Consider the following 56,999-nt stretch of genomic DNA (forward strand, 5'->3'; position numbering starts at 1 on the left):
TGGGTGGGGGGGCCGGTGGGCGGGCCCCGGGAGCGGACGGGACGGGGGGGGGTGCGGGACGCGGTGGGGGGCGGGCGGGGTGCGGGGGGGGCGGGCGAGTACCGCCCGCATGTCGCGCGCCGCGTGCCAGGTGCCGCGCCTGGTGCCGGTGACGTTGGACTTCCCGGTCCGCGGCGCGTAGGGGACGTCGTCCTCCTCGATCCGCCAGCCGGCGTCGGCGGCCGCGACCAGCATCTCCAGGGGGTAGCCGGAGCGGCGGTCGGCCAGGCCGAGGCCGAGCAGCGCCTCGCGGCGGGCGGCCCGCATCGGGCCGAGGTCGTGCAGGCGCACGCCGGTGCGGCGGCGGACCAGGCGGGCCAGTTCGAGGTTGGCCAGCCGGGCGTGCGCCGGCCAGGCGCCGCGCGAGACCGGCCGGCGGCGGCCCAGCACCAGGTCGGCCCGGCCGTCGAGCACCGGCGCGGCGATCCGCGTCAGCAGGGCCGGGTCGAGCGAGGCGTCGCAGTCGCAGAAGGCCACCACGGGCGCGGTCGCCGCGGTCAGCCCGGCGTGGCAGGCGGAGCCGAAGCCGCGCCGGGGCTCGCGGACGACCAACGCGCCCAGGGACGCGGCGAGTTCGGCCGAACCGTCGGTCGAGCCGTTGTCCACGACGATGGCCCGCCAGCCGGGAGGGACGCGTTCCAGCACCCACGGCAGGGCACCGGCCTCGTCGAGACAGGGCAACACGACGTCGCCCACGGGGAGTTGGGGGTTCTTGATCACGCGATTCACCTTACGGGGACATTTTTCGCATTACGGATGCTCGTTCCTTACGAAACGCGGACGCCCGGCCGCGGTCCGGGCCGGGCGGCGGACGCCGCGCGCAGCGGGGCCGTGGCGAACTCGGCCATCCCGTCGGCGAACCCGATGCGGGAGGTCCAGCCGAGTTCGGCGCGGATCGCGGCGGAGGAGGCGGTGATGTGCCGGACGTCGCCGAGGCGGAAGCCGCCGGTGACGACGGGTGCGAGGCCGCCGTGCCGGGCGGCGAGGGCGGCGGCCATCTCCCCGATGGTGTGCGGGGTGCCGCTGCCCACGTTGTAGGCGCGCAGTTCGCCGCCGGGCGCGGGCGCGGCGAGCGCGACGGCGTTCGCGGCGGCCACGTCGGCGACGTGCACGAAGTCCCGGCGCTGGCCGCCGTCCTCGAAGACCTTCGGCGCCTCACCGCGTTCCAGCGCCGACCGGAACAGCGAGGCGACCCCCGCGTACGGCGTGTCCCGCGGCATGCCGGGGCCGTAGACGTTGTGGTAGCGCAACGAGACCGCGCTGCCGCCGGTGTCGCGGGCCCAGGCTGCGGCCAGGTGCTCCTGGGTGAGTTTGGTGGCCGCGTAGACGCTGCGCGGGTCGACCGGCGCGTCCTCGGTGACCAGCCCGGGGCTGAGGGCGGCGCCGCAGTGCGGGCACGGCGGTTCGAACCGTCCCGCCGTCAGCGCCTCCACCGACCGGGGCCCGGGACGCACGACGCCGTGTTCGGCGCACGCGTACCGCCCCTCGCCGTAGACCACCATGGACCCGGCGAGCGCCAGGCGCCGCACGCCGCGGCCGGCCATGGCCGCCAGCAGCACGGCCGTGCCGAGGTCGTTGCAGCCCACGTAGTCGGGCGCGTCGGAGAAGTCCTTGCCCAGTCCGACCATGGCCGCCTGGTGGCAGACCGCGTCGATCCCGCGCAGCGCGCCGTCGACCGCGTCGCGGTCGCGCACGTCGGCGGTGACCATCTCGACGCCGGGCGGCGGCCCGGCCGGGGGGACGCGGTGCGCCGCGGGCAGCAGCGCGTCGAGGACGCGGACGTCGTGTCCGGCGGTGAGCAGTTCGTCGACGATCCGTGAACCGATGAATCCGGCGCCGCCGGTGACCAGTACATGCATGCCCCGGACGCTACGGTTCCTGACGCGATACGGAGAGTGACACGGCCGCCTCGTCAGCCTTCTGTAAGGATCTCGGCCGACGGATGGTCCGGCGTCCGGGGGGCCGGCGGGCCGGAAACGCGCCACGAGGCGTTCGTATGATCGGATGACCAACGGAGTGCCTGAGGGCCCCGGTGGACGATCCTCCGGGACCGTCGCACGCCGGGCGGCCCCCGGTCGCCGGGATCGCGGCCGGGCGGTCGGCCGGGGACACCGCCGGCCGGCAAGGAGACGGGACGCCGACGGAAACGCCGACCGAAACGCCGCCGGGAACGCCGACGGAACGAGGAGGGGCCGTGCTGGAGGGGCTGGAGGCGTTCTGCGGGCGGGCGCTGGCGCGGTACGGGTGCCCGTCGGTGTCAGTGGGCGTGGCGGAGCGCGGGGAGGTCGCGCTGGCCGCGGCCTTCGGGGTGGCGGACCGCGCGACCGGCCGGCCCGCGACGCCGGGGACGGTGTACGGGCTCGGGTCGGTCACCAAGCCGGTCGTCGCCATCGCGGTCTGCGTCGCGGCCGATGCCGGGTTGCTGGACCTGGACGCGCCGGTGCCGTTCGACTTCGGCCTGAGCGCGCCGACCGTACGCCAACTGCTGGGCCACCGGGCCGGTTTCGCGCCGTACTACGACTTCGGCTACGCGGACGAGGCAGCACGGGTCGACGCGGCGCGGCACACCGTGCAGTTCGAGGAAGCGGGATCGGGCTTCACGTACGCCAACCTGGGATACCGGGTACTGGGACACCTGCTGGAGGCGGCCGGCGGACAGGAGGCGGGCGCGTTCGTGCGCGAGCGGGTCTTCGAGCCGCTGGGGCTGACCTCCTGGCACCTCGGCCCGGCGCACCCGGGCCCGGCGCCGGCCGCGGTCCGGTACACGCCCGACGGCCGGGCGTACCCGCCGTACACCTGCGGCCACCCCGCGGCGACGCTCGGCTGGGCGACGGCCGGCGAGCTCGCGCTGTTCACCGCCGCCTACGAGCGGCTGCTGCGGCCGGCGACGGCGGCGGCCGTGCTGACGGCCGAGCCGATCACCGCGCACACCGGCTACGGGCTCGGCTGGACGGTGTCGTCCGGCGACGGGCCGCTGGTGATCAGCCACAGCGGCGGCGGCCCCGGCGTCGCCGCGATGACGGTCGGCGTGCCCGAACGCGAGCTGGCCGTCTCGGTGTTGTGCGACTGCACCGACAAGTCGGCCCGTGACGCGGTCGTGCGGTACGTGCTGGACGAGCTGCTGGACGGCTTCGACCCCGCCGCGCTCGCCTCCCCGGTCCTCGATCCCGCCCGCCCCCTGGACCTGCCCGAGGGTCGCTGGTCCGGCTCGATCAGCACACCGGAGGGCGAGCTGCCGGTCACCCTGGAGGTACTGCCCGGCCGCCGCGTCACGGTGACGTTGCCCGGCGCCGGCACCGGGACGGTCCCCGCCACCGCCTCCGCCACCCGCGACCTGCGCGCCGACACCGCCCTCCAGCTGCCCACCGCCGACGCCCGCATCAACAGCCCCTCCCTCGCCTTCGCCCTCACCCTGCGCGACGGCGCTCTGACCGGACTCGCCCACGCGTACAAGGACGGCGACCACGAGGGCCGCCTCGGCAACTTCCTCAGCCACCGGTGCGTGCTGCGGACCGACTGAACGCGGGGGGCTGCGCCAGGTGCGGGGGCGGCGCCGGTGCGGGGCCTTCGCCGGTGCGGGAGTGCGGCGGTGCGGGAGTGCGGCGGTGCGGCGCGGGCGTGGGCTTCGCTCCGGTGCCGACGTCACCGCCGGTCAGAGCCGTGGCGGAGTACCGTGGAAGATACCGAGGGCAGTTCGTACGCAGGCATTCGCGTCGGCGTCGTCGTCGGTATGTGACCGCCGGGCCGCGGGTCCGGCTGGAAGGTCGCGTGATGACCGCGACGATGCGCACCCCCACACCGCTCACCCCTCCGGTACCCAGGCTCCTGCCGATGGCGCGGGCCCGGCTGTGTCTGCTGTCGGAGGGCGCCGGGACCGAACGGCTCGACGGGGTGTGGTGGCCGCGGTCACGGAGTCTGGCGCGGGAGGTGCCGGCGTTGATCGCCGCCGCCGACCTGCGGTTCGGCTGGATCGACCGGGTCACCGTGCACACCGGGCGGTGGCCCGGGTCGCCGCGGCGGATCGCGGTGGCCGGGCGCACCATCGACGTGGGCCGCTTCCCCGCCGGGGGGCACGACGTCGAGGTGTGCGTGCTGTCCAACGACGCCGGCCGCTGGGACCTGCTCGTGGTGCCGCCGGAGAGCGAGTTCGCCGACGCCGAGATGTCGATGGCCACCGCCACGGGCCTGCTGGACCGGCCCGCCGCGCAGCTGTGGCTGGCCCGGGCCGTCGCCGACCGGACCACCGCCGAGGACGACGCGGCGCGGGAGACCGCCTGGGAGTCCGAGGGCGGACCGGGAACGGCGACCGCGTCGGCCGTGCGCCGCACGGCCCGGTTCCCGCGCCGCCCGGTCGGCCGGGGCCGCTGGGAGCTGTGACCCCGGGCCGCGATCCGGCGGCCGGCAGCGGCCGGCCGGGACCACAAGGTGGGCGGGCGGGAACGAGAGCCGGGCGGCAGAGCTGAGTCGGCCGGCCGAACGTGCCGGGCAGCGACGTGCCTGTCCCGGAAGGTGATCAGGACAGGTCGGGCAGGTCCGTGATGGCCGGCAGCACATCGGGGGTGTCCCCCCGCCACTCGATCATGAACATGGTCGCGTCGTCGCTCGTGACGCCGCCGCGCCGCTCCTTGAGGACGTGGGACAGGCCGCGCACCACCGCGCGCACCTCGGTACGACGGCTCAGTACGCGGTTGGTCCACTCGATGAGCTGTTCCTCGCCGAACGTCTCACCGCCCGCCCGGTGTTCCTCGAACAGGCCGTCGGTGAAGCACAGCACCCGGTCCCCCCGGCGCAGCGCGCGTTCGGTGATCTCGGGGCGCCGGCCGCCGAAGCCCACCGGCAGCGTGGTGGGGCTGTCGAGCCGGCCCGCCACCACGCGGTTGCGGATCAGCAGCGGCGCGGGGTGACCGGCGTTGACCCACCGCAGGCGGCCGGTCACGACGTCCAGGGTCATCATCTGCGCCGTGACGAAGTGGTCGAGCCCGAACTGCTCGGCGATGGCCCGGTCCATGAACGCGTACACCTCCGACAGCTCGGTGTCGGCCCGCCGGGTGTGGCGGTAGGCGCCGATGGCCACCGTCGCCATCGTCGCGGCGTCCAGACCGTGGCCCATCGCGTCGATCATGGCGACGTGCAGCGTGGTGTCGTTGAGGGCGTAGTCGAAGCTGTCGCCGGCCACCGCGTAGGCCGGTTCGAGGATGCCGGCCACCTCGACCATGGGGGTGGTCATCGACAGCGGCGGCAGCAGCGACCACTGGATCTCGGCGGCCACGCTCATCGGGGCCCGGCGGCGGGCCTGGAAGAACAGGTCGGTGTAGGCGTCCTTGGTGACGATCATGTCGGCCACCAGGGCGGAGAGCCTGCGCAGCAGCCGCCGGTCGTCGTCGTCGACCACGTCCAGGGTGACGACCATGACCCCGATCTGATCACTGCCGTCGAGCAGCGGCAGGTACATCCGCACGCTGTCGCCCTCCGCCACCTCCACCAGCGCCCGCCGCAGGAACGCCTCGCCGGCCGGGGAGTCCTCGACCGGTTCGGGGGCACCGACCACCAGACCGGGGCCGGGCAGCGGCACCAGGAACATCTGCTCGTAGTCCTGGAGCAGGATGGTGACGTCGCGGCCGCCCATCCGGGCCACCTCCTCGGCGACCAGCGGGGCGATCAGCTGCGGCGGCATCTCGTGCGCCCGGTCCAGCAGCAGCCCCAGCAGCCGTTCTCCGTACCCCTCCGACCGGTCGACCCGGACCCGTTCACCGCCCGGTCCGCTCCCGCCTTCCGTCATCGGTGCACTGTCCCTTCGGGCGTCGCTGAAGGAGGTGTCCGTCGGCGAGCCGGCGGGCCCCGGACACCACGGCCGCCTCCACAGCCTGCTGGCGTACCCCGGGCCGCCGGGCTCATTACGCCAAAGACGGCATGTCGCGGCGACGGCGGTGCCGGCGCGGCCGGTGGCGGATCACGGTGCCGGGTGGTCCGCGATGGCGGTGGCGGATCGTTCGGGGGTACGGGACGTCGTCAGCGCTGACGGCGGTTCACCGGGGGGACCCGCAGACCCCGTTCTCCCAGGCCCACGCGGCGATCTGGACCCGGTTGCGGAGTCCCAGCCGGCGCTGGACGCTGCCCAGGTGGGTCTTGACGGTGGACAGCGTGACGTAGAGCGCGGCGGCGACCTCGTCGTTGGTGAGGCCGCGCGCGACGAGCCGGACAACGTCGAGTTCGCGCCGCGTCAGCGGTTCGGCGGCCGGAGCGGAACGGTCCCGCGGCGCGGCGGGGCCGGGGCGGCCGGGGGCCAGGTGGGCGAGCAGCCGGACGGTGACGGACGGGGAGATGAGGGAGTTGCCGGCGGCGGCGGCCCGGACCGCCTCGGTGAGCAGGCCGGGGGCGCCGTCCTTCAGCAGGAAGCCGCACGCGCCGTTGCGCAGGGCCCGGTAGACGTACTCGTCGAGGTCGAAGGTGGTGGCGATGACCACGTTCAACGGGTCCTGGACGCCGGGGCCGGCCAGCAGCCGGGTGGCCTCCAGGCCGTCGAGCCGGGGCATCCGGATGTCCAGCAGGCAGACGTCGGGCCGCAGGCTCCGGGCCTGGCCGACCGCCGACGCGCCGTCCGCGGCCTCGGCGACGACCGACAGGTCCGGCTGGGAGTCGAGGATCATGCGGAACGCCGCGCGGACCATCTCCTGGTCGTCGGCGATGAGCACCCGGATCGTCATGTGCCGATGATCGCAGGAGGTGTTCGGGTCACCGGACGCCACCGGGCCCCTCGGCCAGCGGGAGGACGGCCCGGACCCGCCAGCCCCCGTCCTCGGCGGCGCCGGCGGTGACGTGGCCGCCGGCCCGCTCGACGCGTTCGGTCAGGCCGACGAGCCCGAAGGTCCCCCCAACCGGCAGCTGCCGGGCGGCGGGGGCGGCACGGCCGTCGTCGGTCACCGACACCTCCAGGGTCTCGGACGCGCCGGTGAGCAGGTGGACCCGCACCTCGACCCGGGTGGCCCCCGCGGCGTGCCGGTGGACGTTGGTCAGGGACTCGCGGACCACGTCACGGGCGGTGGCGGCGGTCTCCGGCGGCAGGCGGCGGTCGGCCAGACGCGGGTCGAGGACGAGGGCGGCGGGCGGTCCGGCGGCCGTGAACCGGTCGGTGAGGTCGCGCAGCGCGTCGATGGTGCCGAGGGGCCGGGTGGCGGCGGGGGCGGCGGTGTCGCGCAGGACGGTCACCATCGCGCGCATCGACGTCATCGCCTCCGAGCCGGCCCGCTCGATCGCGTCCAGCATGTCGTCGAGCTGGGCGGGCGACTGCGCGTGGCCGCCGGCGGCGGCGAACCGGGCGGCCTTGGTCCGCACCACGACCGCGGTGATGTGGTGGGCGACGAAGTCGTGCAACTGCCTTGCGTGCTCCAGTCGTTGGTCCTGCCGGATGGCCTCGGCCCGGCGTTCGCGCACGGTGTCGTACAACCGCAGGCACAATCCGAGCACCACCGCGAACGGCACCGCGAAGACGACGACCAGGCCGACCATCGGGCCCAGGTCCTCGGCCCGGTCCTGGATGCGCAACGGGATCAGCACGGCGGCCAGCGCCGGGGCCGCCGCCGTCAGGACCGCGGCCGGCGGCGGCAGCCGGCGCACCGACCGGGCGACCGCCAGCAGCAGCGCGCACAACTCCACCATGCCCGGGGTGTTCTGCGGGCGCAGCGGCAGCCGGGCCTCCACGACGCTCAGCACCGCCGACGCCGAGGCGGCGGCCACCGCGAGCCGGACGAGGTGGTGGCGCGGGACGACGAGCGCCGCGACGCACAGCCCACCGGTGAGCACCGCCGCCACCACCACCGGCGGGTAGGGCGCGTTGAGCGCTTCGAGGACGACCAGGGCACCGGCCAGCACGCAGGCCAGCGCCACCAGCACCTTCCGGGGCCGGGCCAGGGCCGTCAACGACCGGCCCAGGGCCGTGAACGGGGAGGTCGGGGCGGTGAACGGGGAGGTCATGGCAGGTGACGCTACGCCCGCCCCGCAGCCGCCCGCCTCGGCCGTTCGGCCGATGGCCGGGCAGGCGGCGGACGACCCGGACCCGGACGGCGTGTCGGCCGACGGCGGAAGTGCTGTCCCGGCCGGGGTCAGAAGACCCGGATCGGCGTCTCGGCGGGGTCGGTGAGCAGGCTCTCGATCTCGTCGTCCAGCCGTACCAGGGTGATGGACGCGCCGGCCATGTCGAGCGAGGTGCAGTACTCGCCGACGTAGGAGCGGTGGATGTCGATGCCGCGTTCGGTGAGCTGCTGGTGGGCGAGTCCGTGGACGAGGTACAGCTCGCTGATCGGTGTGCCGCCGAGGCCGTTGACCATCAGGGCGACGCCGTCACCGGAGGCGTAGGGCAGGTCGTCGACGACGGCGGTGACCAGTTCGGCGACCATCTCGTCGGCCGACTGGAGCTTCTCGCGCTTGCGGCCGGGTTCGCCGTGGATGCCGACGCCCATCTCGATCTCGTCGTCGGGCAGTTCGAACAGCGGGGAGCCCTTGGCCGGCGGTGTGCAGGCGGTGAGGGCCATGCCCATGGTGCGGGTGACCGAGTTGACCTTCTCGCCGATCCGGTGCACCTCGTCGAGGCCGGCACCGCGTTCGGCCGCCGCGCCGACCGCCTTCATGACGAAGAAGTTGCCGGCCACCCCGCGGCGCCCGACGGTGTACGTCGAGTCCTGCACGGAGACGTCGTCGTCGACGTACAGCGTGCGCACCTCGACGTCGTCGGCCTGCGCGAGCTCCTCGGCCATCTCGAACGCCATCCGGTCGCCGGTGTAGTTGTTGACCAGCAGCAGGACGCCCCGGGGGGAGGCGACCAGCTTGACCGTCTCGTAGACGTAGTCGGCGGGCGGCGCGGAGAAGACGTCGCCGGGGCAGGCGGCGTCCAGCATGCCCTTGCCGACGCACATCACGTGGGCCGGTTCGTGACCGGAGCCGGACCCCTGGACGACGGAGACCTTGTCCGGCCGCGGGGCGCCGGCCCGCATGATCAGGTTGTGGCGCGGCTCGTACGTGAGGGTGTCGGGGTTGGCCAGCGCCAGCCCCCGCAGCATCTCGGGGACGAAGTTCTTCGGATCGTTGACGAACTTCTTCATGCGATCGCTCCTTGTCTCACCGGTGGGCCACGGGGACGGACCGGGTGGTGGGGTTCGCGGTGGTCACGGGCGCGCCGGCCAGGTGTCGGCGACGCGTTCCGCCATGACGGCGACCGCCACCGCGCCGGCGTCCGGCGAGCCGATGCTGCGCTCGCCGGTGTAGCTGGGCCGGCCGCGCAGCGCCTGCATCGAGGTGGTGGCGTCGGCGGCGGTGCGGGCGGCGGACGCGGCGGTCCTGGCCAGGGCGGCCGGGTCGGCGGACCGCGGCCCGCCGGCGTCGACCGCCTGCTCCAGCGCGTCGGTCATCGGGATCAGCGCGTCCAGCAGGGTCTTGTCGCCCAGGTCGGAGCGGCCGCGGGTCTTGATGCCCTCGGCGGCGGCGCGCAGCATGGCCACGGCGTCCCGGCCGGTCAGGTCGGTCCGCCCGCCCAGCGCCGCGGCCGCCCGCAGGAACGCGGTGCCCCACAGCGGTCCCGAGGTGCCGCCGACGCGCAGGGAGATCACCAGGGCCACCTTCTTCAGGAACGCCGCCGGGGTCGCGCGGTCGAAGGTCTCCCAGTCGGCGAGCACGATCTCGAAGCCGCGGGCGAGCGAGTAGCCGAAGTCCCCGTCGCCGACGACGGCGTCGAGGTCGCAGAACTCGCGTTCGTTGGCGACGGCGGTGCCGGCGATGGTGTGGACGACGAACTCCAGGTCCTGGTCGGTTGTCTTCTGCATGACTCTCCCGGGGTGTGGCGTCAGTCCGGTCCCGCGGTGGGGGCCGTGAGCAGGAAGGCGAGGTCGGCGAGCGTCACGTAGGAGCCGGGGCGGATCCGCGACGGGTCGCTGAGTACCTCGGCCGCGCTCCCGTCGGGGCCGGGGTCGCCGAGGGTGGAGACGACCAGCGCCGCGCCGGTGAAGTCCTCGTCGGCGGTGTAGGCGCTGGTGGTGACGACGCAGCCGAGTCCGGCGTCGAGCGCGGCCCGCATCCCGTTGTGGCTGTCCTCGATCACCACGGCGTGCGAACGGTCCACGTCGAGGTGGTCCACGGCGTACTCGTAGATGTCGGGAGCCGGCTTCTTGCGCGGCACCACGTCACCGGCGAACACGCTGAAGCGGGCGGCGAGTTCGGCTCCCATGGCCAGGTCGAGCACGCTGTGCACGGCGGCCTGCGCCGAGGTGGAGGCGACGGCCAGCGTCCAGCCCTCGGCGGCGGCCTGCGCGGCGATCCGCCGCACGCCGGGGCGCGGCGGGACGGCGCCGCTCGCGATGATCCCGGTGTAGATCTCGGTCTTGCGCCGGTGCCAGCGGGCGACCTCGGCGTCCAGCGCCGCGGGGTCCTCGGGCAGTCCGGCCCCGGCGACGAACTGCGGGGTCAGCAGGGCCCGCATGCGCTCCTTGCCGCCGCCGACCTTGACCAGCCGCGCGTAGTCGCGGTCGCTCCAGCGCACCGGCAGGCCGAACTCCTCGAAGGTCCGGTTGAACGCGGGCAGGTGTCCGTCGCGCTCGGTGTCGGCCAGCACGCCGTCGCAGTCGAAGACCAGGGCGGGCACCGCCGTCACCGGCCCCGGCCCGCGCTGCCGAACAACGTCATCAAGGAGCCGCTCAGGCCCATGACGTCGTCGCGCACCGCCCGGAACAGCGACGGCGGATCCCACTTCTGCTCGCGGGCGGCGGTTTCCAGGAAGACCAGGTTCGCCTTCATGAACGTCTCCTTCAGGGCGGTGGAGATGTTGACCTTGGCGCAGCCGCGGGCGATGAGGTCGCGGAACTGCTCGTCGGACAGGCCGCTGCCGCCGTGCAGCGCGATGGGCAGCGGGTGGGCCGCCACCAGGTCCGAGACACGGTCGGCGTCGAGCACGGGTGCCCGTTTGTAGCTGCCGTGCGCGTTGCCGATGGCGGGGGCGAAGACGTCGACCCCGGTGGTCTCCAGGAACTCCAGCGCCACGTCCAGGTCCTGCTGGGCGGCGGCGCGGTCGCTGCCGACGCCGTCCTCGACGCCGGTGATGGACTCGATCTCCCCCTCGACGTGGGCGCCGTGCGCGCGCGCCTCGGCGACGACCTCGACGGTCTGCCGCATGTTCTCCTCCACCGGCAGCCGCGAGGCGTCGAACAGCACCGAGTTCCAGCCGAGGCCCAGGCACTCGGTGATGACCTCGCGGTCCGGGCAGTGGTCCAGGTGCAGGGCGACGGGCACCTCGATCCCGGCGGTCATCGCCTTCCACAGCGCGTAGAACGTCGCACCGCCGACCGACCTGACCGTCTTGACGGACGTCTGCACGATCAGCGGTGAGGAGCGGTCGACGGCGGCGGCCAGGACGCCTTCCAGCGTGAGGTCGTTGAACACGTTGATGGCCGGCACGCCGTACCGTTCCTTGAACGCGCCGGACAGGATGTCGGTCAGCGGTACGACAGGCACGTGGACTCCCGGGATCGATGGCGTCGTGCGGGGCCGGTTACGCCTTGCCCCATCGACGCTAACGGGCGCCGGCGCGCGCGTCGGGCGGGATCGTCCCCATCTCGCGGTAGGGAATCCCCCTACGGTTGCGGGGGGCGGGTTGCGGTTGCGGGTTGCCGGCGGGTTGCGGTTGCGGGTTCGGCGGCCTGCTGCGACGGGTTGCGGACGCCGGACCACGGGTTACGGGCCGTGGGCGCCGAGCCACCGGCCGTGGGCGCCGTCGGACCCCGCGCGACGAGCCGTGGACACCGGCCCCGGGCCTCGCCGCTGCCCCGCCGGGTCAGTGGCCCTGGCGGGCCGCGCGGTGGGCCACGGCGGTGCGGTTGGGGGCGCCGGTCTTGCGCAGGACCGCGCCAACGTGTTTCTCCACGGTCTTGACGGAGATCCCCAGCGCGGTGGCGATCCGCTTGTCCGGCAGGCCGCGTTCCACCAGCGCGCTCACCTCCCGCTCCCGGCAGGTGAGCGGGTCGGGGCCCGGGTGGTCCCGGTCGGCGAAGCCTCGCAGCACGCGTTCGGTCAGCAGGACGTCGCCACGGGTGGCGGCGAGCACCGAGCGGACCAGTCCGGGGCCGTCGAGGTCGGAGCCGACGCAGCCGCGCGCGCCGGCGTGCACGGCTTCCTTCAGCAGTTCGTCGCCGAGGTCGTCGGTCATCACCAGCACCGCGGTCTCCGGGCTGGCGGAGCGGATGTAGGACGTCAGCCGGGCGCCGTCCAGCCCCGGCATCCGCAGGTCCAGCAGGACGACGTCGGGGCCCAACTCGCGTACCGCCGGCACGACCTGCCGGGCGTCGTCGATCTCACCCACCACGTGGATCTCCGGTTCGGCCCCCGCCAGCAGCCGCGCCAGCCCGGCCCGCACCACCGGCCGCCGGTCGACGACCAGCACCCGCCAGGGCGTGGCCGGACCGGCCGGGCCCCGCGGTCCCGCCGCGTACGGGATGCGGGCCCGTATCCGGGTGCCCCAGCCCGGGGTGGACTCGATCCGCAGGTCGGCGCCGAACTGCCCGGCCCGCGCGACCAGGCCGGTCAGGCCCGTTCCGCCGCGCCGCACGCCCGCGTCGGCCGGGTCGAAGCCGCGCCCGTCGTCCTCGACGACGACGGCCAGCTCGTCCGCGTCGTACATCACGCCCACCCGCACGAGCCGGGCGCGGGCGTGGGCGACGACGTTGGTCAGCGCCTCCTGGACCAGCCGCAGCGCGTGGGCCGCGGCGCCGGGCGCCGTCGGGCGGCGGTCGCCGGTGACCACCAGGTCCGTCCGGACGCCGGCCGTGGAACGCACCCAGGCCAGTTCGGCGCCGATGGCCTCGTCGAGCGAACCCAGTTCCAGCAGCGCGGGGTCCAGGCCCAGCACGGTCCGGCGGGTCTCGGTCAGCGCGGCGCGGGCCGCCGCGCGGGCGGCTTCGAGCCGGGGTGCCCGGCCGGGGACCTCCAGCGCGTCGATGTGCGCCAGGATCGAGCCGAGCGCGCGGGCCACGGTGTCGTGGACGTCGCGCGCCACGCGTTCGCGCTCGGCGCCGACGGCGAGGCGGCGGGCCCGGTCCTCGGCCTCCTGGTGCAGTCGCGCGTTGGTGATGGCGATGGCGGCGTGCTTGGCGAACACGTCCAGCAGCTCGACGTCCTGCGTGCCGAACCGGGTCAGCGGGTCGGTGCTGAAGACGACGCACACGCCGATGATCTCCTCGCGCCATTCGATCGGCACCGCGACGGTGGCGTGCAGCCGCTCGCGGTCGGCGGTGCCGACGTGGCCGCCGGGCACCTCGGCGTAACTGTCGAAGACCCGCGGCCCGCGCCGCGCCACCACGGCCCCCGTCGCCCCCTCGGCCAGCGGGAAGACGGTGCCCTCCTGGCATCCGACGCCGAGGTCGGCCTCCTTGCGGTACGTGCCGGCCTTCTCGTCGACGGTGCTGATCGAACCGGCGCCGGCGCCCAGCAGGCTCACCGCCCGCCGCAGGATCCGGTGCAGCAGCGGCTGGAGCGCGAACTGCCCCGCCAGGTCCTCCACGGCACCGGTCAACGCGTCGACCTGCGCGTTCGGACTCGTCCGGGGGGCCGCCGCGCGCGGGGCGCTGTCGCGGGATGCCGGGGCCACGGTGCCCGGGGCGCTGTCGCGGGCCGCCGGGGCCACGATCCGTTCGCGGTCCGCCGGGCCCTCTGCGTCCGTGACGTTGTCGCGGGCCGCCGGGGCCACTGCTCCGCCCGCGATCCGGCCGCGGTCCGCAGCCTCCGCGTTCGCACGGCGGCCCGCGTTCGCGGCACGATCCGGGTTCGCACGGCGGCCCGCGTTCGCGGCACGGCCCGCGACGGCGCTCACCGCGCGGCCGGCGTCACGCATGAGCCCGGCAGCAGGTAGTCATACGTCCAGATTATCCCGGTTCGACATGGCCCACCGGGCAGCCACCGCCGGGCGGCGACCCGGCGGTGGACCCGCCTTGACGCCGCTCAACCAAGCTATCTAACGTAACTATCTTACATAGCTTTCATCGGAAAGAGTCAGCCCCTGATGGCAGTGACCACGATCGACCCCACGACCGCGCTCGTGCTGATCGATCTTCAGAACGGCGTCATGGCGGCCCCCGCCGTCCCGCACACCCCCGCGCAGGTCGTGGAACGCGCGGTCGCGCTGGCCGGCGCCTTCCGCGAGCGGGACCTCCCGGTCGTCCTGGTGCGGGTCACCTCCTCGCCCGGCTCCGGCACCCGCGGACGCACCGACCGCTCCGGCCGCCGTTCCGGTCCCCGCGAGCGCCCCGAGGGCTGGGACGTCATCGTCGACGACCTCGCCGGGCACCCCGGGGACATCACCGTCACCAAGCGCAACTGGGGCGCCTTCCACGGCACCGACCTCGACCTGCGACTGCGGCGCCGCGGCATCACGCAGATCGTGCTCGGCGGGATCGCCACCAGCATCGGCGTGGAGTCCACCGCCCGCGCCGCGCACGAACACGGCTACCACGTCACCCTGGCCACCGACGTCATGGCCGACATCGACGAGGCGGCCCACCGCCGCAGCGTCGAGCAGATCTTCCCCCGCCTCGGGGAGACCGGCACCGCCGCGCAGATCCTGGACCTGCTGCGCCGCGACCACTCCTGAGCCGATCCCCGGTCCCCTGGGCCGTTCGGGCCCCCTGCTGGCATTTCGGCGCGGCGACCGCGCCGTCACGCGGTTTGCTGTCGTGGTGCGGGCGAGCCCGGCGCCGACGGTCCCGGACACGCCACCGGCCGCGCCGCTGGCCAGGAGATCGCCCCGGACGCCGAGGAAGGGCACCAGGATGCGTCGCGACAAGCTCGGGATCTACCTCAACGACCACCTGGCCGGCGCCACCGCGGGCGGCGGGCTCGCGCGGCGCGTCGCCGACCAGCACCGCCGCTCGGCACGCCACGGCGACCTGGAGCGGGTCGCCGAGCAGATCGAGCAGGACCGGCGGGCCCTGCTCGACATCATGGACGCGCTCGGCGTGCCGGTCCGCCGGTACAAGGTCTGCGCCGGCTGGGCGGCCGAGCGGCTGGGGCGGTTCAAGCCGAACGGCCAGGTCCGCCGGCGGTCCGGTCTGAGTTCGGTCGTCGAACTGGAGGGCCTGCGGCTCGGCGTCGAGGGCAAGGTCCTGCTCTGGCGCGCGCTGCTCGCCGTGGCCGAGCACGAGGAACGGCTGTCCGCCGCCGGGCTCACCGATCTGCTGGCCCGCGCCCGGGACCAGGCCGACCTCCTGGAGACCCTGCGCGTCAACGCGGCGAAGGCGGTCTTCTCCTGACGTACGCGTGACATGCCGAACGCGGTCTTCCGCCGACGTACGCGTGACATGCCGAAGGCGGTCTTCCGTCGACGTACGCATGACGTGCCGAAGGCGGTCTTCCTCCGACGTACGCGTGACATGCCCGGGGAGGGGTGGGGCGGACGGGGGCGGGGTGCCCCGGGAGGGGTGGAACGGGGTGACGGGGGCGGGGCGCCCGGGGTCAGGCGCCGCCGCACCGACCGCCTCCGGATTACGGGAGGTTGCGTGCCATGACGATGCGCTGGACCTGGTTGGTGCCCTCGTAGATCTGGGTGATCTTCGCGTCGCGCATCATCCGCTCCAGCGGATAGTCGCGCGTGTACCCGTAACCGCCCAGCAACTGCACCGCGTCCGTGGTGATCTCCATCGCCGCGTCCGAGGCGAAGCACTTCGCCGCCGCACCGAAGAACGTCAGATCCTCCTTGCCCGACCCCCGCGAGACCCGCTCCGAACGCGCCGCCGCCGCATACGTCAACTGCCGCGCCGCCTCCAGCTTCATCCCCATGTCCGCCAGCATGAACTGCACACCCTGGAAATCACCCACCGGCTTGCCGAACTGCTTGCGCTCACGCACATACCCCTTCGCGTAGTCCAACGCCCCCTGCGCGATCCCCAACGCCTGCGCCGCGATCGTGATCCGCGTGTGATCCAGCGTCCTCATCGCCGTCGCGAACCCCGTCCCCTCCGCACCGATCATCCGATCCGCCGGAATCCGCACCCCGTCCAGATACACCTCACGCGTCGGCGACCCCTTGATCCCCAACTTCCGCTCCGGCGCACCGAACGACACCCCCTCGTCCGACTTCTCCACCACGAACGCGCTTATCCCCTTCGACCGCTTGTCCGGATCGGTCACCGCCATCACCGTGTAGTACTCACTCACCCCCGCATTCGTGATCCACCGCTTCACCCCGTCCAGCACCCAGAAATCCCCGTCCCGCACCGCACGCGTCCGCATCCCCGCCGCATCCGAACCCGCCTCCGGCTCCGACAGGCAGTACGAGAACAACCCCTCACCCCGCGCCAACGGCCCCAGATACCGCCGCTTCAACTCCTCCGAACCCGACAACATCACCGGCAACGACCCCAACTTGTTCACCGCCGGAATCAACGACGAAGAGGCACACACCCGCGCCACCTCCTCGATCACCACCACCGTCGCCAGCGCATCCGCCCCCGCACCCCCGTACACCTCCGGCACATGCACCGCGTGCAGATCGTTCGCCACCAGCGCATCCAGCGCCTCCTGCGGAAAACGAGCCTGCTCATCCACCTCCGCGGCGAACGGCGCGATCTTCGCCTCCGCCAGCGCACGCACCGCCTCCCGGAGCATCTCGTGCTCCTCGGACGGCCGGTAGAGGTCGAAGGCGTCGCTCATGTCGTCTGGTCTCCCTCTCGAAGGAAATGCGGCACTCAGTTCCCCACCATAAGGGAACTGAGTGCCGCATGGAAGCCTTGAGCCACCGGCCCGGGTGCTATGTTCCCCGCATGAGCGCCTCACAAGGTCCCAGGTCAGGAGCCGGCGGCACCGCGGACAAGCCCGCGATGCGCGACGCCCTCGTCGAAGCCGCCTTCCAGCTCTTCGCGGAGCGGGGCTTCGACGGGACCACCGTGGACGACATCGTGGGGCTCGCCGGGGTCGGCCGGCGCTCCTTCTTCCGCTACTTCCCCGCCAAGGAGGACGTGGTCTTCCCCGACCACGAGCGGTGCGTGGCCGACATGACCGCGTTCCTCCGGGCCAGCGGCGACGCCGACGACCCGGTGGAGCGGGTGTGCGACGCGGCCCGGCTGGTCCTGCGGATGTACGCGGACAACCCGGGCTTCTCCGTGCGGCGCTACCGCCTGACCAAGCAGGTGCCCGGGCTGCGCGCCCACGAGCTGTCGGTGGTGTGGCGCTACGAACGGGCACTGGCGGACCACCTGCGCCAGCGGTACGCCGCCCGGCCCGACGGCAGGCTGCGCGCCGACGTGGTCGCCGCCGCGGTGGTCGCCGCCCACAACCACGCGCTGCGGTCCTGGCTCCGCTCGGGCGGCCGCGACGACGTGACCGCCGACGTCGACGCCGCCCTGGAATACGTGCGCGCCGCGTGGAGCGACACCCCCGGCGGCGAGCGCCCCGACACCGAGCCGGAGGACGTCGTCGTCATCGTCTCGCGCCGCTCCGCCCCTCTGTGGAAGGTGGTACGGAGCGTCGAGACCGCCCTGGACGGCACCGGCCCCGGGGCTTCGACCGACTAGCGCACTCAGTACCCCTTTGATGGGTACTCAGTACCCTGTCGCGTCGGGGTCGTTCCGCGCCGAACCGGTCCGGGGGCCCGGGCGTGCCCGGTGACCGGTGGGGCTTGGTGACCGATGGGGCTTGGAAACCGGCGGGACACGGTGACCGGCGAAGCTTGGGGACCGGCGAGACGCGGTGAGCGGCCGGACCCAATGGCCGGCCGGAGCAGTCCACCGTGGCCGACCGGAGCGGGACGCATCGTGCCGGCGCGATCGGCGCGCGCGTTCCGCTCCCCCGCTCCCCCGTTCCCCCGCTGCCCCCGTTTCCACCGCGCCCGGGCGATCCGCCGCGTCAGCCCAGGCGGCGCAGGGCGTCCCGCAGGCGGCGGGCGTCGCGCAGGCGTTTGTCGTACGTGGTCCCCACCGCCAGCAGCAAAGCACCGGCCAGGGCGAGCGGCAGCCAGCGCGGCAGGGCACCGACCACCTGCACGACGTAGGGCGCCAGTTCGTGCAGGGCGTCGAGCGCCAGCACCGCTCCGCCGAGCAGCAGCGGGGCCTGGAGGCGGCGCCGGGCGCCCAGCAGGGTGACGGCCAGCGCGGCGGCGCCCAGCAGCAGGGGACGGACGCCGTGCGCGTCGCCCCAGGCGGCGGCCAGGCTCGGCAGCAGCGTCACCGCGAGCCCCGGCCCGTACACCTCCCAGGACGAAACGGCCGCGTCACGCCTGCGGCGCAGCCCGCCCACGGTGAGCGCGGCCAGCGTCACCGGCAGGGTGTACGCCTCCGGGGCGGTCACGTTCCAGGCGCCCAGCCGCACCCAGCAGGCCAGTGTCAGCAGGGCGACAGCCAGATACCCGGCGGCGGGGCGGCGGTCGGCGCGCAGGGCGACGGCCGCGGCCAGCACCCCGGCGAGCGCCAGCACCGCGGCCAGGACACCGGTGTCACCGAACGCCAGGGCGACCGCCAGCAGCGCGGTGCCGCCCCCGGCGTATTCCACGGGCGGCGCCGGGAGCAGGTAGGCGGCGCCCTGGGCGAGCGCGGCGACGGCCAGCACGCCGAAGGCGGCGTCGTGGGCGGGCCATCCGGCAGCCGCCGCGGCCGCCCAGGCCAGTCCGGCCGCGGCGGCGACCGCGACGCTCCCGGCGACCGCGGAGCTTTCCGCGACCGCCCGCCGCCAGGCGTCGCCGCCCGGGACGGCCGCGCCGGCGAGCTTCACCGCAGCGACGGCGAAAGCGAGCGTCAGCAGAGCGAGGACGGCCACGGTGGCGGCCGGTTCGGCCAGTGCCCAGCCGACCGCCGTCACCGCGACGCCGATCGCGCCCACCAGCGCGGCACGCGCCACCTCGGCGCGGCGCGGCCTCAGCACCGCCCCGGCCAGGAGCAGCACGGCCAACGCGGTCCGCGTCCACACCGCCACCGGGTACGGCAGGTCGAACGCGGCCGGCAGCCCGGCGACCACGAGGACGCCCAGTCCCACCGCACCGCCGAACGCCCTTGCCGCCCAGGCCCGTTGCCACCACCCCGCCGCCGCGAGCGTCACGGCCACCACCGCGGCGGTCAGCACGGCCGCCGCCGGTCCGGACCACGTGACGCCCGGCACGGTCGCCGCCCGCGCACCGGCCGGCACGCCCGTCCAGACCGATCCGGCCCAGCCGAGCGGCCCGAGCAGGGCGACCGTCAGCGGAACCAGGGCCCACAGCGTGGCGAGCGCCGAGGCTGCCGCCAGCCCGGCCGCCGTACCGGCGACCACCCGGTGCCGCGCCCCGGCCCGCCGGAGCGCGGCGGTCGCGGCCAGCAGCAGCGCCGCGCAGGCCGCGTACCCCGGCACCGCCCACTCCCCCACGGTGAACACCCGCACCACGCCGCCCGTTCCGACGACCGCGGCGACCCCGGCCGCCACCCCCAGCACGAACGCCCACGACACCGCCGGGCCGGCGCCCCGACCGCCCGTGCTCCCCGGTACCGCGTCCTCGGCGGACCCGGACGACCGCGCGTCCCCCTCGATTCCGGACGACTTCGGCACGGTGGCGTTGGCGGTCCCGGCGGTCTTCGGCGCCGTGGTCCCGGTGGTCTTCGGCAGCGCGTCCTCGGAGGACTTCGACGCCGCCTCCCCGGCCGGCTCGGGCGGCGCCGGCAACCGGTACGCCACTGCCAGCGCGCAGGCCGCGGCGCCCAGCAGCAGTGCGGCGGCACGCAGCGCGGCGCCGGGGCCGACGGCACGCAGCGACAGTTCGGCGGCGACCAGCAGGCCCAGCAGCCCGGTCACCGCGCCGGCGACGACCGCCGTGGGCAGCAGACGGCTCATCGCCGCCCGGTCGCCGGCCAGCAGCACGAGCGCGTCGAGGAGCGCCGTCGCCAGCAGTGCGGCGGCGGTGGCGTCACCCGAGTGAGCGGTGAACGACCAGAGCGGAAGCGGCAGTTGGGCCAGAACGAGCGCCAGGTGGGGCGGCAGGCGCAGCCCGCGGCGTTCGGCGCGCGGGCGCAGCGCGACGGCGTAGGCCGCCCACACGACGGCGGTCACCGCGGCGGTCCCGGCCTCGTAGACCGTGGTGCCGGGTCCGGGCAGCAGCGTGCGGCGTACCGCGTAGGAGTCGAGGAGGAGCAGTACCAGGCCGAGGCAGGCGACGACTTCGGCGGTCGCGCCGAGCGCCCGGCGCAGCAGGAGGGCGGGCACGCCCGTCGCGGTCAGGGTGAGGACGGCGAGGACAGCGGAACGGCCGGCGATGCCGAGGTGACCCCAGCTGATCACGGTGAACGCCACCGCCGCGACGGCCAGCAGCGTCCCGCCGAGCCAGAGCAGCACGTCACGCGCCTCGACGGTGCCGGTCTCCCGCGTACCGCCCGGGCCGGGCACCGCAGTTGGCCGGGCGGGCGTCGGCGGGATGGGCACCGGCCGGACGGGCAGCGCGTGGGCCAGCAGGTGGGCGCGGCGGCTCAGCAGGCGGTGGCGTTCGGCGTCGACGGCTGCCAACGCCGCCCCGATGTGCCGCAGTTCGGCCGTGATCGGCCCGTCCACCGGAAGGCCGCACCGCACGCAGGCGGTGCCGCGCGCCGGCACGGACCAACCGCAGGCGGGACAACTGTCGGACGGTGTGGTGTGCATGGTCGGGAGTATGCGCAGCGGGGTGCGGTACGGACATGAGTGCGGGTACTCAGTTCCGCGGATGGTGCGGGCTCAGGGGGACGGGGAGGTACGCACGTCGGTGGGCGGGCGGCAGGGGCCGGGTCACGCGTGGTGTTGTCGCGGGTCGCGAACGGCGTTGCTCTCTGCGGGGGTTGACCGCGTGCGTGGAGTGCGTGACCGGCGTCTCGCTGTGACCGCGTGCGGGATGAGCCCGACGGAGTGGGGGTCCGCGTCAAGGGACGGACCAACGCTGGCCACGGCGGCGGTCCCGGGTACGCTTCGCCGCGCCACGGTAGGCACCGCTCAAGGTCGGCGTCCGGTCGGGGCGCCACGTCCCCGACGTACCCCTCGGGCGTCACCGCTCCGGTGTCACCGTTCAGACGTTGTTCCTCCGACGTCACCGCTCCGGCCGCGGGTCGCCGCTGTGAACGGCGGCCCGCGGCGCGGTCGTTGGCCCGCGTACGTCGGCCGGCCCGACGTCGACGGGCCGGCGACGAGGTGCCGCCCTCGGGACAGCGGGCCGGAGCAGCGGCCTCGCCACAGCACGTCAGCAGGTCAGGGCGTCGGCCTCAAGACACCGCGGACCGGAGCGGGGGCAGCGTCAGCAGGCCGGGGCGAGGGCGTCGGGCGTGCCGAGGGCGGCGGCGAACTGGTCGAGCACCTGGTCGAGTCCCTTGGCCGCCACCGGGGCGATCTCCAGGGAGCCGTCCGGCGCCGCGGTGATCTCGCGGTCCAGGACGAACCAGCCCTGGACGATGTGCGAGGCGCCCATCGACGACAGCACCGGCCGCAGGGCGTAGTCGATGGCCAGCACGTGCGCGGTGCTGCCGCCGGTGGCCAGCGGCAGCACCGTCTTGCCGGCCAGCGCGTACTGCGGGAGCAGGTCGAGCAACGACTTCAGCAGCCCGGAGTACGCCGCCTTGTAGACCGGCGTGCCCACCACGACCGCGTCGGCCCGTTCGAACAGCGCCGTGGCCCGCACGATCTCCGGGTGGCCGAAGTCGGCGCCCAGCAGCGCGTCGGCGGGCAGGTCGCGGACGTCCAGCGGGACGACCTCGTGCCCGCGGCTGGCGAGGCGGGCGTCGAGATGCCGCAACAGGCGTGCGGTACGGGAGGTGGGGGACGGACTTCCGGACACGGAAAGGACAATGGCCATGAATCCTCGATTCGGGGCAGGGCGGATCAGCGGTGGCGAACGATGGCGCGCGACGTCGGCGTGCCGGGCGCGGGGCGCGCGGGACACGTCGGGTACGCGAGGCACGTCGGACTTGCGAGCACGTCGGACTTGCGGGGCACGCGGGGCACGTCGGGGCACGTCGGGGCACGCGAAAGGAGGCGTCGCGTGGAGGGCGGCGAATTCCCGCCGTGGAAAAGGGATCAGTGCGCCGAGGAAAAGGGCGGAACCGGGTCCGCGGGCGGGATCAAACCGCCCGCAACCGGCGCGGCGCACCGGAGATCGACGAAGGTCAGCGACAACAGAACGTGCTGGAGACGCGAGCCAGATCTATGTGGCGTCGTCGTGTCAGGCCCAGTCGCGGGTTCATAGCGTCACAGTCCAACAGACGTCCGCCGCCCGGTCAAGGAGCCGACCGGCCGGGCGCTCCTCCCCGCAGTGAAGCGCCCGGCCCGCCGTGCGCGACCGGCGCCTCCCTCGGGCGGCCCCGGCGCCGACTGCCGGAACGTCCCGCTCGGCGCGGGGCGGCCCGGCGTCCGGTCAGTGGTTTTCGTCCGACGCGGGGGCGGTCGATGCGGGGGCGGGTGCCTCGGGGGCGGCCGCCTCGGGAGTAGCTGCCTCGGGGGCGGCTGAGGCAGCGGTGGCTGAGACGGGGGCGGCTGAGGCAGCGGTGGCTGAGACGGCGAAGGCCGGGCCGGGCGAGGTGGCGACGACAGTTCCGGAGGCGATCGACTTCTTCAGCAGGCTCATTGCGTGCTCTTCTCCGTCCGCGAGTCCGTCTGCTCGATCTGCGTTTGGTGCGCTCCGTGCGATCCGTGCGATCCGTGGATTCCGTGCGTTCCGCGTTTTCCGTGCTCAATCGGAGGTTCGCCGGATGAATGAAGGCTCATTAGATAGCCAGCTACTAACCAACCGTGATGATACGTACGGGAGTTGGGTCAGGCAATGGCGTCTCCTGGGGCGTCGTGCCGGACCTCTGGGGCGTCGCGCCGGTTTTCGCGAACCCTCCGGAGCGCGACGCGGGACGTATCACGGCCGCGGTCCCGGACCCACGGTGCCCAGGCTCGCGGACGGGCGGCGGAATGTCCGCGAGCCGTTCACCGTTGCACCGGAGGACGACATCTTCTCGAGTGAGGCAGGCCATGGACATCCCTCCGCCCGCAGCGGCCACCGAGCCGCACGGCGACGTGACGGCACCGGACGCCGACGGCGACCGCCCGCCGGACATGCGCCTCATCCCGCTCGGTGACACGGGCGGCCCCGGCTGCGAGGACGGGGTGTGCCGGTGGTGAACGCGACGGACAAGGCGGTGCGCGTCGAGATCTGGTCCGACGTGGTCTGCCCCTGGTGCTACATCGGCAAGCGGCGTCTGGAGCAGGCGCTCGCGTCGTTCGAGCACGCCGAGGACGTGGAGATCGTCTGGCGCAGCTTCCAGCTCGACCCGTCCTTCCCGAGCGGCGTCCGGCGGCCGGCGCTCGACGTGCTGATGGAGAAGACCGGCGGCAGCCGGGAGCAGGCGCGCGAGATGACCGCCCACGTCAGCAAACTGGCCGCCGACGTGGGCCTGGAATACCGGCTCGACGAGTCCGTCATGGTCAACACCCTTGACGCGCACCGGCTGACACGCCTGGCCACGGCGCACGGACTCGGCAGCCAGGCCCACGAACGGCTGCTGCGCGCCCAACTGGTGGAGAGCCAGGTACTCGACGACACCGAGACCCTGGTCCGGCTCGGCGTCGAGATCGGCCTGCCGGAGGGCGAGACACGCACGGTCCTCAGCGGCGACGGATACCGCGACGAGGTCGAGGACGACATCCGCGAGGGGCAGCGCATCGGCGTCAGCGGCGTGCCGTTCTTCGTACTCAACCGCGCCTACGGCCTGTCCGGTGCGCAGCCGGCGGAGACCTTCCTCCAGGCCCTGCGAACCGTTCACGACGAACAACCGGCCGCCCGGGCGTGACGCCGATCGTCGGCGGGGGGACGGGCGCCGAGCGCCACCGGGCCGCCGTTCGCGTCGCCGGCACCGTTCGCGTCGCCGGCACTGTTTGCCTCGCCGGCACCGTTCGCATCGCCGGCACCGTTTGCCCCGCTGGCGCCGTCGGCGCCCTTCGCGTCGGACACTCGGCACCGGCGGCCGGGCGGTCTCGCCAGGGCCCCCGGGGCGTCGCGGTGTGACCGCCGCACGGTCGGGCGGTGGGCCGACCGTGCGGCGATCACGGGTGGCCGCCAACTCCCTTTGCCATGAGTCGGGTTGAGCGTTGGGCAAGGCTTGCGACCCGTGTGGTGCGCGCGGCGGCTCTCTGAAATCTCCACGCCGTGGATGCCGCACGGCGCTGCAACCCGGTCCGCTCCCCACCCGTTCCACTCGGCCCGGTCTGCCCGGCGACCGGGCCAAACAATTGTTGAGTAAATTATTAGCCAATAGTGTCCATGAGTATGCTGGGCCCGCGCTGCCGGACAGGCGCTGCGACGAGAAGGGGTGGGCGCCCATGGCGGATTCGGCGAGTTCGGCTCTGCCGGACGACGGCTCACGGTGCCCGAGCCCGGAGGACGTCATCCTGCTGCGTCGCTGGTCCAGCATGCAGGCCGCGTTGCGTCGGCTGACCCAGCAGACCCTGGACGACATCGAGGAGAAGACCGGCCAGGCCGGGTCCTCGTTCCAGGTGCTGTGGTACCTGCTGTCGGCTCCCGGGCAGGTGGCGCCGATGAAGCAGCTGGCCGCCACCCTCGGGTTCACCACCGCCGGAACCACCAAGGTCGCCGACCGCCTCTGCGACGCCGGTCTGATCGAACGCCGCCCCCAGCCGGGCGACCGCCGGGTCACGCTGGCCGCGTTGACCCCGCAGGGCAGGGAGACGGCCATCGCTGCCTCCCTCGTGCTGGCCGGCGCCCTGCGCGAACGCGTCGTCGGCCCGCTGGGCCCGGACCGCTTCTCCGCGATCGTGGACGCGTTCGGCGCCATCGACCCACTGGCCCGCGCGACCTGACGCCGCACGGCGTGGACGTTGACGGGTCCGCGGGGGCGCGGCGCACGATCGCGGTGCGCACGGCTCGGCTCTTCCGTACCGACCCGGTCAGGTCCCAGAGGTACGGCGCCCGATCGCGGTGTGTCCAGTCCGGGGCCGTGCGGTCCGGTCCACGCCGATCCGGTGCGTGCGGCCGGCCCGCCCCGATCCGGTTGGTCGCGGGCGCCGGGCACGACTCCCGCCGTCCGAGTTCCCCCGAGTCCGACCCCGTAGGCACCGCTGATCACGACCCGAGGGGCCTCGGCATCCGTCAATGGCGTGGGGAGTTGATTGACGGATCGATTGCCGGGCAAGGTTTCGCTCAGGGTTGCCCTGGAGCGCCGCAGTCCATAATGGCGTCCACAGTGGACATCGCGGGCGAACGTTACGCAGACGAATCGAGGAGTGTGCGATGACAGCTCGGCGCATGCCGTGGGACGAACTCGTCCAGTGGTCCAGGGATCGCAATCTGCTGGCCAAGCGGCTCTACCTGGTGATCTCCGAACCCACCGACGGCATCGGCCCGGTCCTGGACAACCTCGAACCGCACGTCGCCTACCAGACGCAGCTGGAGAACCAGGGTGTGATGTTCGGCGCCGGACCGATGGCCGACGACGCCGAGGAGGAGTGGCCGGGCGACGGCCTCTTCATCTACCGGGCCGGCTCCCGCGACGAGGCGCTCAAACTCGCCGAGGCCGACCCCATGCACATCGCCGGCGCCCGCCGCTTCGTGGTGCGGCCGTGGCTGATGAACGAGGGCACCGTCAGCGTCCGCCTCTTCTACTCCGGCGGCCGCCCCGAGATCGACTGACGCCACGGCGAGGTCACCGGCAGCGGTTCCTGACAAAACTCCGCAGGCCAACGGGTTCGCGGGCACCGTCACCGGTGGCCCGAGGTGGGACGGGACCGCGGGACTGGAGAGGCCTGCCCCGGCACGGACTCCGGCGGGCGGTCACTGGGAGATCGCCATCCGACGTTCGACGGCGTTCGTCGGCGCGCACGTCGAGTCGTCGAGGGCGTAGGGCCGCCGGGCCACGGAGAAGACCCGGCAGGTGCCGTGCCGATGGAACGAACAGGAGAGCAGGTCCCCGCCGCCCGGCCCTTCGACGTATGCCCCGCACCGCCGAACGCCCGGCGTGGTACGCCGCGGGAGGCTGTCACCTGGCTTGTTCTACATCTGCCAGGATCTTCCGGGCTTGCCGATGGCCTTGAGGGTCTCAAAGACCAAAGGGCCGAGTCGGCGCCGGGTAGGCGGCCCGCACGGTTCCGCCGACGTGGTGGACAGCTGCGGCCCGCTGCTGATGCTGGAACCGCTTGGACTGTCCCCTTGACGGCTACGGGCGCCATTCCTGCTGGTAGGCGGGGTGTTCGGCGTATGACTGGCCAAGGACTCGCAGCGCGTGTGCCAGGCCGGCCGAGCGGGAGTCCGAGGGGTCCATGGCTTTGTAGCTGTTCGCCAGTTGCTCGATCAGGTCGAGCATGGGGAGATGGCGGTCGAGAAGGGCCTCGCCGCTCAGGGTGCCGGCCGCGTAGGCGTAGGCGTGGTTGTCGTCCATGATGCGCGCGACGAGGAACTCCAAAAGATCGTCCATGTGGCCATCTCGCGGGCAAGGCGCTTCGGTGGTCGAGCGGCTGTCCGGATGAGGATGGCGGCGAGGTGGAGTCCGGCCCGGTGGACGATGGCGAGCTCGTCCGTTCGCATGGCCGGGCCGCGCCATTGCTTGAGGCGGTTGATGTGGGCTGCTTGTACGCCTCGGCGTCGAAGGGCGGTGGGCGGCCTCCGTCGCGGCCTCGCCGCAGCCGGTGGCCGCCCGGGCACCGCTGTCGCCGGCGAGGTGAACTTTCGTACTCCGGCCGCCGCGGGAGCGTCCGAGGCCGTGATCGTCAGGTTCGGCCCGGCCCGGCGCCCCTTTGTCCTGGCACCGGCAGACGGTGGAGTCCACCGAGAAGGTCCAGTCGATGTCGGCACCAACGTCGGCCGCTGCCAGAACTGCGGCGAGGACGCGCTCCCAGGTGCCGCCATGGCCCACCCGATCAGGCGTTCATGAGCGGTCTGGAACGAGCCGAACTCGCCCGGCAGATCCCGCCGGGGAGAGCAGGTGCGGTACTTCTACGCGACGGCTTCCAGGGACCGGCGGTGGTCGGCCCATCGCCGAGCGCGGACCGCACGTTCTTCCGGTTCGGCCGGATGGAGCGTTGGGTCGCTGTGGGCGAATGGCGATTGCCCCGGCGTGTCGGACGACAACGACCGTGCCCCTTCGCGAATTCGTTGACTGGTCATTGCCGATGTCAACGGTTTGATGGCACATAGCCGTTGTCGAAGTCAACGACCAGTCAACGGTTTCAGTAAGTGGCGATGCTCCTCCGGGCCGACACGCCGTTCCGTAATGCAGGGTCATGTCCTGAGTGGGCTCGATCCGCTTTGACGGACATCCGAGATCAGGGGTTCGTCCCCGGGACGATGCCCATCATGGAGAGCATGGGGAAGAAGCAGCCTCGCCGTCGCCGCTTGTTCACGATGGAGTTCCAGGCCGAGAGCGTGGAGCTGTGCCGGCGTGGTGACCACTCGGTCGGTCAGGGCGCCAAGGACCTTCGATCCGACCGGTCCCGCGGAACCTACGGCGTTCCCCTCGTCCATGCCGCTCTCCGGCGCGAGGGCGCCGCATGCGGGCGCCGCCGTGTCGCACGGCTGACACGTTCGGCCGGCCCGACCGGCCGGCACCGCGGATGGCGGCACCTGACCACAGTCCCTGATCCGCGCGCTTCCACCCGTCCCGATCGCACCGTCCGCAACATCCAGCCCGATCCCGACGGGCTGGATGCCCGCCGGTGCGGCGACATCACCTACGTCCCGACCGACGAGGGCCAGCTCTACCTGACCACCGTTGTCGACATCGCCCCCGTCCGGTGATCTTTCCCTCGGACCGCGGAAGCCAGTACACCAGCCGGCAATTCGCCACCCTGGCGCAGCAGTTCGGGATGCGCCTCTCAGTCGGCCGCACCGGCCAATGCTGGGACTGTCAGGCTTTTCGCACCGGATCCCGCAAGGATCGGGTAGCCCCGGCCGAGGTGGTCTGACTCTTGCTTATGACTGACCCCACGGGTGTCCTGGCGTTGATCTGTCGACCGCCCGGCCGGGCACGCAGCAAGCGCTGCCGCCGGACGGACGTGACCTGATGGGAGCCTGGAGCCGACTCGCCAAAGCGTCCCCGTGACAGTCCTGTCCGTTCGGTCGGCGACAGCGTGAACTCCACGCTACCGACCGGAAGGAACCCCGTGCAGACCGGCGAGCAGCCCAGGTCCGGGCATGTCGTGATCGGCGTCGACACGCACTTGCACGTGCACGTCGCAGCGGTGATGGACACGATCGGCGGGATCCTGGCCCCCCTGACGATAGCCACCGACGCCGACGGCTTCCAGCAACTGGCGGACTGGGCAGCCTCGTTCGGCACGGTGCTGGCGTTCGGGACAGAAGGCTCCGGCTCCTACGGCGCCACGATGACCTCATTCCTGCGCAGGACCGGCCACAAGGTCGTCGAGGCCGGACGCCCGGACCGGCGACTGCGGCGCACGAATGGCAAGTCCGACACCTTGGACACCGAGAACGCCGCCCGCGCGGTGCTGGCCGGGTTCGCGACCGCCACACCGAAGACCGCCGACGGCGAGGCGGAGGAGATCCGCCAGCTCAAGGTCGCCCATGACCAGGCCGTTGAACAGCGTGCCTCGGCGATGGTCACGATGAAGGCGATGCTGGTCCACGCCCCGGACGCCCTGCGCCGGGAGACTGCCCGCAAGACACAGATCACTCTGGCACGGCAGCTGGCAGCTCTGCGTCCTCGCCGTCCGGAAGGACCCGAGGACGCGCTTCGTCACACCCTGCGGACGCTCGCCAGGCGGTGGCAGTACCTGGATGCCGAGGCCAGAGAACTCACGAAGATGATCGGCAACCTGGTCCAACGGGCTGCCCCGCAGCTGCTCGATCCCTTCGGCATCGGCGTGGACACCGCCGCGGAAATCCTCATCGTTGCCGGTGACAACCCCGAACGGATCAAGTCCGAGGCCGCTCTCGCCAAGCTCGCGGGCATCGCTCCGGTGCCCACCGGCTCCGGCATGACCAGCGGCAGGCACCGCATCAACCACGGCGGCCACCGCCAGCTCAACGCCGCCATCTACCGAACCGTCATCGTCCGGATGCGGTTCCACCAGCCCACGATCGACTACATTGCCCGCCGGACCACCGAGGGCAAGACCAAACGAGAGATCATTCGCTGCCTCAGGCGCTACGTCATCCGCGAGGTCTACCACCTGCTCCGACCCACCCCACAAACGGCCTCCGCGGCGAGTTGACAACTATAGGAGCGTCAACGCACTCGCCGAATCGTTCTTCGCCACCATCACACGTGAACTGCTCCACACCACCGCCTGGCCCAGCCGGACCGCACCGCCGCCACGTGAACGTGCACGTCACGATGGGTCCGATCGCCCACATCCTGCGGATCTCGCCGACCATGCCGGGCCGTTGTCACGACCTGACCGCGGCACGCACTCACCGGATCATCCGCATCGGTGAACACCAAGGCGTCCCCGTACCGGCCGACCGCGCCTACCGGAAGGCGGGCCCGTGGGTGGCCACCGGCCGCAGACGCCTTCCCGGCAGGGAACCCACTCCCACCCAGCGCACGGTCAACCGAGCACTGACCCGGGCCAGGGCGCCCGTCGAGCGCGGGATGGCACGCCTGAACTCCTGGCAGACCTTCCGCAGATCCCGCAGCAACCCCCGTCGGATGACGCCAGTCACCGCAGCGATCCTCACCCCGAAGGCAACGCTGAAAACGCTCGCCGGTCCAATGAGTGCGTAGCCCGCCGCCAAGCGTTCAAGAACAACATCAACTACGCTCACACCGGCCGATCACCCGTGTCCACAATCCGGGCTCAAGGCCCAACACCACCTGGCACCTACAGCATCCAGCCTGGGATTCGGCTCCAGTCAGACCTGCTGGCGACGTCTGGAGCCGTGGCAGAGCGACCGCACCGCAACCTGCTCGCCGAACCGATCGCCGTTGGCGCGCTCGACTGGTCCCGCGCGGGCGGGGACGACTCCCACATCCGCGCGGAGAAAGGGGGCGCCGACACGGGCCCAGTGCCGGTCGACCGTAAGGCGGCGGCCAGCAAGCATCACCTGGTCTGCACCGCACGCGGCACGCCACTCAAGGTCATCCCCACCACGGCCAACGTCAACGACATCACCCGGACTCTCGCCTTGGTCGATGGCATCCCGCCCGGAGCCGGCCGCCGTGGCCACCCCCGCAGACAGCCCGACGCCCTGCTCGTCGGCGACAAGGGCTGCGTCTCCCCCGCCGACCAGTGTGATCTGCGAAGACGCGGGCCCCTGCCCGCCACTCCCCCGCGGCCGGGCCGATCGGGCCGTGAGCGGATCGGCGGGGGCCCGGTTCCCGACCCGGCGGTGCCGGTGGTGACGGCCGTAACCGTGGCGGAGGGCCAAGGTCAAGAGGCCAGGGTCGGGGCGCCCATGCGGTCGGGGGCAGGACGCACCAGACGCACCAGACGCACAGGACGCACAGGACGCACAGGACAGCGTGGCCACGCTCCGGTAGGAGTCCGCGAGTCCGCTCGGCGGCGGAGTGATCCTGGTGGCCTTCAACCCGCCGTGGGCCCAGCGGTGCGGACCGACAGCGTCACGGCGTGGGTCGCCCACCGTCCTCACCCGCTACGTACCGAGCAGCCGGCCCCGGGGCGGGGACCTGGTGGGGGCGGGCTGCCAGTAGGCCGACGACCAGTTCGGCCGCGGTTGCGAGGAGCAGGACGAGGACGGGGGCCCGCCAGCCGCCGGTGAGGGCGTGCAGGGAGCCGACGGCCAGTGGTCCGAGGGCCGCGACGACGTACCCGACGCCCTGGGCGAGGGCGGAGAGCGACGCGGCGACGGCCGGGGTGGCGGCGCGGGCCATCACGAAGTAGAGGGCGAGCGCGAGCCCGGCGCCCTGGCCGAGGCCGAGCAGTGGCATGAGGGCGAGGCCCGCGTTCACCGGTGCCAGGAGGGCCGCGCTGATGCCCGCCGCGCAGAGGACGACGGTGGCGATCATGAGGAGCCGGGCGGCGCGGGCCGAGCGGTGGGCGATCATCGGGGTGCCGAACGCCGACACCAGGCCGCCGACGCTGAGCAGCGATCCGACCAGGCCGCTCTGCGACGGTGCCAGGCCGCGGGAGAGGAAGAGGTCGGGAAGGAAGGACAGCGTGGCGTAGTACGTCATGCTCTGCAGGCCCATGAACGCGGTGACCTGCCAGGCCAGCCGGTGTCGCCGCACGTGGCCGCGGGGCAGCCGCTGCGAGGCGCCGGGCGGCAGGGACGCGGCGCGCCGGGCGGTGCCGTACCGCAGTTGGGGCAGCCACGCCAGGAGTGCGACGACCATGGGGACCGCGGACATCCCGAGGGTGACGGCCAGTGAGCCGTGGGTGGAACGGTAGACGGGGACCACGATCGCGGAACTGGTGATGGCCCCGGTGTACAGCATCACCATGTACAGGCTCAGCAGCCGGCCGGCGCGGCGGGGTTCGCGGCGCTTGATCAGGCTCGGCAGCAACACGTTCATGAACGCGATGGCGCCGCTGACGACGACCGTGCCGGCCAGCAGGAGTGCGCCCGGCAGCAGGGCGCGCATCAGCAGTCCGGCGGCGCCGGCGGCCAGGGCGCCGCCGAGGGCGCGTTCCTCGCCGAAACGGCGGGCCGTCAGGGCGGCGACCGGTGAGAACAGGCCGAAGCACAGCACCGGGATCGTCGCCAGCAGCGTGACGTCGACCGACGACAGCGCCAGCCGGTCCTGGAGCTGGGTGAAGATCGGCGGCAGACCGGCCACGGCGGGACGCAGGTTGACGCACAGGACCATGACGCCGAAGACCAGCGCGGCACGTTCGGCCCGGCCGGAGCGAACAGGGTGCCCCGGGGCGGGGGATGGTTCCGGGCCGGGGCAGACGTCCGGGGCGGTGGAAGGTTCCGGCGGGATCGGCGGCGGCGTCGGGGTGGCCGGCACCAACGGGTCGGCGGCGGCGCGAGGTTCACGGGTGGGTTCAGGGCGCGGGTCGCCGCCGGTCACAGGGTGCGGTCGGCCGGCCGGTTCATCGCCGGTCATCGGTCATCGTCCTCCCCCAGGACGCGCAGGTTGTCGCTGAGGTTGTCGAACGCGGCTGCCGCGGCGGCGTCCGGGTCGCCGTCCTCGACGGCTCGCAGGAGCGCCGCGTGCCAGACGTCGCTGCGTTCCACCGACGCCGGATCGTGCAGGGTCGCCCTGACGCTGCACGCGACCTGTCCGGTGAGGCTGGCGTAGATCTCGGCCAGGACCGGGTTGTGCGCGGCGTCGGCGACCGCCTGGTGGAAGCGCAGGTCGGCGTCGACGAAGGCGGTGGGGTCGTGCCGGCCGGCGGTGGCCCGCGCCGCGAAGGTCTCCCGCAGCCGGTCGAGGTCGGCGGGCGTGCGGCGGCTCGCGGCGAGCCGGGCGGCCTCGGCCTCCAGCCCGCGGCGTACCTCGTGGACGTGCCGGGCCGCGGCCCAGCCGGCCCGGCGGCGCAGCGTCGCCTCCACCTCGTTGGCGCTGTGCACGAAGGTGCCCTCGCCGTGCCGGGTCTCCAGCAGCCCCGCGTAGGTCAGTGCCTTGACGGCCTCGCGGACGGTGTTGCGCCCGAGCCCGGTCAGCACGACGAGTTCGGCCTCGGCCGGGATGCGTTCCCCGACCTGCCACTCCCCGCCGGTGATCTTCTCCCGCAGCCAGGCCGTCGCCTGCTCGGCGAGCGAAGTTCTGACGATCACCATGCCGTTCACCCCTCTCATCGGCTCATAGGATATCCGGTCATGGGATGTCCTATGACGAAGGGGAGGCGGCGGCCGCCGGAACGGGGCGGGGCCGGACGCCCGGTCCACCGGTACGCGTCCAGCCCCCGCAGCGAGCGGATCTGCGGTTACCAGCAGCTCGCCGCCCGCCCGCGACCCGCACGGCACCGTGATCCACACGGCACGGTGCCCCCGCTGGCACCGTGCCCCGGCCGACACCGCCACGCGCACGGCACCGTCACCCGTCCGGCACTGTCACCCACAAAGCACCGCCGCCCACACAGCACCGTCCACCCGCACAACATCATCACCCGCAAAGCACCGTCACCCACACAGCACCGCCACCCACACAGCACCGTCACCCACACAGCACCGCGCCCCCTCCAACCGAGGGGACGGCCTGCGGGACAAGGCAGAACCGCCCGCCCACCAGCCACCCCCTCGGCCCCGCGGCCACGTCCCCTACCCCACCTCCGCGTCCTGCGGAGCCGCGGCCAAGTGGCGGGCGCCGGACATGACCGCCCACCAGAAGACCGCCAGGGCGAACACCGCGACCGTCAGCGAGTCCCAGGGGGCGGAGAGGTGGCCGGCGCCGCCGAAGCTGCCCAGCCAGGACAGCACGGTGATGACGGCGAGGTAGACCACCAGCCAGGCGCCGTCGCGCAGTTCGGCGGCCAGCGGGGTGCTGGAGGCGTCCCGGCGCAGGAAGAGGAAGAGCGGCAGCCCGACCAGGACCAGTGGAAGCACCAGGCGCAGGTCGTGCCAGCCGGACCAGTAGACGAACTCGGAGGCGACCACGAAGGCCACCGGGGAGATCCAGCGCAGACCGGGCACCCAGCCGGAGAGCCGGTCGCGGGCGGCGACCCGGAAGACCGAGGCGGCGACCGCGGAGGAGGCGTAGATGAGCAGGTACATGTCGCCCATCACGCTGACGATGTTCTGCCAGCCGCCGAACGGCAGCAGGAAGACCACGATCACCGCGAGGTTCAGCGCCAGCGCCCGGTTGGGGATGCCGAACCGCTCGTTGACCCGCATGAAGAAGCGCGGCAGCAGTCCGTTCTTGGCCAGCGCGTAGGTGTGCCGGGCGTCGATCGCCACCCCGACGTAGGCCGAGCCGCCGGGCGAGACCACCGCGTCGGCGTAGAGCAGGCTGGAGAGCCACTGGAGGTTGAGCAGCAGAGCCAGCTGGCCGAACGGGGAGTCGAAGTTGACGCCGTGCCAGCCGTGGCCCAGCAGCCCGTCCGGGACCGCGTAGAGGAAGGCCAGTTGCAGGCCGAGGTACATCAGTACCGACAGGCCGATGCCGCTCAGGACCGAGGCCGGGATGCTGCGCCGCGGGTTGCGGGCCTCACCGGAGAAGTCCAGCGGGGCCTGGAAGCCGTTGACCGAGTAGACGATGCCGCCGGCGGACAGCGCGCTCAGGCAGGCCGCGTAGCCGTAGGGGGCGAAGCCGCCGTGCGCGGTCAGCCGGTCCGGGGAGTGCAGTCCGGAGGCGAACAGCGCGATCACCGTGATGACCGGGACCACGACCTTGAAGACCGAGACCGCGTTGTTGACCCGGGAGAACAACCGCACGCCGAACCAGTTGAGCCCGGTCAGCAGCACGCTCAGCCCGAGGGCCAGCCCCAGGCCGGTGAAGGTCAGGGTGTGGCCGTTGTACAGGCCCGGCAGGTAGTGCGCGGCGTACTGCATGATGGCGGTGATCTCGGCCGCGGTGCCGCCGACCGACAGCAGCACCGACCAGCCGACCATGGTGCCGACCAGCCGGCCGCTGGCGTACAGCGGCCAGCGCACGGTGCCGCCGCCCTCCGGCCGGGAGGCGCCCAGCTCCACCATGACCAGGGCCACCAGCGCGCACAGCAGACCGGCGGCCACCCAGGACAGCAGGGCGGCCGGCCCGGCGGTCTGCGCCGCGTACATCGCGGCGAACAGCCAGCCGGAGCCGAGGATGTTGGAGAAACCGATCGCGGTCAGGCCCCAATACCCCAGGTGGCGTTGGAGCCGGCCCTCCTCGGCGGCGACCGATTGCTCCCGGACCGCGGTCCCCGCCGGCCCGCCCGGCGACTGCTCTTGCGACACCACACACTCCTCGACTGACGGCATCTTGATCTTGCGCCGCCCCACCCTGCCACGCGCGGGCCCGGCAGAAATGAACGGAAGAATAATTGCGCGGCCCCGCACGGTCGTTGACGGGGGAACGTGGTGCTTGCTGGTTGATTTTGTCAAAATTTCGTGGGCAACATTGATCGCTATTGTCGTTTTACGTGGAGTGACGTTCACTCTCCTTTCACGGGAGCGGGTCTTGGACTGGACCACGGCCGTTCGCCATGCCGCGCGGTTCCGCCCCGCTCAGGTGTTCTTCGATGGAGAAGAGGTCGGCCATGTCCGCTCCGCCGTGGTTGAGGTATCTCAGAAAGTGGCTGCTGTCCGTAGGGGTGGTCGGTCTGCTGGCCGCCGGTCTGCTGGGCGGTACGGCGGGCACGTCCGCGGCCGCCGGTTCGCTGCCGTGTGACATCTACGCGGCGGCCGGTACCCCGTGTGTCGCCGCGCACAGCACGACCCGGGCGTTGTTCTCCGCCTACGACGGCCCGCTCTACCAAGTCACCCGGGCCTCCGACAACACCACCACCGACATCGGCCTGCTGGCCACCGGCGGCTACGCCAACGCCGCAGCCCAGGACACCTTCTGCGCCAACACCACCTGCCGCATCACCAAGATCTACGACCAGACCTCCCGCCACAACGACCTCAACCCCGGCCCCGCCGGCACCTCCGGCATGGGCGCCGACCGCGGCGCCGACGCCGCCGAACTGTCGGTCACCGCCGGCGGCCACAAGGTCTACGGCATCTGGATCTCCCCCGGCGTCGGCTACCGCTCCAACGGCGCAGCCTCCGGCACCGCCACCAACGGCCAGGCCGAAGGCGCCTACATGGTCGCCAGCGGCACCCACGTCGGCTCCGCCTGCTGCTTCGACTACGGCAACGCCGAAAGCACCCCCGCCGACACCGGCAACGGCCACATGGACGCCGTCAGCATCGCCACCACCTGCTACTTCTCCCCCTGCACCGGCAACGGCCCCTGGGTCGAGGCCGACATGGAAAACGGCATGTTCCAAGGCGACAACGGCTCCAACACCGCCAACGCCGGCAACAACACCCCCTTCGTCACCGCCGTACTGAAGAACAACGGACAGACCACCTACGCCATCAAGGGCGGCAACTCCCAAAGCGGCAACCTGTCCACCTGGTGGAACGGCGCCCTGCCCACCCGCGGCGGCTACACCCCCATGCACCAGGAAGGCGGCATCATCCTGGGCACCGGCGGCGACAACAGCAACTGGAACATGGGCACCTTCTTCGAAGGCGTCATGGTCGCCGGCTACCCCACCGACGCAGCCGAGAACGCCGTCCAGGCCAACATCGTCTCCGTCGGCTACACCGGCGAGACCAACATCCCCAACGGCCCCCAGGGCACCATCACCGGCCCCGGCGGACAATGCGTCGACGTCGCCGCCGACGACACCGGCGTCGACGGCGCAGCCGTCCAACTGTGGAACTGCCAGACCTACGCCGAAGACCAGCACTGGACCCACAACTCCGACAACTCCCTGTCCACCATCGGCCGCTGCCTCGACATCGACGGCAACGGCACCGCCAACGGCACCAAAGTCGAACTGTGGGACTGCAACGGCGTCGGCGGACAGAAATGGGTCCAGCAGTCCGACGGCTCACTCCTCAACCCCCAGTCGGGACGCTGCCTGGACTCCCCCAGCGGCGCCACCGCCAACGGCACCCTGCTGCAGATCTACGACTGCAACGGCTCCGCCGCGCAGAAGTTCACCCTCAACCCCCCGGTTTCCTGAGGGCGTTGACCCCGGGCGGATGAACACCCGCCCCGCTCGCGCATGACGAGGACCTCCGTGTGGTGCGGCCGTTCACGACGGCACCACACGGAGGTCCTCTGCCGTTACGAGGAAACGGCGCCGAACGCGCCCGCGACCGGGGGCCGGAAGCCGTGATGAACACGCCTGCGATCGGGCCGGACGTCGCGGTGAACACACCTGCGATCCGGCCGGAGGCCGAAGGCTTCACGCGGGCGCCTCCGGCGTGCGGGGGCGCGTCGCCCGGCGCGTTGTCGGGCGCCGTTTCCCCAGGTCACCCCGGCCCCAACTGGCTTGCCACGCACGGCTGTTCACTCTTTCCGGTGAACCGTGCACCGGGGCGGGGGCGGTACCGCCGTCGGCTGTGACAGTGGGAATCCGACGTCTCCCGGATTCCGGAGGAAGCCGGGAGACGGCCCGCCCTCCACAACAGCCCGACGAAAGGTGAGACCCCGATGCGGACCGAGGCAGTCAACCGGATCAAGCTGATCTTCGCCCTGCTGGACGCCGACGGCAACGGATACCTCGAACCGGACGACTTCGAACTCATGGCGAGCCGGGTCAACGAGGCCGCCCCCGGCACCGGCACCGCTTCGCAACGGGCGATGCTGGCCGCGTTCCGGCGGTACTGGTCGACGCTGGCCGGTGAACTGGACGCCGACCACGACGGCCGGATCAGCTTCGACGAGTACGCGGCCTGCGTCCTGGCACCGGAGCGTTTCAACGGGGCGATCGGCGACTTCGCCGACGCGCTGGCGTCCCTGGGCGACCCGGACGGCGACGGACTCATCGAACGGCCGCTCTTCGTCGCCCTGATGACGGCCATCGGCTTCCAACTCGCCAACATCCACACGTTGTTCGACGCCTTCGAGCCCGACGCGTCGGACCGGATCACGGTGGCCGTGTGGGCGCACGGCATCAAGGAGTACTACTCCCCCGACAAGGCGGGCATCCCCGGCGACCACCTGGTCGACGGCCTGACCGCCTGACCGCGCCCCGGCCGCGCCGACCTGTCGACCGCACCGCTGCGTCGACCGCGTCGCCCCGGCCGGGGCGACGCCGCGCCCCGGCCCGCGGGGCACCCTTCCACCCGTTCACACGGGCCGTTCCACCCGGGCCTCCGCCTGGACCCTGCTACGCGGGCCGGCGACCACTCGCCGTGCACAGCACCAGCGACAGCTCGTGGGTGCCGGGATCGCGCAGATAACGCAACGCCTCGTCCACGGCGCCGGGTTCGACGAGGCCGAGTTCGATCAGGCGCGGAGCGGTCTGCCGGATCGTGAGTTCCCAGAAGCGGGCCATCGGGCTGTCGGCGGTGACGACGGGCAGGTCGACGGCGAGCGTCACGCCGGTCAGTCCGCACTCGGCCAGCAGCCCCGGGTAGCGGCGGCCGTGGTTGGTGTCGGTGCCGATGGTCACGTCCAGCAGCCGCGACAGCCCGGTGAGCGTGGCGCGGTAGGCCGGGTGGGTGGAGGAGGCCCCGCCCAGTTCGGCCGAGTCGCTCATCACCATCAGCCCGCCCGGCTTGAGCCAGCCGACCATGCGCCGCAGCATCGCCTCGTGCTCGCGTACGTGCATCAGCACCATGCGCGAGTGCACCAGGTCGAACCGCCCGGCACCGGCGTCGAACGCGGTCAGGTCCGTCTCGTGGACGGTCAGCCGGGGGTCGTGATGTGCCCGCAGGTGCCGGGCGTCCCGGTCGACCGCGGTGACCGAACCCGTGGGCCCGACGCGGTCGGCCAGCCACCGCGCCATCGTCCCGGCCCCGGAGCCGACGTCCAGGCAGTGCCAGCCGGGCCCGGCGCCGAACGCGGTGAGGTGACCGCGGCTCGCCGGATCGAACGTCGCCGCGAGTGCCGCGAGCCGCTCCCCCTCGGTGTCGTCCTCGGGACTGAAGACCCGCTGCCCGTAGCGTTCCGACTGGTCGACGGAAGGGATCACGACGCACCGCCCGGTGGGGAGGAACGGACTCCGGCACGCGGGAACTCCGTTGGGAATCCGGTCAGTTGGACCCCGGAACAGCGACTGCGGAACGGGGACTGAGCGGAGCATCGCAACACGCCAGGGCGTTGCCAAGTTCTCCGGTGGGGATTCCACCGGCTTCCGGCCAGTCGCCGCCAGCTCGTCGCGAGGTGCCCGGCACGCGGTCCCCGTCACACGGCCCCGGCACGACGCCCCCGTCACGACGCCGGCGACATGGCCCCGCCGTTCGTCCGCCCGCACGCGTCACGCCTCGGCGCCGTGCGCGCCCACCCGCACCCCTGCACCCCCGCACCCCCGCCGTAAGCCCACCCGCGCCCCCGCGCCGTTCGTCCGCCCCCGCATCGTGAGTCCCCTACGCCCCACCGGCACGACGTCACACCGTCAGGGACTCCCCCGCCGCGAGCAGGGTGACCGGCGTGCCGGTGAGGCCGTCCTCGCCGAGGAGGGTGGCGGTGGAGCGCTGTCCCAGTTCGCTGAGCATGAGTTCGTGGATCTGGATCAGGCGGCTCGGACGAACCGCGCGCACGTAGTCCGCGGCCTCCCCCAGCTTCGTCCACGGGCCGCTGGTCGGCAGCAGCAGCGTCTCGACCGGTTCGCGGGGCACGAAGTAGGCGTCGCCGGGGTGGAAGACCGCGTCGTCGACGAGGTAGCCGACGTTGTCGACGCAGGGGATGTCCGGGTGGATGAGCGCGTGCCGTTCGCCGCGGACCGCGACGCGGAGGCCGCCGACGGTGAAGGTGTCACCGGCCGCCACCGCCGTGACCCGGCCGCCGTGCCTCCCGAGCCGGTCGGCCACCGCGGCGGGGCCGAACACCAGCAGGTCGGGCCGGTCCGCCAGCGCCGCGGTGAGCAGGTCGGCGTCGAAGTGGTCGAAGTGCTCGTGCGTGACGAGCACCGCGGCCGCCGCGCCCACCGCCTCACCGGCCCCGGGGGTGAGGGTGCCCGGATCGAGCACCACCGTGACGCCGTCCTTCTCCAGGGCGACGCAGGCGTGGGCGTACTTGGTGAGCTTCATCGTGGAGCCTCTCCGGCCGGCGATTGCTTGGTACAGCAAAACTGTACACCTTCGCTGCACATCGATCGCGGTATCACTCCCCCGTGTACGTCAGCCCGTGTACGTGAGCCTCGCGTACGTCTGCCTCTGGCCGGCCGGCCCGTGTACGTCAGCCCCTTGTCCGCCAGCCCGTGTACGTCTGCCTGCGAACGTCACCCCGTATACGTCAGCCTCGCGTACGTCAGCCCCCCGCCGGCCGGCCCGCGTACGTCAGCCCCTCGCCGGCCGGCCCGCGTACGTCAGCCCCTCGCCGGCCGGCCCCTACTCCTGCTCGTCGGCGGTGTGGGACGCCAGCTTGTTCAGCAGGTCCGGCACGGTCGCGAGCCGGGCGCGCTCGTCCGGGGTGAGGGCCCGCGCGATCGCCCGCGCCATCCCGTCCCGGCGGGCGCGGCGGTCGCGGTCCAGGGCCTCGCGTCCGGCGTCGGTCAGCGCGACCAGCAGGGCCCGGCGGTCCCCGGGGTCCGGGTGGCGGCCCACGTGGCCGGCGGCCAGCAGCTCCATCACCGTGCGGCTGGCGCTCTGGTGGCGTACGCCGCGGCGTTGCGCGAGCGCGGCGATCGTCATGTCCCCCTCACGCCCGAGCAGTCCGAGCAACGCGGAGTGCGGCGGCGGGAGCGAGTCGGCGTGCGCACGCGTGACGCGCACCAAGCGGCCGATGGACTCCCGCAGGCGCTCGGCCAGGGCATCGTCGTTTCCCATCCGCCGACAATACAGCGCCGCTGTACAGCCGCCACCGGACGCGATCCGGTCCCCGGACGGCGGGCGGGCGTTCGGGGGGCGGCCTTCCGGGGCGAGGCGGGGCGGGGCGGCGAGCGGGACGCCGTCCGCTCCCGTCCTGCCGCGCCGGCGGCAGCCCCCGCGCGCAGAACCTCAGCGGGCGCCCGAGCGGGTCCGGTCGGCCAGGACCTGGCGGGCGGCGCGGGCGCCGGAGGCCAGTGCGCCCTGCACGGAGCCGGTGGCCCGGTGGTCGCCGCAGACGTAACGGCCGGGCGCGGTACGGCAGTCGCGGGTCAGCGGGTGCGGCGGCGGCATGGCGGACAGCGCGCCGCGGACGGTGTAGCGCGCGACCAACTCCCAGCCGTCGGTCGGCGCGTCGTAGAGGCGGGCCAACTCCCGCCGCACGACTGCCTCGTGGGCGTCGTCGTGGGCGCCGAGGAGGGAAGTGGACACCAGGGAGCGGGAGTCGGCGGCGTAGCCGGGCACCACCTGGGTCAGCACGCAGGTGTTGAGCAGGCGGTGTTCGCCGTCCAGCAGCAACGTCGGTTCGCGCAGGGGTGGTTGGGACGCGGCGTGGTAGTAGGTCGTCACGGTGCGGCTGCCGGGTACGTCGAGACCGGGGATCAGGCGGCCGGCGGCGGCCGCGTCGGTGGCGACGACGACGGTGGGCGCGGTGCGTTCGGCGCCGTCGGCCAGCAGCACGCCGTCGTCGGTCAGCGCGGCGACCGGGGACTCCAACATGACGCAGCCGTCCGGGAGTTGAGCGGCCAGCGCCTGGGGAACGGCACCGATGCCCCGGCCGGGCAGGCACAGGGTGCCGCGCAGCATGCTGCGCCACACGAGGTGGAAGACCCGGCTGGAGGTCTCCAGGTCGTCCTCCAGGAACACGCCGGACAGGAACGGGCGCAGCACCGCGTCGACGATGTCCTGCGACAGTCCGGCGGCGGCCAGTTCGGTGGCGGTGGTGCGGTCGGGGCCGCGTTTGATCAGCCGGGCCGGCAGGAACATGTCGCGGGCGCTGAGCACGCCGAGGGCGGCGAGGTCGCGGGCGGAGGCGGCGCGGCCGGGCAGCAGGGCGCCGGCGTCGCGCGGGTGCCGGGTGGGGTCGGCGAACCGGCGCAGGCCGTCCGGGCCGCGTACCAGCAGGCCGGCGGTGAACGGGCGCAGCCGCAGCGCCCGCAGGTCCAGCCGCGACTTCACCTGCGGGTAGGAGGTGTTGAAGACCTGGAAGCCGCGGTCCAGGGTGAAGCCGTCGCGGTGGTCGGTGCGCATCCGGCCGCCGACGCCGTCGGATGCCTCCAGCACCCGGACGGTCAGCCCGCGGGCGGTGAGGTCGTGCGCACAGGCCAGTCCGGCCAGTCCGGCGCCGACCACGAGCACGTCGGTCCGGCTGTCGGTGTCAGCGCTCACGGGGTCGCCGCCTCTCGTTCGCCGCGGTGGGCCGGCGGTGCCGCCGGCACGGGACGGGTCACCCGCCGCCGGGGTGACCCGCGGGGCTCACCCACCGCAGGGTCACCCGCCGGGCAGCCTACGACGCCTCCGCCCCGCGGCCGGGGCGGCGCGCGGGGCGGGCGGCGCGGCCGTATCCGCTGCGCAGGGGTCAGCCGGTCAGCTGGCGTTCTCCCAGGTGACGCCGAAGTCGCCACCGGACAGGGTGCCCGGCGAGGCCATGACGTCACCGCTGTCGCTGTTCTGCATGGTGATCTTCTCGGGCGAGGCGCCGCTGAGGCTGGAGCCGTTGGCGGTCGAGCCGGTGAAGTTGACCGAACCGAAGTTCGACAGGTTGGCGATCGAGCCGCCGACCGAGGTGGCTTCGGCGATGACCTCGGCGGAGCTGTCCTGGTAGCCGGAGGAGCCCGCGTGGGTGGTGGTCTTCGTCCAGCCCTGGGTGCTGTCGGCCAGGGTCATGGTGAAGGTGCCGTCACCGTTGTCGGTCACCGTGGCGGTCAGCTGGTCGCCGGGGGCCACCGTCACCGAGTAGGGGGACTCGGCGGCGGGCAGGACCTCCCACCAGGCGCCGTACTGGGCCTGGCCGCCGATGCAGTCGGCCTCGGTGCCGGTCTGCTCCAGCGCGGAGTTGTTCAGGCCGTCCAGGCCCACCCAGAACGACGAGTAGGTGTCGGACGAGCCGCAGGTGATCGACGGCTGGGTCCACGAGGAGGACACCGAGGTATCGCTGCCCTGGGAACCGCTCGCCGCGTAGCCCGACCAGTTGCCCGAGCTCATGTCGTTCTTCTTGACGTCCGCGCTGTGGCGCAGGTCGTGGCTCTCGGTCCGGGCCACGGAAGCGCTCACCTGGGCGGGGTGAGCGGAGTGCGGGGTGGCGGCGTGGGCCGCCGGCGCCACGAACGCCATCGCGGCCGCACCGGCGACGACGGCGACAATACGAGCAGAACCCTTCTGGGGCATGGGGTGACTCCATACGGTTCGTGGGGGGTGCTGTGGGGGGGTACCGGGCGGCTGCGCGCCGATCCGCCCGGGTCGTACGGGTGGTGCGGTCCAGCTGTGGGGGTGTCCTCCGGAGTGGGCCCGACACCGGGTGACGGACGAAAGCTTGCGCGACAGAACATGAACATGGCAAGGACTTTCCGAACATTCAGGATTGAGCGAATTGGCGTCCAGAGAATGCGCCGACGGTGAGATCGGGACGTTTCGCCGCGAATCACGACCACCAGGGTCGTTGTTCTCATCACCCGCTCTGACCTGCGACAACGCGGGAACGTAATAGCGCTGGGACCGATATGAAACGCGAGGTTCGCCAATTCTCCACAGTTGTGCAGGTGTTGCAACCGAGTGTAGACCCCGGGAAACCGGGTAAGGCAAGGGGTGTGACGTGAACTCGCGGGAAACTGTCGGCGCGTCAATTCCCGAAGTCATTTCCCAAGAGCCGCTGGTTATTGCCGTATTCAGGTCCGCGAAGTGCGGTCGACGGCCGCGCGAACCGCTGTCGCGGCCGGGTCGGCGGGCGTGCGGAAAGCGTTCCGCGTGGCGGAGTTGACCTGGAGCGCGCTCCAATCCGTAGCCTCGCCGCATGACCACGACTCAGCACAGGATTGGCTCCGGCTTCGGCCCCCGCAGCACCGCCGCCGAGGTTCTCGACGGCATCGACCTGACCGGGCGGCTCGCCGTCGTCACCGGCGGATATTCCGGCCTCGGCCTGGAGACCACCCGGGCGCTCGCCGCGGCCGGCGCCCGGGTGGTCGTGCCGGCCCGGCGGCCGGACGTGGCCCGCGCGGCGCTGGCCGGCGTGGACGGCCACGGACGTGTGGAGATCGACGCGCTCGACCTGGGCGACCTCGGCAGCGTCGAGGCGTTCGCCGACCGGTTCCTGGCCTCGGGCCGCGACATCCACCTGATGATCGACAACGCGGCCGTCATGGCCTGCCCGGAGACCCGGCTCGGCCCGGGCTGGGAGGCGCAGTTCGCCACCAACCACCTCGGGCACTTCGCGCTCGTCAACCGGTTGTGGCCGGCCGTCGAGCGCGGCGCGGGCCGCGTGGTGGCGGTCTCCTCCTCCGGCCATCGCATCAGCGCGATCCGCTGGGAGGACCCGCACTTCGAGCACGGCTACGACAAGTGGCAGGCGTACGGCCAGGCCAAGACCGCCAACGCGCTGTTCGCCCTGCACCTGGACTCGCTGGCCGCCGACCGCGGCGTGCGGGCCTTCTCGGTCCACCCCGGCGGCATCCTCACACCGCTCCAGCGGCACCTGTCCCGCCAGGAGCAGGTGGACCGCGGCTGGATCGACGAGGACGGCAAGCAGATCAACGACGCCTTCAAGTCCCCCGAGCAGGGCGCCGCCACCCAGCTGTGGGCGGCGACCTCACCCCGGCTGGACGGTCTGGGCGGCGTCTACTGCGAGGACTGCGACATCGCGGAACCGGTGGTGGAGGAGGGGGCCACGAGCGGCGTCGCGTCCTGGGCCACCGACCCGGCCGAGGCCGCCCGGCTGTGGACGCTGTCGGCGCAGCTGACCGGCGTCAACGCGTTCGCCTGACCGGCACCGCACGGCCGGCCCGCGCACACCGCGCAGCCGACGCACCCCGCACACCGCACCGCCGGCCGACGCACCGCACCGCCGACCCGCGCGCACCGCACCGCCGGCCAGCGCACCACCGCGCCAACCCGCGCACCGCCGCGCCGGCCCACGCACCGCACCGCCGACCCGCGCACACCGCCGCGCCCGGCCCGGGACCACTCCCCCGGCGCCGGGCGCGGCGCGCTTCCGGCGACGCGGCGCCGCTCAAGCGGCAGCCGGCGCGGCTCAAGCGCTCCGGCGCGGCACGGCACCGGCGTGGCTCAAGCGCTCCGGCGCGGCACCGGCACGGCATCGGCACGGCTCAAGCGGCCCGGCGCATACGGTCCGGCGCGGCTCAAGCCGCCACCCGGTCGGCCAGCGCCAGCACCCGGCGGGCGCCCTCGACGACGGCCGCGTCGACGAAACGGCCGTCGGGCAGCGCGAGGGCGCCCTCCACCTCGCGGGCGGCGGCGACCACCTCGGCGGCCCGTTCGATCTCCTGCTCGGTCGGCAGGTAGGCGCGCACGATGGTCCCCAGTTGCCGGGGGTGGATCGCGGTACGGCCCAACAGGCCCAGGGCGCGGCCGCGTTCGCACGACCTGGCCAGTCCGTCGAGGTCGCGTACGTCGGGGTAGACCGACTGGGCGGGCGCGGGCAGTCCGGCCGCGCGGGCGGCGACCACCAGCCGGGAACGGCACCAGTCCAGGCCCGGGTCCGGGGGCACCCCGAGGTCGGCGCCCAGGTCCGCCTCGCCCAGGGCGATCCCGGCGACCCGCGGGTGGGCGGTGGCGACGGCGTAGGCGTTCTCCATGCCGAGCGCCGACTCCAGCAGCGGGTACAGGCCGGCCGGCGGCAGCGTGCCGCGGACCTCGGCGGCGAGCGCGGCGACCTGCCGTACCGCGGCCGGGTCGGCGACCTTGGGCAGCCGCAGGCCGCTCACCCCGGGCAGCGCGGCGACCGCCGTGACGTCGTCGCGCCAGCGCGGTCCGTCGAGCGCGTTGACCCGCACGTGCACCGCCGGGCCGCCGGCCGCGGGTTCGGCGAACAGGTCGCGGACCGCGTCGCGGGCGTAGGACTTGCGGTCGGCGGGGACGGCGTCCTCCAGGTCGACCAGGACCACGTCGCTGCCGGCGTCGAGCGCCTTGGTGACCACGCCGGGCCGGTCGCCGGGGACGTAGAGCCAGGTCAGCCAGGGCTGGGCGGCGGCGTTCACAGCACCCCCCGTTCGCGCAGGCCGGCCAACTCCTCGTCGGCCAGGCCGAGGCCGCCCAGGACGCTGTCGGTGTCGGCGCCGTGCGGGCGTCCCGCCCAGCGGATGCCGCCGGGGGTCCGCGACAGCCGGAAGAGCACGTTCTGCATCTTGACGCTCCCGAGTTCGTCGTCCTTGACCTCGGTGATGCTGCCGAGGGCGGCGTACTGCGGGTCGCGCATGACGTCGGTGACGTCGTAGACGGGCGCGACCGCGGCCTGGGCCGCCTCGAAGGCGGCGACCACCTCCTCGCGGGTGCGCAGCGCGACCCAGGCGCCGACCGCCTCGTCGAGTTCGTCGGCGTGCAGGGCCCGGGTGGCACCGCTGCCGAACCACTCCTGGTCGACGAGTTCGGGCCGGCCGACCAGCCGCATGACGCGTTCGGCGATGTTCTGCGACGAGGTGGAGACCGCGACCCACTTGTCGTCGCTGGTGCGGTAGGTGTTGCGCGGCGCGTTGTTGGCCGAGCGGTTGCCGGTGCGCGGCTGGACGTGGCCCAACTGGTCGTACCACAGCGGTTGCGGGCCCAGGACGGTCAGGATCGGCTCGATGATGGCCATGTCGATGACCTGGCCGGTGCCGGTGCGGTCCCGGCCGGCCAGCGCGGTCATCACCGCGTAGGCCGTGGTGAGCGCGGCGATGGAGTCGGCGAGGCCGAACGGCGGCAGGGTGGGCGGGCCGTCGGGTTCGCCGGTGATGGCCGCGAAGCCGCTCATCGCCTCGGCCAGGGTGCCGAACCCGGGGCGGCGGCTGTACGGGCCGGTCTGGCCGAAGCCGGTCACCCGGGCCAGCACCAGCCCGGGGTTGGCGGCGGACAGCCGGTCGTAGCCGAGGTTCCAGCGCTCCAGGGTGCCGGGGCGGAAGTTCTCGATGACGACGTCGGCGGTCTCCGCGAGCCGGACCAGCAGGTCCTGGCCCTCGGGGGCGGACAGGTCCAGGGTGACGGTGGACTTGTTGCGGCCCAGCAGCTTCCACCACAGGCCGACGCCGTCCTTGCTGGGGCCGTGACCGCGGGAGGGGTCGGGGCGGCGCGGGTGCTCGATCTTGATGACCTCGGCGCCGAAGTCGCCCAGCATGGTGGCGGCCAGCGGTCCGGCGAACAGCGTCGCCAGGTCCAGCACGCGCAGCCCGGCCAGCGGACCACCGCCGGCCGCGGGCTCCTCGGGGCGGTCGGCGGGGCCGGGGGCGCAGGTGGGGTGGGTGCTCACGGTCGCTTGTCCTCGCAGATGCCTGGAACGGTGCGGTCCCGCGCGGCGGACCCGGCCGGGTCCGCGGCGCGGCGGAATCCCGCGGTGCTGGAACGGTCCGCCGCCGCGGTCGGCGGCGGGGGCGGAAGGGCGGATCGGGCCGGGCCGGGGCCCCCGGGGGCGTGCCGTGCGCCGCGCCCGGCCCGGCGGGCGGCGGGCGGTCTTGCGCGGTGGGCGGCTGTCCAACGGTGACCGGCTGCCCCGCGGTGGGCGGCTGTCCAACGGTGACCGGCTGTCCGGCGGCGCGCGGCGGCGTACGTCCCGGATCGGAGGACGAGACGGCACGCGGCGTACGTCCCCCACCGGAGGCCGGATCGGTGGGCGCCCGGCGTGGGGGGACGCGGCGGCGGGGTCACGGGGTGTCCCCGGGCGGGCGTCGCAGCAGGGCCAGGGTGCGGTCGGCCAGCGTGTCGAAGCCGGTGCCGTCGAAGCCGGCCACGCTGCTGGCCAGCCGGTTGCGCAGCGGCGCGGTCCACACCTCCGGCAGGGCGGCGGCGCCGGTGAGCAGGCCGGTGACGGCGCCGACGGTGGCGCCGTTGGAGTCGGTGTCGCAGCCGTCGGCCACCACGCGGGTGACGCTCGCGGTGAAGTCGCCGCGGCCGTGCACCAGGGCGGCGGCGACCAGGGCGGCGTTGGGCAGTACGTGGACCCAGTGCAGGTGGCCGGTCTCCGCCTCGATCCGGTCCACGACGCGTTCCCAGTCGGCCTCCTCGCCGGCCGCGCGCACCGCCGTGCGGACCGCGGCGGCCAGCCGGGAGTCCGGCGGCACCACGCTCAGGCCGGCTTCGACGCACCGGGCGGGGTCGTCCAGGACGACGGCGGCGGCCGACAGCGCGGCGGTGAACATCGCGCCGTACAGCCCGTTGGCGGTGTGGGTGAGCGCGGCGTCGCGCCAGGCGGCGCGGGCGGCGTCGCCGGGCCGGCCGGGGTGGACCCAGCCGAGGACGTCGGCGCGGATCTGCGCGCCGATCCACTCGCGGAACGGGTTGCGGCGGCGGGCGGTCAGCGGTGGTTCGACGCCGTCGAGCAGGTTGCGGTAGGCGACGCGTTCGGCGGTGAAGGTGCGGCCGGCCGGGAGTTCCTCCAGCCAGACCCGCGCGACGTCGGCGGTGGTGAACCCGGTGCCGTGCCGCTCCAGCAGCAGCAGGGCGAGCAGCGGGTAGTTGAGGTCGTCGTCCTCGGGCATCCCGTCGATGTTCTCCACCAGGCTGGTGGGGGCGCTGCGGCGGTTCCACGGCCAGCGGTGCGCGACGCCGGCGGGCAGGCCGACCGCGGTGAAGTAGCCGGACAGCGGCCAGTTGCCGGTGGCCTCGGCGATCTCACGGATGCCGGCCCGCGGGATCTTCTCCACCGGTTTGCCCAGCAGGCAGCCGGCGGCCCGGCCGAGCCAGGCGCCGTGCAGCCGGTCGCGCAGTGCGGCGGGGCCGGGCGGTGCGACGTCCAGCGTCTCGGTCCAGCCGGGGCAGGCGGCCTCGATGGCGGCCAGGGCGTCCGGTTCGGCGGTGGCGCGCGGTGCGGGCAGCGCGTCGAGTTCGTCGAGCAACTCCTGCGCCAGCGCCCGCAGTCCGGCCCCGGCCGGCTGGTCGGAGGCGCCCTTGCGGGCCGGTGCCGCGCTGCCTCCGGCGCGGGTCCAGCGGTCCGCGATCGCGCGGACGGCCGGGCCGTGGCGGCCGTCCTCGGCGGCCTGGCGCAGTTCGTGGCCGACGAGGTCCTCCGGCTGGACCCACGACAGCCGCAGGGCGGCGGACATCAGGCGCCCGCCTGCCCGGTCAGGCCGAGGAAGGCGGTGCGGTGGTCGGCGGTGCGGCGTTCGTCCGCGCTCCAGACGGCGCGGGCGACGGCGGCCATCGTGGTGCCGGGGGCGTCCAGGTCGAGGCGGCTGGCCTCGGCGACCGGTCCGGCCCAGTCGGCGGGCACGGCACCGCGGCCGTGCAGGGCGCCGGCGACCGCGCCGGCCATGGTGGCGATGGAGTCGCAGTCGCGGCCGTAGTTGACCGCGCCGATGACCGCCTGGCGCAGGTCGCCGCCGGTGGCGACCAGCATGCCGAGGGCGACGGGCAGTTCCTCGATGGCGTGCAGCCGGCTGGGGCGGCGGGCGCCCAGGCCGGGCTGCCGGTAGGTGTCGCCGACGGTGTCGTAGGGGCGTACCGCCTCGCGCAGCGCGGGGACGGCCGGCTCCCAGCCGTCGCAGTTCGCGGCGGCCTCGCAGACCGCCTCGATGGCGGCGCGGGTGCCGTCCTTGGCCAGGGCCAGGCAGGCGGCCACCACGGAGGCGGTGTCCGCGCCGGGCACGCAGGCGGCGGCGACGGCGGCGGCGAAGACGGCGGCGGCCTCGCGGCCGTAGGAGGACTGGTGGGCGCCGGCGATCTCGACGGCCTCGGCGTACGCGGCGCGCGCGTTGCCGGCGTTGGCCAGGCCGACGGGCGCCATGTACATCGCGGCACCGCAGTTGACGATGTTGCCGACGCCGGCCTCGCGCGGGTCGACGTGGCCGTAGTGCAGGCGGGCGACGATCCACTTCTCGGCGAGGAAGATGCGTTGCAGCGGCAGTGCCTCGGCCTCCAGTTCCGGGATCCAGCGCGGGGTGGTCATCAGCTCGGGCACGAAGTGCTCGGCGACGTGGTAGGCGTCGAGGTGGTCGCGGACGGTGTCGTAGACGCGGACCAGGGCGTGCGTCATCAACGTGTCGTCGGTGACGTGCCCGTCGCCCTTGTGGTACGGCGCGATGGGCCGGGCGGTGCGCCAGTCGTCGTAGTAGGGCGGGACGGGGCCGGTGACGGGGCCGTTCCAGCGCTCGCGGATCTGTTCGGGGGTCCAGCCCTCGGCAGGGCCGCCCAGGGCGTCACCGACCGCCGCTCCGACCAGGCAGCCGCGGGCGCGATCCTCCAAAGGCGTGGTCATGCTGAGTCCAATCTGGCGTTGCGGGGTCCGCAGGGCGGGTGGGGGGCGAGGGCGGCCAGCCGGGCGGCGGTGGCCGCCAGGTCGTGCCCTTCGAGGTCGGGGTGGGCGCAGCCGAGCAGGGTGGCGCAGGTCCGGGCCCAGGGGTCGGGCAGGGTGTCGATGCCGCCGACGGCGCCGGTGAGGGCACCGGTCAGCGAGGGCGCGGAGTCGGCGATCCGCGACAGGCAGGCGGCCGCCGGGACGGCCGCGGTCAGGTCGCCGCCGGACGCCCAGGTCAGGGCGAGGGCGACGGGGACGGTCTCGGCGGCGGCGACGCCGTAGCTGTAGACGTGGTCGATGATGCGGGGTTCGAGCAGGGGGACGGCGGTGAACGCGGCGCGGTGGCCGGGTCCGCCGCTGCGGGCGACGGCGTCGCGGGCGATGTCGAGGGCGGCGGCGGCGTTGCGGCCGATCTCGGTGTCGGGGGGCAGTTGGCGCACCGCGGCGCGTACGGCCTGGTGGGTGCCGGCGCCGCCGAGGGCCGCGGCGACGGCGGCGGCGACGGCCCGGGCGCCATGCACCCCGTCGCCGTCCTGGGTGTAGCGGGCGTCGACGGCGGCCAGGTCGGCGGCGCGTTCGGGTTCGCCGGGGCGCAGGGCGGCGAGCACGACGGCGCGCGGGCAGGCGGCGTCGTCGAAGTAGTGCGGGTTGTCGTGGCCGGTGACCGGCGGGCGCAGTCCGGCGGCGAGGTTGGCCAGCGCGGCCCGCACCGAGATGCGGGCCCGCAGTCTGCGGTGGGCGGGCACCGGGTCGGCATCGTCGGCCCGGTCGGCCAGCGCCAGCCAGGCGGTGCGCAGCGCGGCGGCGATCGCCTCGTCGCCGGTGCCGTCGGCGGCCAGGACGGCCAGCGCGGTCCAGGCGGCCCACTCCGCGTCGTCGGACGGCCCGAGGGCCAGCGGCGCGGGTGAGACGTTCAGGGCCAGCGGCACCGGCAGCGCGGTGGTGCCCTCCAGTTCGGCGAACCGGTCGAGTTCGCCGGCCAGCCGCCGGGTCCACGGCGGCAGGACGGCGGACCGGTGCCGGGCGGCGGGCCAGCCGGCCGCGTCGCCGGCGGCCAGGCCCAGCACGGCGCCGGCGATGCGGCGGGCGGTCTCGTCGCGGCCGCCGGGCAGGACGGCCAGGGCGGGGTCGGTGGTCATCGGGCGCTCCTGTCCGCGACGCGGTCGGTGGCGGGCCGGGCGGCCACCAGGGCGTCGGCGACGTCGAGGATGTGCCGGCCCTTGACCCAGGCCAGGCAGCTGCCGGAGACCGGGCCGATGGCGGCGGCCCAGGCGGCGGGGATGCCGGCGGTGCCGGCCAGGGCGCCGGCCACCGCGCCGGCGACGGCGGCGGTGGTGTCGGCGTCGCGGCCCATGTTGACGGCCGTCAGCACGGTGGGGCGGAACCGCCCGTCGCAGGCGGCCAGTGCGCCGAAGGCCAGGCCGACGGCTTCGGGGGCCAGGTCGGTCCACGGGTAGCCGCGGACCACGGCGGCCCGCAGCACGGCGCGTTCGACCTCCTCGCGGCCGCGGGCGGTGCCGGTGTCGGCGGTGCGGCGGGCCTCGCGGACCGCGGTGACGGTACGGGCGAGGGTGCGGGCGGTCCAGGAGTCGGCGGGGACCGCGGCGAGGGCGGCGGCCACGCAGGCGTCGAGGTCGCCGCCGGCCACCGCGACGGCGACGGCCGCGGCGACCGCCCGGCCGCCGTGGATGCCCTCCCCGTCGTGGCTGACGCTGCCGTCGATCGCGATGAGGCGGGCGGCCTCGGCGGGGTCGCCGGCCGCGAAGACGCCGAACGGCGCGGCCCGCATGGCCAGTCCGTCGCTCCAGGCGTGCCGGTGCTGGGCGGACTGCGGGGCGGTCAGGCCCCGGCGCAGGTTCTCCACGGTGCCGCGTTCGCTGAATCCGGCGCCGCGGAAGGGTCCTTCGGCGCCGTCGGCGATCCGGGTGCGCCAGGCCGCCTCGACGTGCGCGGGGGTCAGGGCGTGGCCGTGCTGGGCGAGCAGCAGGGCGGAGAAGATCGTGTACTCGGTGTCGTCGGTTCCGGCGGGCGCGTCGAGCACGAAGTCCTCGACGCGCCCCCAGCGGGCCCGGATCTCCTCGGGGGTGAGGTTCTCCGCCGGGGCCCCCAGGGCGTCGCCGACGGCGAGGCCGAGCAGGGCTCCGCGGGCCCGGTCGTGCGGTGCGGTCCCCGGCGGGGCCGGGGTGGTGCTGGAGTTCATGATCAGCGGTTCTGCGCCAGCACGTCGTTGCCGTCCTTGACCAGTTTGGCGGTCAGCTGGGCGAGGGTGATCCTGCCGCTGTAGTACTCCTGGAAGGCGGGCGTGGCGATCTTGTTCTCCCACTCGGGGTAGCCGTTGAAGGCCTGGGCGGGTTCGGCGACCAGGTTCTTCTGCATGCCGGTGCCGGTGTTCCAGCCGTCGGTGGCGGTGTTGAGCGCCGGGGCCTTGGCGGCCTGGGTGCTGGTCGGCAGCATCCAGTCGCCCTGGGCCAGTTGCACCTGGTGGGCCGGGTCGAGCAGGAACGCCAGGAACTGCATGGCCTGCGACTGGTTGGGGCTGGTGGCGGAGACCGACAGGGTCTGCGGGCTCACGCCCTGGTCGGCGCTGGTGCCGACCGGGGAGGGCAGCGCGACCCAGTCGAAGCCCTTGGGCGCCTGCTGGGCGACCTGCTGGCGGTAGGACATGCCCAGCGGGACCATGGCGTACTTGCCGGCGAAGAAGCCGGGCAGCGCGTCGGAGCCGCTCATGCCGAGTGCCTGGGGGGCGGCGGTGTGGTCGACGTTGACCTCGTCGTGGATCTGCCGGGGGACCGCCTGCTCGGCCGCGCCGAACTTGACGACCGCGTTCTTGCCGTCCTGGTACAGGTAGTGGCCGTTGTAGCCCATGGACAGGTTGAGGGTGGCGCTGACCGGTTCCTTCATGGCCCAGGCCACGCCGTAGGTGGAGCCGTGGGTGAGCTTCTTGGCGTCGGCGTCGAACTGCGCCCAGGTCCACGGCTTGGCGGCGGTGGGCAGGGCGATGCCGGCCTTCTTCAGCAAGGTGGCGTTGGCCATCACCATGCGCGGCTCCTGGAGGAACGGGATGCCGTAGACGCCCTTGCCGAAGGTGGTCGTGCCCCAGGACCGGGCCGGGATGTCGTCGCGCAGGGCGGCGGGGACCTTGCCCTGGATGTTCTCCAGGTAGCCCTGCTGGGCGAAGCCGACGATGTCGTCGGCGGCGTCGGCGATGATGTCGGGCGCGTCGCCGCCCTCGAAGGAGGTGACGAGCTGGTCGTGGATGTTGTCCCAGTTGCCCTGGACGTACTGGACCTGGATCTTGGGGTGGGACTTGTTCCACTCGGCGACCAGTGCCTTGTTGGCCTTGACGGAGTCCGTCTGCCAGGCGAGGGATTCGTACTTCAGGTGGATCACGCCGTTGGAGGCGTGCGACGAGCCGCCGCCGCAGCCGGTGAGGACTGAGGCACCGAGCGCGGCGATGGCCACTGCGGTGAGGGTGGTGCGGCGCATGACCGGTTCTCCTGTGGGGTGGTGCGAGGCGGTACGGCCTCGTGGTGCGGGTAAGGGGTTGCTGCGTTTCGGGGCCGGGCGGGCCGGCGGGGCGGGTCAGCCCTTGACGGCGCCGCCGAGCAGGCCGGAGGTGAGTCTGCGCTGGATGAGGGCGAAGAACAGCAGGCTGGGGAGGGTGGCCAGCACCGCCGCCGCGGCGAGCGGGCCGAGGCTGGCCACGCCGTCGGCGCCGATGAAGCGGATCAGGATCAGCGGCAGGGTCATCTTGTCGGGCGTCTTCAGCAGCACCAGGGCGAAGAAGAACTCGTTCCAGGAGTTGATGAAGGCGAACAGCGTGGTGGCGACCACGCCGGGGGCCAGCAGCGGGAAGACGACGGACACCAGGGTCCGCAGCCGTCCGGCGCCGTCAACCGCGGCGGCCTCCTCCAGCACCGGCGGCACCGCCTGGACGTAGCTGCGCAGCATCCACAGGGCGAACGGCATGTTCCACACGACGTAGACCAGCACCAGGCCGACCAGGGAGTTGATCAGCTGGAACTGCTTGAGGACCAGGAAGAGCGGGATGACGATGAGGATGAACGGGAAGATCTGGCTGAGCAGGACCCAGCCGAGGGTGCCCCGGCTGACGGCGTTGCGGTGCCGGGCCAGCACGTAGGCGGCCGGGGCGGCGAGGACCACGGTGATCAGCGACGCGCAGACAGCGACCACGAGGCTGTTGCCGGCGCCGTGCAGGATCGGCTGGAGGTCGAAGGCGTCGGAGAAGTTGCGCAGGGTCGGCGAGCGCGGGATCCAGTGCGGGTGGATCTGCGCGATCTCCCGCGGTCCCTTGAACGCGGTGGAGATCAGCCAGCCGAGCGGGAAGACCAGGAAGACCAGGTAGCCGAGCAGGGCGAGGTACTGCAGGCCGCGGACGGCGGGGCGGGTGCGGGTGTGGGGGGAACTCATGACCGCTCCCCCCGGCTCTGGGCCCGCATGTACACCACGAGCAGGACGGCGATGACGACGACCATGACGTCGCCCAGCGCGGCCGCGTAGCCGAAGTGGCCGTAGCGGAACGCCTCCATGTAGGCGAAGAGCATGGGCAGTTGGGTCTTGCCGCCGGGTCCGCCGGCGGTCAGTACGTAGACCAGGCCGAACTCGTTGAAGTTCCAGATGAAGTTCAGCGTGGTGATGGAGACGACCACCGGCTTGATGGCCGGCCAGCTCACCACCCGGAACCGGGCCCAGGCGCCGGCGCCGTCGAGGGCGGCGGCCTCGCCGAGTTCGCCGGGCACGCCCTGGAGGGCGGCGAGCAGCGTGACGGTGGTCTGCGGCATCCCGGTCCACACCCCGACCACGATGACGGCGGGCAGCGCGATGGCGAAGCCGGACAGCCAGTCGACGTTGTGGTGCAGCACGCCGACGCTCTGCAGCGTCTGGTTCAGGATGCCGGCGTCCGGGTGGTAGACCAGCCGCCACATGATGCCGATGACCACCGGCGGCATGGCCCACGGCACCAGGGCCAGCACCCGGGCCAGGCCGCGGAAGCGCAGGCCCTCGACGTTGAGCAGCAGCGCCAGGCCCAGGGACAGGACGAACTGCAGCACGGTGACGGACACCGCCCAGACCAGTCCGATCTTGAACGAGCTCCAGAACAGGTCGTCGTGGACGAGTTCCTTGAAGTTGGCCAGGCCGATGAAGTCGGTGGGCACGTACAGCCCGGCGCGCGCGTCGGTGAAGCCGAGGTAGACGCCGTAGATCAGCGGGCCCAGGCTCAGCACCACGATGGGTATCAGCGCGGGCAGCAGCAGTACCCATACGTCCGGTGTCATCCGGCCACCTGACCGCCCGCGGCGGTGGGGCGGGCGCCCGGCCGCCGGGGCGGTCGGCGCTTGGGCTACGGCGCTCACGACATCTCCTTGTGCGTAGCCGTGGTTCCCGCGGTGCTGCCGCAGGAGCCACGGACGACCAGCCGCGGCTGGACCGCGAGCCGGCTGACCGGGGGCCGGCCGGAGGCGTCCAGCCGGGCGATCAGGAGTTCGGCGGCCAGCCGGCCGCGCTCCTGGGATCCGAGGTCCACGCTGGTCAGCGGGGGCCAGCAGGCCTCGGCGAGATCGGTGTTGTCCACGCCCACCACGGCCACGTCCGCCGGCACGTCGCGGCCGGTGCCGCGCAACGCGCGCAGCGCGCCGACCGCGATCAGGTCGTTGGCGCAGAACAGCGCGTCCACGCCGGGCACCCGTGCCAGCAGGTCGCGGGCGGCCGCCTCACCGGAGACGGCGTCGAACCGGCCGAACGACGTCAGGGCGGGGTCGTGGGGCAGGCCGCAGACCTCCAGCCCCCGTTCGTACCCGCGGTGCCGGGCGGCGCCGGGCACGGTGTCGGCGGGACCGTTGAGCAAACCGATCCGGCGGCGGCCGGCCGCAACGAGGTGGCGCACGGCGAGTTCGGCGCCGGTGACCGAGTCGGCCCGGACGCTGTCGACCGGCACCTCTTCCGGTACCGATCCGATGACGACCACCGGGGCGGCGGACCGGGCGAGCTCCTCCAGGTGGGCCGGGGTGACCCGGATCGGGCAGAGGATGAGCCCGTCGGAGTGCCGGTCGGCCAGGGCGCGCAGCGCGGCGAGCTCCTCGGCCGGGTCGGCGCCGGTGGAGTGCAGCAGCAGCCGGTATCCGGCGGCGCGCACGACCTGCTGGATCCGGCGGACCATCGCGATGTAGACGGGGTTGCCGATGTCCGGCATCGCGAAGGTGACCTGGCGGGACTGGCCGCCGCGCAGCGAGCGGGCCATCGCGTTGGGCACGTAGCCCAGTTCGGTGGCCGCGGCCCGCACCCGGGCGACGGTATCGGGCCGGCCGCCCAGGCCGCGCAGCACCCGGGAGACGGACGCGGTGGACACTCCCGCGTGGCGCGCGATCGTCTCGATCGTGGGCGCCGTTCCAGGCCGTGAGTGCACGTCCGCCTCCGACAAAATGGGACAGTAATCGATTACAGCAACCTCGTTCGCGTAACTGCAAACGATTACAGTGGGATGCGGCCAGCGTGGCCGCCCGCCGCCGGGGCTGTCAACAGAAGTTAAGGATTTGTTTCCTGAGCCGCCTTCAGGCCGGCGGGCGTTCGTCCGCTTTAGTCACTATTCTTCATCGGGGGCGAATCACCGCATCCGGTACGCCACAGCCACGGCCAGGCCCAGTCGCAACCGGGCCGCCACACCGTCCAGTCGTGGCCGCCGGGCAGCACCCGCAGACCGCTGTCGGCACCGCGGTCGGCCAGCGCCCGGTGCAGCGCCCGCGCCTCGCGCAGCCCCGGCACTTCGGCGTCGCCCACCGCGACCGCCACCCGCAGCGGCCACCGCCGGTCCCGGGCGGCGATCAGCACGGCGTGGTTGACCCGCCGCCAGCGCGCCTCGTCGAACGCGGTGGTGGCGTCTCCGAACGCCCCGAAGACGCGGATGTTCGACCCGGGCGGTGGCAGCGCCTCGTATACGGCCGGGCTCAGCGCCAGCACCCGGGAGAACGCCCGCGGGCGCAGCAAGGCCAGCCGCAGCGCGCCGGCCGCGCCCATCGACCAGCCGCCGACCGCCCGTGTCCGCCGGTCGGCGCGGACCGGCAGCGCCGCCTCCAGGGCGGGCAGCACGTCGTCGAGCAGCGCGGTGGCGACCGGCCGGCCGCGCGGATGGACGGAGTCGGCGTACCAGCCGGCCCGGTCGCTCCACGGGGCGTCGATCCCGGTCACGACGTGCGGCGG

The 56,999-nt window shown here is 73.6% G+C and carries 48 protein-coding genes and 2 pseudogenes (1 of these 50 running past the window's edge); 15 read left to right on the plus strand and 35 right to left on the minus strand.

Features of this window, described 5'->3' with window-relative positions; genetic code table 11:
- Positions 1-768 (minus strand): glycosyltransferase family 2 protein (locus tag POF43_RS02860; RefSeq protein ID WP_372515785.1); only part of this gene is annotated, 768 nt, incomplete at its 3' end.
- 38 nt (positions 769-806) lie between these two features.
- Positions 807-1,898: an NAD-dependent epimerase/dehydratase family protein gene (locus POF43_RS02865; RefSeq protein ID WP_271325511.1), complete on the minus strand. Its 1,092-nt coding sequence runs from the start codon at positions 1,896-1,898 to the stop codon at positions 807-809.
- Between the two features lie 335 nt (positions 1,899-2,233).
- On the opposite strand from POF43_RS02865, the gene POF43_RS02870 reads away from it, so the two are divergent.
- Entirely contained in the window at positions 2,234-3,559 is a 1,326-nt protein-coding gene (locus tag POF43_RS02870; RefSeq protein ID WP_282704381.1) for a serine hydrolase domain-containing protein, read from the plus strand.
- A 251-nt stretch (positions 3,560-3,810) separates the two neighbouring features.
- On the plus strand, positions 3,811-4,416 hold the full coding sequence (locus tag POF43_RS02875; protein WP_271323602.1) for a DUF5994 family protein: 606 nt from the start codon (positions 3,811-3,813) through the stop codon (positions 4,414-4,416).
- A gap of 136 nt (positions 4,417-4,552) precedes the next feature.
- Here the strand turns inward: POF43_RS02875 and POF43_RS02880 are convergent, their stop codons facing one another.
- The 8 genes from POF43_RS02880 to POF43_RS02915 all read right to left on the minus strand — a co-directional run bounded on the left by POF43_RS02880 (position 4,553) and on the right by POF43_RS02915 (position 13,759).
- Positions 4,553-5,818 (minus strand): PP2C family protein-serine/threonine phosphatase, encoded by a 1,266-nt coding sequence (locus tag POF43_RS02880; RefSeq protein ID WP_271314878.1) that lies wholly within the window; start codon positions 5,816-5,818, stop codon positions 4,553-4,555.
- 247 nt (positions 5,819-6,065) lie between these two features.
- Positions 6,066-6,743 (minus strand): response regulator, encoded by a 678-nt coding sequence (locus POF43_RS02885; protein WP_271323603.1) that lies wholly within the window; start codon positions 6,741-6,743, stop codon positions 6,066-6,068.
- A gap of 28 nt (positions 6,744-6,771) precedes the next feature.
- Positions 6,772-8,010 (minus strand): sensor histidine kinase, encoded by a 1,239-nt coding sequence (locus tag POF43_RS02890; protein ID WP_271323604.1) that lies wholly within the window; start codon positions 8,008-8,010, stop codon positions 6,772-6,774.
- Between the two features lie 128 nt (positions 8,011-8,138).
- The gene (gene dhaK, locus POF43_RS02895; RefSeq protein WP_271314875.1) at positions 8,139-9,134 is read right to left on the minus strand and encodes a dihydroxyacetone kinase subunit DhaK; all 996 of its coding nucleotides are present in this window, start codon (positions 9,132-9,134) and stop codon (positions 8,139-8,141) included.
- A gap of 63 nt (positions 9,135-9,197) precedes the next feature.
- Entirely contained in the window at positions 9,198-9,851 is a 654-nt protein-coding gene (gene dhaL / locus POF43_RS02900; protein WP_271323605.1) for a dihydroxyacetone kinase subunit DhaL, read from the minus strand.
- Between the two features lie 20 nt (positions 9,852-9,871).
- Positions 9,872-10,666 (minus strand): HAD-IA family hydrolase, encoded by a 795-nt coding sequence (locus POF43_RS02905; RefSeq protein WP_271323606.1) that lies wholly within the window; start codon positions 10,664-10,666, stop codon positions 9,872-9,874.
- A gap of 5 nt (positions 10,667-10,671) precedes the next feature.
- Entirely contained in the window at positions 10,672-11,532 is an 861-nt protein-coding gene (locus tag POF43_RS02910; RefSeq protein ID WP_271314872.1) for a class II fructose-bisphosphate aldolase, read from the minus strand.
- 319 nt (positions 11,533-11,851) lie between these two features.
- Positions 11,852-13,759, minus strand: a complete 1,908-nt coding sequence (locus POF43_RS02915; RefSeq protein WP_271323607.1) for a hybrid sensor histidine kinase/response regulator transcription factor — start codon at positions 13,757-13,759, stop codon at positions 11,852-11,854.
- A 312-nt stretch (positions 13,760-14,071) separates the two neighbouring features.
- Between POF43_RS02915 and POF43_RS02920 the strand changes: the two genes are divergently transcribed.
- Together POF43_RS02920 and POF43_RS02925 are read left to right on the plus strand one after the other, a co-directional pair.
- Positions 14,072-14,659: an isochorismatase family protein gene (locus POF43_RS02920; RefSeq protein ID WP_271323608.1), complete on the plus strand. Its 588-nt coding sequence runs from the start codon at positions 14,072-14,074 to the stop codon at positions 14,657-14,659.
- A 178-nt stretch (positions 14,660-14,837) separates the two neighbouring features.
- Positions 14,838-15,317 carry a hypothetical protein gene (locus POF43_RS02925; RefSeq protein ID WP_271323609.1) on the plus strand — a complete coding sequence of 160 codons (480 nt, stop codon included), beginning with the start codon at positions 14,838-14,840 and terminating at the stop codon, positions 15,315-15,317.
- A gap of 232 nt (positions 15,318-15,549) precedes the next feature.
- On the opposite strand, the gene POF43_RS02930 is transcribed toward POF43_RS02925, so the two are convergent.
- A complete protein-coding gene (locus POF43_RS02930; RefSeq protein WP_282704382.1) occupies positions 15,550-16,716 on the minus strand; it encodes an acyl-CoA dehydrogenase family protein in 1,167 nt (388 codons plus the stop codon).
- 110 nt (positions 16,717-16,826) lie between these two features.
- On the opposite strand from POF43_RS02930, the gene POF43_RS02935 reads away from it, so the two are divergent.
- Positions 16,827-17,576 (plus strand): TetR/AcrR family transcriptional regulator, encoded by a 750-nt coding sequence (locus tag POF43_RS02935; RefSeq protein ID WP_271318737.1) that lies wholly within the window; start codon positions 16,827-16,829, stop codon positions 17,574-17,576.
- 331 nt (positions 17,577-17,907) lie between these two features.
- On the opposite strand, the gene POF43_RS02940 is transcribed toward POF43_RS02935, so the two are convergent.
- The 3 genes from POF43_RS02940 to POF43_RS35080 form a co-directional block, all read right to left on the minus strand.
- Positions 17,908-20,655: an SCO7613 C-terminal domain-containing membrane protein gene (locus POF43_RS02940; RefSeq protein WP_271325160.1), complete on the minus strand. Its 2,748-nt coding sequence runs from the start codon at positions 20,653-20,655 to the stop codon at positions 17,908-17,910.
- A 622-nt stretch (positions 20,656-21,277) separates the two neighbouring features.
- Positions 21,278-21,832 carry an NADPH-dependent FMN reductase gene (gene ssuE / locus POF43_RS02945; RefSeq protein ID WP_271325161.1) on the minus strand — a complete coding sequence of 185 codons (555 nt, stop codon included), beginning with the start codon at positions 21,830-21,832 and terminating at the stop codon, positions 21,278-21,280.
- Between the two features lie 310 nt (positions 21,833-22,142).
- On the minus strand, positions 22,143-22,220 hold the full coding sequence (locus tag POF43_RS35080) for a putative leader peptide (RefSeq protein WP_369293595.1): 78 nt from the start codon (positions 22,218-22,220) through the stop codon (positions 22,143-22,145).
- A gap of 772 nt (positions 22,221-22,992) precedes the next feature.
- Between POF43_RS35080 and POF43_RS02950 the strand changes: the two genes are divergently transcribed.
- The 4 genes from POF43_RS02950 (at position 22,993) to POF43_RS02965 (ending at position 25,666) form a co-directional block, all read left to right on the plus strand.
- Positions 22,993-23,142 carry a hypothetical protein gene (locus POF43_RS02950; protein WP_271324090.1) on the plus strand — a complete coding sequence of 50 codons (150 nt, stop codon included), beginning with the start codon at positions 22,993-22,995 and terminating at the stop codon, positions 23,140-23,142.
- Positions 23,136-23,810 carry a DsbA family oxidoreductase gene (locus POF43_RS02955; RefSeq protein WP_271324089.1) on the plus strand — a complete coding sequence of 225 codons (675 nt, stop codon included), beginning with the start codon at positions 23,136-23,138 and terminating at the stop codon, positions 23,808-23,810. Before POF43_RS02950 ends, POF43_RS02955 begins: the two co-directional genes overlap by 7 nt.
- A gap of 529 nt (positions 23,811-24,339) precedes the next feature.
- Positions 24,340-24,837, plus strand: a complete 498-nt coding sequence (locus POF43_RS02960; protein ID WP_271324088.1) for a MarR family winged helix-turn-helix transcriptional regulator — start codon at positions 24,340-24,342, stop codon at positions 24,835-24,837.
- Between the two features lie 430 nt (positions 24,838-25,267).
- Positions 25,268-25,666, plus strand: a complete 399-nt coding sequence (locus POF43_RS02965) for a YciI family protein (protein WP_271315610.1) — start codon at positions 25,268-25,270, stop codon at positions 25,664-25,666.
- Positions 25,667-26,189: 523 nt separating this feature from the next.
- Here POF43_RS02965 and POF43_RS02970 read toward each other — a convergent pair.
- Together POF43_RS02970 and POF43_RS02975 are read right to left on the minus strand one after the other, a co-directional pair.
- On the minus strand, positions 26,190-26,447 hold the full coding sequence (locus POF43_RS02970) for a DUF6221 family protein (RefSeq protein WP_271324087.1): 258 nt from the start codon (positions 26,445-26,447) through the stop codon (positions 26,190-26,192).
- A 32-nt stretch (positions 26,448-26,479) separates the two neighbouring features.
- A pseudogene (locus POF43_RS02975) lies at positions 26,480-27,100 on the minus strand (transposase); the annotation flags it as partial.
- A 234-nt stretch (positions 27,101-27,334) separates the two neighbouring features.
- On the opposite strand from POF43_RS02975, the gene POF43_RS02980 reads away from it, so the two are divergent.
- From POF43_RS02980 to POF43_RS02990, 3 genes and pseudogenes are all read left to right on the plus strand, one after another.
- Positions 27,335-27,766: an IS3 family transposase gene (locus tag POF43_RS02980; protein WP_282704383.1), complete on the plus strand. Its 432-nt coding sequence runs from the start codon at positions 27,335-27,337 to the stop codon at positions 27,764-27,766.
- Positions 27,767-28,131: 365 nt separating this feature from the next.
- Positions 28,132-29,202: an IS110 family RNA-guided transposase gene (locus tag POF43_RS02985; RefSeq protein WP_271324085.1), complete on the plus strand. Its 1,071-nt coding sequence runs from the start codon at positions 28,132-28,134 to the stop codon at positions 29,200-29,202.
- A gap of 92 nt (positions 29,203-29,294) precedes the next feature.
- Positions 29,295-29,714 (plus strand): annotated as a pseudogene (locus POF43_RS02990) (transposase family protein); the annotation flags it as partial.
- A gap of 837 nt (positions 29,715-30,551) precedes the next feature.
- Here POF43_RS02990 and POF43_RS02995 read toward each other — a convergent pair.
- From POF43_RS02995 to POF43_RS03005, 3 genes are all read right to left on the minus strand, one after another.
- Entirely contained in the window at positions 30,552-31,757 is a 1,206-nt protein-coding gene (locus POF43_RS02995) for an MFS transporter (RefSeq protein ID WP_282704384.1), read from the minus strand.
- A 239-nt stretch (positions 31,758-31,996) separates the two neighbouring features.
- On the minus strand, positions 31,997-32,695 hold the full coding sequence (locus tag POF43_RS03000; RefSeq protein ID WP_271318740.1) for a FadR/GntR family transcriptional regulator: 699 nt from the start codon (positions 32,693-32,695) through the stop codon (positions 31,997-31,999).
- 462 nt (positions 32,696-33,157) lie between these two features.
- On the minus strand, positions 33,158-34,798 hold the full coding sequence (locus POF43_RS03005; protein ID WP_372515789.1) for an APC family permease: 1,641 nt from the start codon (positions 34,796-34,798) through the stop codon (positions 33,158-33,160).
- Positions 34,799-35,076: 278 nt separating this feature from the next.
- Between POF43_RS03005 and POF43_RS03010 the strand changes: the two genes are divergently transcribed.
- Both POF43_RS03010 and POF43_RS03015 read left to right on the plus strand, forming a co-directional pair.
- Complete coding sequence (locus tag POF43_RS03010; protein WP_372515791.1) at positions 35,077-36,558, plus strand: arabinofuranosidase catalytic domain-containing protein; 1,482 nt, start codon at positions 35,077-35,079, stop codon at positions 36,556-36,558.
- 473 nt (positions 36,559-37,031) lie between these two features.
- The gene (locus POF43_RS03015) at positions 37,032-37,565 is read left to right on the plus strand and encodes an EF-hand domain-containing protein (protein WP_271325637.1); all 534 of its coding nucleotides are present in this window, start codon (positions 37,032-37,034) and stop codon (positions 37,563-37,565) included.
- A 145-nt stretch (positions 37,566-37,710) separates the two neighbouring features.
- Here POF43_RS03015 and POF43_RS03020 read toward each other — a convergent pair whose 3' ends face one another.
- The 5 genes from POF43_RS03020 to POF43_RS03040 form a co-directional block, all read right to left on the minus strand.
- On the minus strand, positions 37,711-38,517 hold the full coding sequence (locus POF43_RS03020) for a class I SAM-dependent methyltransferase (RefSeq protein ID WP_271325638.1): 807 nt from the start codon (positions 38,515-38,517) through the stop codon (positions 37,711-37,713).
- 415 nt (positions 38,518-38,932) lie between these two features.
- Complete coding sequence (locus POF43_RS03025) at positions 38,933-39,574, minus strand: MBL fold metallo-hydrolase (protein ID WP_282704386.1); 642 nt, start codon at positions 39,572-39,574, stop codon at positions 38,933-38,935.
- Between the two features lie 300 nt (positions 39,575-39,874).
- On the minus strand, positions 39,875-40,312 hold the full coding sequence (locus POF43_RS03030) for a MarR family winged helix-turn-helix transcriptional regulator (protein WP_271325934.1): 438 nt from the start codon (positions 40,310-40,312) through the stop codon (positions 39,875-39,877).
- A gap of 171 nt (positions 40,313-40,483) precedes the next feature.
- The gene (locus POF43_RS03035; protein ID WP_271324784.1) at positions 40,484-41,740 is read right to left on the minus strand and encodes an NAD(P)/FAD-dependent oxidoreductase; all 1,257 of its coding nucleotides are present in this window, start codon (positions 41,738-41,740) and stop codon (positions 40,484-40,486) included.
- 198 nt (positions 41,741-41,938) lie between these two features.
- On the minus strand, positions 41,939-42,739 hold the full coding sequence (locus tag POF43_RS03040; RefSeq protein ID WP_271317031.1) for a G1 family glutamic endopeptidase: 801 nt from the start codon (positions 42,737-42,739) through the stop codon (positions 41,939-41,941).
- Positions 42,740-43,361: 622 nt separating this feature from the next.
- On the opposite strand from POF43_RS03040, the gene POF43_RS03045 reads away from it, so the two are divergent.
- Positions 43,362-44,327, plus strand: a complete 966-nt coding sequence (locus POF43_RS03045; RefSeq protein WP_271317032.1) for an SDR family NAD(P)-dependent oxidoreductase — start codon at positions 43,362-43,364, stop codon at positions 44,325-44,327.
- A 376-nt stretch (positions 44,328-44,703) separates the two neighbouring features.
- On the opposite strand, the gene POF43_RS03050 is transcribed toward POF43_RS03045, so the two are convergent.
- The 11 genes from POF43_RS03050 to POF43_RS03100 all read right to left on the minus strand — a co-directional run.
- Positions 44,704-45,561 carry an HpcH/HpaI aldolase/citrate lyase family protein gene (locus tag POF43_RS03050; RefSeq protein WP_271324783.1) on the minus strand — a complete coding sequence of 286 codons (858 nt, stop codon included), beginning with the start codon at positions 45,559-45,561 and terminating at the stop codon, positions 44,704-44,706.
- Positions 45,558-46,805, minus strand: coding sequence for a CaiB/BaiF CoA transferase family protein (locus POF43_RS03055; protein WP_372515792.1), 1,248 nt, complete (start codon positions 46,803-46,805; stop codon positions 45,558-45,560). The genes POF43_RS03050 and POF43_RS03055 overlap by 4 nt, the downstream gene beginning before the upstream one ends.
- Positions 46,806-47,196: 391 nt before the next feature.
- Positions 47,197-48,594, minus strand: coding sequence for an ADP-ribosylglycohydrolase family protein (locus tag POF43_RS03060; RefSeq protein ID WP_271325592.1), 1,398 nt, complete (start codon positions 48,592-48,594; stop codon positions 47,197-47,199).
- Entirely contained in the window at positions 48,594-49,745 is a 1,152-nt protein-coding gene (locus tag POF43_RS03065; RefSeq protein ID WP_271318243.1) for an ADP-ribosylglycohydrolase family protein, read from the minus strand. The genes POF43_RS03060 and POF43_RS03065 overlap by 1 nt, the downstream gene beginning before the upstream one ends.
- Complete coding sequence (locus tag POF43_RS03070; RefSeq protein ID WP_282698949.1) at positions 49,742-50,923, minus strand: ADP-ribosylglycohydrolase family protein; 1,182 nt, start codon at positions 50,921-50,923, stop codon at positions 49,742-49,744. The genes POF43_RS03065 and POF43_RS03070 overlap by 4 nt, the downstream gene beginning before the upstream one ends.
- The gene (locus POF43_RS03075) at positions 50,920-51,984 is read right to left on the minus strand and encodes an ADP-ribosylglycohydrolase family protein (RefSeq protein WP_271324792.1); all 1,065 of its coding nucleotides are present in this window, start codon (positions 51,982-51,984) and stop codon (positions 50,920-50,922) included. The genes POF43_RS03070 and POF43_RS03075 overlap by 4 nt, the downstream gene beginning before the upstream one ends.
- Positions 51,985-51,986: 2 nt before the next feature.
- On the minus strand, positions 51,987-53,270 hold the full coding sequence (locus POF43_RS03080) for an extracellular solute-binding protein (protein WP_271324791.1): 1,284 nt from the start codon (positions 53,268-53,270) through the stop codon (positions 51,987-51,989).
- A gap of 96 nt (positions 53,271-53,366) precedes the next feature.
- Entirely contained in the window at positions 53,367-54,215 is an 849-nt protein-coding gene (locus POF43_RS03085; protein WP_271316432.1) for a carbohydrate ABC transporter permease, read from the minus strand.
- The gene (locus POF43_RS03090; protein ID WP_271324790.1) at positions 54,212-55,081 is read right to left on the minus strand and encodes a carbohydrate ABC transporter permease; all 870 of its coding nucleotides are present in this window, start codon (positions 55,079-55,081) and stop codon (positions 54,212-54,214) included. The genes POF43_RS03085 and POF43_RS03090 overlap by 4 nt, the downstream gene beginning before the upstream one ends.
- Before the next feature lie 74 nt (positions 55,082-55,155).
- Positions 55,156-56,208 carry a LacI family DNA-binding transcriptional regulator gene (locus POF43_RS03095; protein WP_271316430.1) on the minus strand — a complete coding sequence of 351 codons (1,053 nt, stop codon included), beginning with the start codon at positions 56,206-56,208 and terminating at the stop codon, positions 55,156-55,158.
- Positions 56,209-56,378: 170 nt separating this feature from the next.
- Positions 56,379-56,999, minus strand: the 3' portion of a protein-coding gene (locus tag POF43_RS03100) for an alpha/beta hydrolase (protein WP_282704387.1). The gene runs 165 nt beyond the window's last position; only the last 621 of its 786 coding nucleotides appear in the window; its start codon lies off the right edge, out of view — the gene reads right to left on this strand; its stop codon occupies positions 56,379-56,381.

The organism is Streptantibioticus silvisoli (genome assembly GCF_027947535.2).
Classification (GTDB): Bacteria; Actinomycetota; Actinomycetes; order Streptomycetales; family Streptomycetaceae; genus Streptantibioticus_C; species Streptantibioticus_C silvisoli.

What these genes read in the sequence shown, in the direction of transcription:
- POF43_RS02865 (WP_271325511.1), bottom strand. Translation starts at nt 1,898, where the DNA reads ATGCATGTACTGGTCACCGGCGGCGCCGGATTCATCGGTTCACGGATC.
- POF43_RS02875 (WP_271323602.1), top strand. Translation starts at nt 3,811, where the DNA reads ATGACCGCGACGATGCGCACCCCCACACCGCTCACCCCTCCGGTACCC.
- POF43_RS02880 (WP_271314878.1), bottom strand. Translation starts at nt 5,818, where the DNA reads ATGACGGAAGGCGGGAGCGGACCGGGCGGTGAACGGGTCCGGGTCGAC.
- POF43_RS02885 (WP_271323603.1), bottom strand. Translation starts at nt 6,743, where the DNA reads ATGACGATCCGGGTGCTCATCGCCGACGACCAGGAGATGGTCCGCGCG.
- POF43_RS02890 (WP_271323604.1), bottom strand. Translation starts at nt 8,010, where the DNA reads ATGACCTCCCCGTTCACCGCCCCGACCTCCCCGTTCACGGCCCTGGGC.
- dhaK (WP_271314875.1), bottom strand. Translation starts at nt 9,134, where the DNA reads ATGAAGAAGTTCGTCAACGATCCGAAGAACTTCGTCCCCGAGATGCTG.
- dhaL (WP_271323605.1), bottom strand. Translation starts at nt 9,851, where the DNA reads ATGCAGAAGACAACCGACCAGGACCTGGAGTTCGTCGTCCACACCATC.
- POF43_RS02920 (WP_271323608.1), top strand. Translation starts at nt 14,072, where the DNA reads ATGGCAGTGACCACGATCGACCCCACGACCGCGCTCGTGCTGATCGAT.
- POF43_RS02925 (WP_271323609.1), top strand. Translation starts at nt 14,838, where the DNA reads ATGCGTCGCGACAAGCTCGGGATCTACCTCAACGACCACCTGGCCGGC.
- POF43_RS02930 (WP_282704382.1), bottom strand. Translation starts at nt 16,716, where the DNA reads ATGAGCGACGCCTTCGACCTCTACCGGCCGTCCGAGGAGCACGAGATG.
- POF43_RS02935 (WP_271318737.1), top strand. Translation starts at nt 16,827, where the DNA reads ATGAGCGCCTCACAAGGTCCCAGGTCAGGAGCCGGCGGCACCGCGGAC.
- POF43_RS02940 (WP_271325160.1), bottom strand. Translation starts at nt 20,655, where the DNA reads ATGCACACCACACCGTCCGACAGTTGTCCCGCCTGCGGTTGGTCCGTG.
- ssuE (WP_271325161.1), bottom strand. Translation starts at nt 21,832, where the DNA reads ATGGCCATTGTCCTTTCCGTGTCCGGAAGTCCGTCCCCCACCTCCCGT.
- POF43_RS35080 (WP_369293595.1), bottom strand. Translation starts at nt 22,220, where the DNA reads ATGAACCCGCGACTGGGCCTGACACGACGACGCCACATAGATCTGGCT.
- POF43_RS02950 (WP_271324090.1), top strand. Translation starts at nt 22,993, where the DNA reads ATGGACATCCCTCCGCCCGCAGCGGCCACCGAGCCGCACGGCGACGTG.
- POF43_RS02960 (WP_271324088.1), top strand. Translation starts at nt 24,340, where the DNA reads ATGGCGGATTCGGCGAGTTCGGCTCTGCCGGACGACGGCTCACGGTGC.
- POF43_RS02965 (WP_271315610.1), top strand. Translation starts at nt 25,268, where the DNA reads ATGACAGCTCGGCGCATGCCGTGGGACGAACTCGTCCAGTGGTCCAGG.
- POF43_RS02970 (WP_271324087.1), bottom strand. Translation starts at nt 26,447, where the DNA reads ATGGACGATCTTTTGGAGTTCCTCGTCGCGCGCATCATGGACGACAAC.
- POF43_RS02980 (WP_282704383.1), top strand. Translation starts at nt 27,335, where the DNA reads ATGGGGAAGAAGCAGCCTCGCCGTCGCCGCTTGTTCACGATGGAGTTC.
- POF43_RS02995 (WP_282704384.1), bottom strand. Translation starts at nt 31,757, where the DNA reads ATGGTCCTGTGCGTCAACCTGCGTCCCGCCGTGGCCGGTCTGCCGCCG.
- POF43_RS03000 (WP_271318740.1), bottom strand. Translation starts at nt 32,695, where the DNA reads ATGAGAGGGGTGAACGGCATGGTGATCGTCAGAACTTCGCTCGCCGAG.
- POF43_RS03005 (WP_372515789.1), bottom strand. Translation starts at nt 34,798, where the DNA reads ATGCCGTCAGTCGAGGAGTGTGTGGTGTCGCAAGAGCAGTCGCCGGGC.
- POF43_RS03010 (WP_372515791.1), top strand. Translation starts at nt 35,077, where the DNA reads ATGTCCGCTCCGCCGTGGTTGAGGTATCTCAGAAAGTGGCTGCTGTCC.
- POF43_RS03015 (WP_271325637.1), top strand. Translation starts at nt 37,032, where the DNA reads ATGCGGACCGAGGCAGTCAACCGGATCAAGCTGATCTTCGCCCTGCTG.
- POF43_RS03025 (WP_282704386.1), bottom strand. Translation starts at nt 39,574, where the DNA reads ATGAAGCTCACCAAGTACGCCCACGCCTGCGTCGCCCTGGAGAAGGAC.
- POF43_RS03030 (WP_271325934.1), bottom strand. Translation starts at nt 40,312, where the DNA reads ATGGGAAACGACGATGCCCTGGCCGAGCGCCTGCGGGAGTCCATCGGC.
- POF43_RS03040 (WP_271317031.1), bottom strand. Translation starts at nt 42,739, where the DNA reads ATGCCCCAGAAGGGTTCTGCTCGTATTGTCGCCGTCGTCGCCGGTGCG.
- POF43_RS03045 (WP_271317032.1), top strand. Translation starts at nt 43,362, where the DNA reads ATGACCACGACTCAGCACAGGATTGGCTCCGGCTTCGGCCCCCGCAGC.
- POF43_RS03060 (WP_271325592.1), bottom strand. Translation starts at nt 48,594, where the DNA reads ATGTCCGCCGCCCTGCGGCTGTCGTGGGTCCAGCCGGAGGACCTCGTC.
- POF43_RS03065 (WP_271318243.1), bottom strand. Translation starts at nt 49,745, where the DNA reads ATGACCACGCCTTTGGAGGATCGCGCCCGCGGCTGCCTGGTCGGAGCG.
- POF43_RS03070 (WP_282698949.1), bottom strand. Translation starts at nt 50,923, where the DNA reads ATGACCACCGACCCCGCCCTGGCCGTCCTGCCCGGCGGCCGCGACGAG.
- POF43_RS03075 (WP_271324792.1), bottom strand. Translation starts at nt 51,984, where the DNA reads ATGAACTCCAGCACCACCCCGGCCCCGCCGGGGACCGCACCGCACGAC.
- POF43_RS03080 (WP_271324791.1), bottom strand. Translation starts at nt 53,270, where the DNA reads ATGCGCCGCACCACCCTCACCGCAGTGGCCATCGCCGCGCTCGGTGCC.
- POF43_RS03085 (WP_271316432.1), bottom strand. Translation starts at nt 54,215, where the DNA reads ATGAGTTCCCCCCACACCCGCACCCGCCCCGCCGTCCGCGGCCTGCAG.
- POF43_RS03090 (WP_271324790.1), bottom strand. Translation starts at nt 55,081, where the DNA reads ATGACACCGGACGTATGGGTACTGCTGCTGCCCGCGCTGATACCCATC.